The organism is Streptomyces sp. AHU1 (assembly GCF_045343905.1).
Taxonomy (GTDB): Bacteria; Actinomycetota; Actinomycetes; order Streptomycetales; family Streptomycetaceae; genus Streptomyces; species Streptomyces triticiradicis.
In genome coordinates this window covers 1-57,671 of the sequence record NZ_CP174284.1, presented here as the reverse complement: position 1 = coordinate 57,671, position 57,671 = coordinate 1, and the positions used below count along the sequence as shown (strand labels likewise).

48 protein-coding genes and 11 pseudogenes (1 of these 59 running past the window's edge) are annotated in these 57,671 nt (G+C 66.9%); 20 read left to right on the top strand and 39 right to left on the bottom strand.

All coding sequences use genetic code 11. From position 1 onward, the window contains the following. The 3 genes from ACICHK_RS41425 to ACICHK_RS41415 form a co-directional block, all read left to right on the top strand. A protein-coding gene (locus ACICHK_RS41425) for a haloacid dehalogenase type II (RefSeq protein ID WP_406841489.1) crosses the window boundary here: on the top strand, window positions 1–495 show its 3' portion. Its footprint begins 246 nt before the window's first position; 495 of the gene's 741 nt are visible here — the last part of the coding sequence; its start codon lies off the left edge, out of view; the stop codon is at window positions 493–495. A gap of 115 nt (window positions 496–610) precedes the next feature. Next, window positions 611–1,312: an SDR family NAD(P)-dependent oxidoreductase gene (locus tag ACICHK_RS41420; RefSeq protein WP_406841488.1), complete on the top strand. Its 702-nt coding sequence runs from the start codon at window positions 611–613 to the stop codon at window positions 1,310–1,312. Between the two features lie 100 nt (window positions 1,313–1,412). Further along, window positions 1,413–2,126 (top strand): DUF2071 domain-containing protein, encoded by a 714-nt coding sequence (locus ACICHK_RS41415; protein WP_406841487.1) that lies wholly within the window; start codon window positions 1,413–1,415, stop codon window positions 2,124–2,126. A gap of 26 nt (window positions 2,127–2,152) precedes the next feature. Here ACICHK_RS41415 and ACICHK_RS41410 read toward each other — a convergent pair whose 3' ends face one another. Continuing rightward, a complete protein-coding gene (locus ACICHK_RS41410) occupies window positions 2,153–3,457 on the bottom strand; it encodes a glycosyltransferase (RefSeq protein WP_406841486.1) in 1,305 nt (434 codons plus the stop codon). A gap of 211 nt (window positions 3,458–3,668) precedes the next feature. On the opposite strand from ACICHK_RS41410, the gene ACICHK_RS41405 reads away from it, so the two are divergent. Further along, entirely contained in the window at window positions 3,669–5,747 is a 2,079-nt protein-coding gene (locus ACICHK_RS41405; RefSeq protein ID WP_406841485.1) for a glycosyltransferase family 4 protein, read from the top strand. Between the two features lie 54 nt (window positions 5,748–5,801). Here the strand turns inward: ACICHK_RS41405 and ACICHK_RS41400 are convergent, their stop codons facing one another. After that, window positions 5,802–6,602, bottom strand: a complete 801-nt coding sequence (locus ACICHK_RS41400) for a DUF427 domain-containing protein (protein WP_406841484.1) — start codon at window positions 6,600–6,602, stop codon at window positions 5,802–5,804. A 64-nt stretch (window positions 6,603–6,666) separates the two neighbouring features. Here ACICHK_RS41400 and ACICHK_RS41395 point away from each other — a divergent pair, with 64 nt between their 5' ends. Further along, window positions 6,667–6,852: a hypothetical protein gene (locus ACICHK_RS41395; RefSeq protein WP_406841483.1), complete on the top strand. Its 186-nt coding sequence runs from the start codon at window positions 6,667–6,669 to the stop codon at window positions 6,850–6,852. A gap of 61 nt (window positions 6,853–6,913) precedes the next feature. Continuing rightward, window positions 6,914–7,651 carry a YqjF family protein gene (locus ACICHK_RS41390; protein ID WP_406841482.1) on the top strand — a complete coding sequence of 246 codons (738 nt, stop codon included), beginning with the start codon at window positions 6,914–6,916 and terminating at the stop codon, window positions 7,649–7,651. A 2,206-nt stretch (window positions 7,652–9,857) separates the two neighbouring features. Here the strand turns inward: ACICHK_RS41390 and ACICHK_RS41385 are convergent. Then, complete coding sequence (locus ACICHK_RS41385; RefSeq protein WP_406841903.1) at window positions 9,858–10,379, bottom strand: RNaseH domain-containing protein; 522 nt, start codon at window positions 10,377–10,379, stop codon at window positions 9,858–9,860. A 50-nt stretch (window positions 10,380–10,429) separates the two neighbouring features. Here ACICHK_RS41385 and ACICHK_RS41380 point away from each other — a divergent pair. Further along, window positions 10,430–10,941: pseudogene (locus ACICHK_RS41380) on the top strand (transposase); the annotation flags it as partial. A 100-nt stretch (window positions 10,942–11,041) separates the two neighbouring features. Here ACICHK_RS41380 and aceE read toward each other — a convergent pair. The 3 genes from aceE to ACICHK_RS41365 all read right to left on the bottom strand — a co-directional run bounded on the left by aceE (window position 11,042) and on the right by ACICHK_RS41365 (window position 15,363). Beyond that, window positions 11,042–13,717 carry a pyruvate dehydrogenase (acetyl-transferring), homodimeric type gene (gene aceE / locus ACICHK_RS41375; RefSeq protein WP_406841481.1) on the bottom strand — a complete coding sequence of 892 codons (2,676 nt, stop codon included), beginning with the start codon at window positions 13,715–13,717 and terminating at the stop codon, window positions 11,042–11,044. 138 nt (window positions 13,718–13,855) lie between these two features. Then, window positions 13,856–14,587, bottom strand: a complete 732-nt coding sequence (locus ACICHK_RS41370; RefSeq protein WP_406841480.1) for a transposase family protein — start codon at window positions 14,585–14,587, stop codon at window positions 13,856–13,858. 653 nt (window positions 14,588–15,240) lie between these two features. After that, the gene (locus tag ACICHK_RS41365) at window positions 15,241–15,363 is read right to left on the bottom strand and encodes a hypothetical protein (RefSeq protein ID WP_406841479.1); all 123 of its coding nucleotides are present in this window, start codon (window positions 15,361–15,363) and stop codon (window positions 15,241–15,243) included. Window positions 15,364–15,692: 329 nt separating this feature from the next. Between ACICHK_RS41365 and wrbA the strand changes: the two genes are divergently transcribed. The 4 genes from wrbA to ACICHK_RS41345 all read left to right on the top strand — a co-directional run bounded on the left by wrbA (window position 15,693) and on the right by ACICHK_RS41345 (window position 20,425). Further along, window positions 15,693–16,295: an NAD(P)H:quinone oxidoreductase gene (gene wrbA, locus ACICHK_RS41360; RefSeq protein WP_406841478.1), complete on the top strand. Its 603-nt coding sequence runs from the start codon at window positions 15,693–15,695 to the stop codon at window positions 16,293–16,295. An 892-nt stretch (window positions 16,296–17,187) separates the two neighbouring features. Beyond that, window positions 17,188–18,477, top strand: coding sequence for a PP2C family protein-serine/threonine phosphatase (locus tag ACICHK_RS41355; RefSeq protein WP_406841477.1), 1,290 nt, complete (start codon window positions 17,188–17,190; stop codon window positions 18,475–18,477). A gap of 311 nt (window positions 18,478–18,788) precedes the next feature. Next, window positions 18,789–19,265: an NUDIX hydrolase gene (locus ACICHK_RS41350; protein WP_406841476.1), complete on the top strand. Its 477-nt coding sequence runs from the start codon at window positions 18,789–18,791 to the stop codon at window positions 19,263–19,265. 431 nt (window positions 19,266–19,696) lie between these two features. Further along, window positions 19,697–20,425: a hypothetical protein gene (locus tag ACICHK_RS41345; RefSeq protein WP_406841475.1), complete on the top strand. Its 729-nt coding sequence runs from the start codon at window positions 19,697–19,699 to the stop codon at window positions 20,423–20,425. A 19-nt stretch (window positions 20,426–20,444) separates the two neighbouring features. Here ACICHK_RS41345 and ACICHK_RS41340 read toward each other — a convergent pair. Beyond that, window positions 20,445–21,442, bottom strand: a pseudogene (locus tag ACICHK_RS41340) (IS5 family transposase). Between the two features lie 225 nt (window positions 21,443–21,667). Here ACICHK_RS41340 and ACICHK_RS41335 point away from each other — a divergent pair. Then, on the top strand, window positions 21,668–21,850 hold the full coding sequence (locus ACICHK_RS41335; RefSeq protein WP_406835018.1) for a hypothetical protein: 183 nt from the start codon (window positions 21,668–21,670) through the stop codon (window positions 21,848–21,850). Window positions 21,851–22,111: 261 nt separating this feature from the next. Here the strand turns inward: ACICHK_RS41335 and ACICHK_RS41330 are convergent, their stop codons facing one another. The 5 genes and pseudogenes from ACICHK_RS41330 to ACICHK_RS41310 all read right to left on the bottom strand — a co-directional run bounded on the left by ACICHK_RS41330 (window position 22,112) and on the right by ACICHK_RS41310 (window position 24,446). After that, window positions 22,112–22,363, bottom strand: coding sequence for a hypothetical protein (locus ACICHK_RS41330; RefSeq protein WP_406835017.1), 252 nt, complete (start codon window positions 22,361–22,363; stop codon window positions 22,112–22,114). After that, window positions 22,360–22,665: a DUF6247 family protein gene (locus tag ACICHK_RS41325; RefSeq protein ID WP_406835015.1), complete on the bottom strand. Its 306-nt coding sequence runs from the start codon at window positions 22,663–22,665 to the stop codon at window positions 22,360–22,362. Before ACICHK_RS41325 ends, ACICHK_RS41330 begins: the two co-directional genes overlap by 4 nt. 77 nt (window positions 22,666–22,742) lie before the next feature. Next, complete coding sequence (locus ACICHK_RS41320; protein WP_406835014.1) at window positions 22,743–23,111, bottom strand: hypothetical protein; 369 nt, start codon at window positions 23,109–23,111, stop codon at window positions 22,743–22,745. Window positions 23,112–23,125: 14 nt separating this feature from the next. Beyond that, window positions 23,126–23,676, bottom strand: a pseudogene (gene tpg / locus ACICHK_RS41315) (telomere-protecting terminal protein Tpg). Between the two features lie 329 nt (window positions 23,677–24,005). Next, window positions 24,006–24,446 (bottom strand): DUF4145 domain-containing protein, encoded by a 441-nt coding sequence (locus ACICHK_RS41310; protein ID WP_406835012.1) that lies wholly within the window; start codon window positions 24,444–24,446, stop codon window positions 24,006–24,008. 458 nt (window positions 24,447–24,904) lie between these two features. Between ACICHK_RS41310 and ACICHK_RS41305 the strand changes: the two genes are divergently transcribed. Beyond that, complete coding sequence (locus ACICHK_RS41305) at window positions 24,905–25,510, top strand: GNAT family N-acetyltransferase (protein ID WP_406835010.1); 606 nt, start codon at window positions 24,905–24,907, stop codon at window positions 25,508–25,510. A gap of 83 nt (window positions 25,511–25,593) precedes the next feature. On the opposite strand, the gene ACICHK_RS41300 is transcribed toward ACICHK_RS41305, so the two are convergent. Then, window positions 25,594–26,010 (bottom strand): hypothetical protein, encoded by a 417-nt coding sequence (locus tag ACICHK_RS41300; protein WP_406835009.1) that lies wholly within the window; start codon window positions 26,008–26,010, stop codon window positions 25,594–25,596. A 34-nt stretch (window positions 26,011–26,044) separates the two neighbouring features. Further along, the gene (locus ACICHK_RS41295) at window positions 26,045–26,812 is read right to left on the bottom strand and encodes a hypothetical protein (protein ID WP_406841474.1); all 768 of its coding nucleotides are present in this window, start codon (window positions 26,810–26,812) and stop codon (window positions 26,045–26,047) included. Between the two features lie 279 nt (window positions 26,813–27,091). Between ACICHK_RS41295 and ACICHK_RS41290 the strand changes: the two genes are divergently transcribed. Next, window positions 27,092–27,574: a transposase gene (locus tag ACICHK_RS41290; protein WP_406841473.1), complete on the top strand. Its 483-nt coding sequence runs from the start codon at window positions 27,092–27,094 to the stop codon at window positions 27,572–27,574. 226 nt (window positions 27,575–27,800) lie between these two features. Next, a pseudogene (locus ACICHK_RS41285) lies at window positions 27,801–27,944 on the top strand (IS5/IS1182 family transposase); the annotation flags it as partial. 48 nt (window positions 27,945–27,992) lie between these two features. On the opposite strand, the gene ACICHK_RS41280 reads toward ACICHK_RS41285, so the two are convergent. The 3 genes from ACICHK_RS41280 to ACICHK_RS41270 form a co-directional block, all read right to left on the bottom strand. Next, on the bottom strand, window positions 27,993–30,023 hold the full coding sequence (locus ACICHK_RS41280; RefSeq protein ID WP_406835005.1) for a glycosyl hydrolase family 8: 2,031 nt from the start codon (window positions 30,021–30,023) through the stop codon (window positions 27,993–27,995). Window positions 30,024–30,037: 14 nt separating this feature from the next. Further along, window positions 30,038–31,393 (bottom strand): carbohydrate-binding protein, encoded by a 1,356-nt coding sequence (locus tag ACICHK_RS41275; RefSeq protein WP_406835003.1) that lies wholly within the window; start codon window positions 31,391–31,393, stop codon window positions 30,038–30,040. A gap of 177 nt (window positions 31,394–31,570) precedes the next feature. Then, window positions 31,571–32,353, bottom strand: coding sequence for a Tat pathway signal sequence domain protein (locus ACICHK_RS41270; protein ID WP_406835002.1), 783 nt, complete (start codon window positions 32,351–32,353; stop codon window positions 31,571–31,573). A gap of 472 nt (window positions 32,354–32,825) precedes the next feature. On the opposite strand from ACICHK_RS41270, the gene ACICHK_RS41265 reads away from it, so the two are divergent. After that, a protein-coding gene (locus ACICHK_RS41265; RefSeq protein ID WP_406835000.1) for an IS5 family transposase occupies window positions 32,826–33,685 on the top strand; the annotation gives its coding sequence in 2 pieces (ribosomal slippage) (window positions 32,826–33,177 and window positions 33,177–33,685; 861 coding nt in all). Between the two features lie 16 nt (window positions 33,686–33,701). On the opposite strand, the gene ACICHK_RS41260 is transcribed toward ACICHK_RS41265, so the two are convergent. The 14 genes and pseudogenes from ACICHK_RS41260 to ACICHK_RS41195 form a co-directional block, all read right to left on the bottom strand. Next, the gene (locus ACICHK_RS41260; RefSeq protein WP_406841130.1) at window positions 33,702–34,289 is read right to left on the bottom strand and encodes an SMI1/KNR4 family protein; all 588 of its coding nucleotides are present in this window, start codon (window positions 34,287–34,289) and stop codon (window positions 33,702–33,704) included. Window positions 34,290–34,583: 294 nt separating this feature from the next. Further along, window positions 34,584–34,840 (bottom strand): annotated as a pseudogene (locus tag ACICHK_RS41255) (IS21 family transposase); the annotation flags it as partial. Window positions 34,841–35,217: 377 nt separating this feature from the next. Next, a complete protein-coding gene (locus ACICHK_RS41250) occupies window positions 35,218–36,042 on the bottom strand; it encodes an HAD family hydrolase (RefSeq protein WP_406834999.1) in 825 nt (274 codons plus the stop codon). Window positions 36,043–36,616: 574 nt separating this feature from the next. After that, window positions 36,617–36,925, bottom strand: coding sequence for a transposase (locus ACICHK_RS41245; RefSeq protein ID WP_406841129.1), 309 nt, complete (start codon window positions 36,923–36,925; stop codon window positions 36,617–36,619). Between the two features lie 396 nt (window positions 36,926–37,321). Then, window positions 37,322–37,711: a hypothetical protein gene (locus tag ACICHK_RS41240; RefSeq protein WP_406834997.1), complete on the bottom strand. Its 390-nt coding sequence runs from the start codon at window positions 37,709–37,711 to the stop codon at window positions 37,322–37,324. Between the two features lie 44 nt (window positions 37,712–37,755). Continuing rightward, a complete protein-coding gene (locus ACICHK_RS41235) occupies window positions 37,756–38,031 on the bottom strand; it encodes a transposase (RefSeq protein ID WP_406834995.1) in 276 nt (91 codons plus the stop codon). A gap of 376 nt (window positions 38,032–38,407) precedes the next feature. Further along, window positions 38,408–39,844: a cytochrome P450 gene (locus ACICHK_RS41230; RefSeq protein ID WP_406834993.1), complete on the bottom strand. Its 1,437-nt coding sequence runs from the start codon at window positions 39,842–39,844 to the stop codon at window positions 38,408–38,410. 18 nt (window positions 39,845–39,862) lie between these two features. Next, a pseudogene (locus ACICHK_RS41225) lies at window positions 39,863–40,446 on the bottom strand (GTP-binding protein). Beyond that, entirely contained in the window at window positions 40,424–40,738 is a 315-nt protein-coding gene (locus tag ACICHK_RS41220; protein ID WP_406834989.1) for a DUF742 domain-containing protein, read from the bottom strand. Before ACICHK_RS41220 ends, ACICHK_RS41225 begins: the two are co-directional and overlap by 23 nt. Window positions 40,739–40,776: 38 nt before the next feature. After that, window positions 40,777–41,196 carry a roadblock/LC7 domain-containing protein gene (locus ACICHK_RS41215; RefSeq protein ID WP_406841128.1) on the bottom strand — a complete coding sequence of 140 codons (420 nt, stop codon included), beginning with the start codon at window positions 41,194–41,196 and terminating at the stop codon, window positions 40,777–40,779. Further along, window positions 41,196–41,825, bottom strand: coding sequence for a hypothetical protein (locus ACICHK_RS41210; RefSeq protein ID WP_406841472.1), 630 nt, complete (start codon window positions 41,823–41,825; stop codon window positions 41,196–41,198). Before ACICHK_RS41210 ends, ACICHK_RS41215 begins: the two co-directional genes overlap by 1 nt. Next, on the bottom strand, window positions 41,758–42,528 hold the full coding sequence (locus tag ACICHK_RS41205; protein WP_406841471.1) for a hypothetical protein: 771 nt from the start codon (window positions 42,526–42,528) through the stop codon (window positions 41,758–41,760). The genes ACICHK_RS41210 and ACICHK_RS41205 overlap by 68 nt, the downstream gene beginning before the upstream one ends. Before the next feature lie 574 nt (window positions 42,529–43,102). Beyond that, on the bottom strand, window positions 43,103–43,306 hold the full coding sequence (locus ACICHK_RS41200) for a hypothetical protein (RefSeq protein WP_406834986.1): 204 nt from the start codon (window positions 43,304–43,306) through the stop codon (window positions 43,103–43,105). Between the two features lie 832 nt (window positions 43,307–44,138). Continuing rightward, window positions 44,139–45,001 (bottom strand): IS5 family transposase gene (locus tag ACICHK_RS41195; protein WP_406841902.1). Its coding sequence is split into 2 segments (ribosomal slippage): window positions 44,139–44,633 and window positions 44,636–45,001, totalling 861 coding nucleotides; the frame shifts between segments, so codons are not numbered across the junction. 729 nt (window positions 45,002–45,730) lie between these two features. On the opposite strand from ACICHK_RS41195, the gene ACICHK_RS41190 reads away from it, so the two are divergent. Both ACICHK_RS41190 and ACICHK_RS41185 read left to right on the top strand, forming a co-directional pair. Beyond that, window positions 45,731–47,005: a cation:proton antiporter gene (locus ACICHK_RS41190; protein ID WP_406841470.1), complete on the top strand. Its 1,275-nt coding sequence runs from the start codon at window positions 45,731–45,733 to the stop codon at window positions 47,003–47,005. Window positions 47,006–47,195: 190 nt separating this feature from the next. Then, a pseudogene (locus tag ACICHK_RS41185) lies at window positions 47,196–48,174 on the top strand (IS5 family transposase). An 817-nt stretch (window positions 48,175–48,991) separates the two neighbouring features. Here the strand turns inward: ACICHK_RS41185 and ACICHK_RS41180 are convergent. Beyond that, window positions 48,992–49,351, bottom strand: coding sequence for a hypothetical protein (locus tag ACICHK_RS41180; RefSeq protein ID WP_406841931.1), 360 nt, complete (start codon window positions 49,349–49,351; stop codon window positions 48,992–48,994). 21 nt (window positions 49,352–49,372) lie between these two features. Between ACICHK_RS41180 and ACICHK_RS41175 the strand changes: the two are divergent. Both ACICHK_RS41175 and ACICHK_RS41170 read left to right on the top strand, forming a co-directional pair. After that, a pseudogene (locus ACICHK_RS41175) lies at window positions 49,373–49,594 on the top strand (hypothetical protein); the annotation flags it as partial. A gap of 124 nt (window positions 49,595–49,718) precedes the next feature. Further along, window positions 49,719–52,034: a hypothetical protein gene (locus ACICHK_RS41170; RefSeq protein ID WP_406841930.1), complete on the top strand. Its 2,316-nt coding sequence runs from the start codon at window positions 49,719–49,721 to the stop codon at window positions 52,032–52,034. Between the two features lie 367 nt (window positions 52,035–52,401). On the opposite strand, the gene ACICHK_RS41165 is transcribed toward ACICHK_RS41170, so the two are convergent. The 7 genes and pseudogenes from ACICHK_RS41165 to ACICHK_RS41135 all read right to left on the bottom strand — a co-directional run. Continuing rightward, a complete protein-coding gene (locus tag ACICHK_RS41165; protein ID WP_406834978.1) occupies window positions 52,402–52,737 on the bottom strand; it encodes a hypothetical protein in 336 nt (111 codons plus the stop codon). A gap of 477 nt (window positions 52,738–53,214) precedes the next feature. Next, window positions 53,215–54,057, bottom strand: coding sequence for a pentapeptide repeat-containing protein (locus tag ACICHK_RS41160; protein WP_406834976.1), 843 nt, complete (start codon window positions 54,055–54,057; stop codon window positions 53,215–53,217). A gap of 165 nt (window positions 54,058–54,222) precedes the next feature. Then, complete coding sequence (locus tag ACICHK_RS41155; RefSeq protein ID WP_406834974.1) at window positions 54,223–54,717, bottom strand: hypothetical protein; 495 nt, start codon at window positions 54,715–54,717, stop codon at window positions 54,223–54,225. Between the two features lie 291 nt (window positions 54,718–55,008). Continuing rightward, window positions 55,009–55,329: pseudogene (locus ACICHK_RS41150) on the bottom strand (transposase); the annotation flags it as partial. A gap of 276 nt (window positions 55,330–55,605) precedes the next feature. Beyond that, entirely contained in the window at window positions 55,606–56,127 is a 522-nt protein-coding gene (locus tag ACICHK_RS41145; RefSeq protein WP_406841929.1) for a TOBE domain-containing protein, read from the bottom strand. A 45-nt stretch (window positions 56,128–56,172) separates the two neighbouring features. Then, window positions 56,173–56,784 (bottom strand): annotated as a pseudogene (locus ACICHK_RS41140) (ATP-binding cassette domain-containing protein); the annotation flags it as partial. Window positions 56,785–57,277: 493 nt separating this feature from the next. Next, window positions 57,278–57,589: pseudogene (locus ACICHK_RS41135) on the bottom strand (ATP-binding cassette domain-containing protein); the annotation flags it as partial. Window positions 57,590–57,671: the final 82 nt, after the last annotated feature.

Sequence of the window (57,671 nt, the reverse complement as noted above, 5' to 3'; positions counted from 1 at the left end):
GAAGAAGCCGCGGCCAGGCACATTCTGGACGGCTTCTCCCGGCTGGACGCCCATCCCGATGTACCCGACGGCATAAGCAAGGTGAGCGATGCGGGGTATCGGCTGACCGCGATGACCAACGGCAGCGCCGCCCAGACCGAGCAGCTGCTGGACAGGGCCGGAGTGCTGCACTGCTTCGAGACCCTGTCGGACGTCGACGGCCCCCGCTGCTGGAAACCGGCACCGGCCGCCTACCGCAACGCCGCCGAGCGGGCCGGCGTACGGCCCGAACAGGCCATGCTGGTCGCCGTGCATCCGTGGGACATCGACGGTGCACGGCGAGCGGGACTGCACGGAGCGTGGCTGCGGCGCGGAACCCCCGTGTACCCGCGGACTATGACCCCGCCCAGCCCAGCGCGCAGGACCTGCGGGAGCTCGCGGACGCGCTGGCCGCCGCGCGGCACGGTCACGCACCGGCCGACTGACCCGAACCGGGGCCGCCGTCGACCCTGGTGAGCCGCCGGCAGGCCGACGTGCCGTTCCTGGCTGCCCGCGTCTGCATCCGGCCGACGGCCGACCAGCGAACCAGACACGTAGTGCCAGGTCGTCGGCACGGAACGGGAGGCGGGGCATGGACCTACGCGGTGCACGGATTCTGGTGCCGGGTGCCACCGGGGAGATCGGGGCGGCGCTCGCCGTACGGCTGCACGCCCTCGGTGCCCGCACGGCACTGGCCGGACGTGACCGCGAGGCCCTCACCCGTGTCTCGGCGGCGTGCGAGCACGCTCCCGCCCGCACCTTCGACGCCTGGGACGCCGATTCCTGTGCGAAGACCGTCGACTGGGCGGCGGCGGAACTGGGCGGCCTGGACGGCGTCGTCGTATGCGTCGGAGTCGCGGCCTTCGGGCCGGCCGGGGAGGTGGAGGACGCGGTGTCCGAACACCTGATGGCGGTGAACGCGCTGGCCCCCATGGCGTTCCTGCGGGCTGCCGGGGACCTGTTGCCCGAGGGCGGCGTCCTCGCGGCCGTCACCGGGATCGTCGCCGAGGCGGCACCGGCCCGGATGGCGGACTACGCCGCCGCCAAGGCCGCGCTGGCCACCTGGCTGACGGCGGTCCGCCGCGAGCAGCGACGCCAGGGCGTGACCGTGCTGGAGATCAACCTGCCCCACATGGACACGGGCTTTGCCGGGCGTGCCGTCGTAGGCCAAGCGCCGCCGCTGCCGCGGGGATTGCCCGTTCCGGAGGCAGTGGACGTGATCGTGCGGGGGCTCTGCGAGGGGGCGAGACTTGTGCGTCCCGGCAGCGGTGCGGCGCTCGAAGTGGTGCGGTAGGGCAGACATGCCGAGGAGACGTCTCGCGTACGGCCCTTCGTCCCACAGCGCCCGGCCCGCGGAGGCGTTGACCCCGCTGGCTCCGCGTACGGTGCGGCGCGTGCTGTTCCGGCAGCGCTGGCGGGACCTGGTGTTCCTGCACTGGCCCGCCGACCCGTTCGAGGTGGCCCGGCTGCTGCCGGCCGGCACCGTGCCCGACCTCCACCAGGGCCGGACGTACGTCGGCCTGGTCTTCTTCCGCATGGACGACCTCGCCTTCGGCCGGACGCCGGCCCTGCCGTACCTGGGGAGCTTCGGCGAGGTCAACGTCCGCCTGTACAGCCGCGACGCCACGGGACGGCGCGGGGTGGTGTTCCGTTCGCTCGACTGCGACCGACTGCTGCCCGTACTGACGGCCCGCGGCGCGTTCGGCCTGCCCTACCGGTGGTCCCGCATCCACAGCCAGTGGTTCGACAGCCGGCTGCTGTACCGCACGGGTCGGCGCCAGGGTGCGCGAGCCGGGGCACGGGTGTGGCTGGACGTGGCGGACGAGCCGGTGGCGGCCACGCCGCTGGAGGAGTTCCTCACCCAGCGCTGGGGGCTGCACGAGCGGTTCCTCGGGCGCACCTACTACCTGCCCAACGCACACCCCGCCTGGTCCTTCCGCAGGTGCACCCTGCTGGGCTGGGAGGACGACCTGGTCGCGGCGGCCGGGCTGTCGAGGCCGCAGGGCGAGCCCGTGAGCGTTCTGCACGCTCCCGGCCTCCCGGTGGTCTTCGGCCCGCCGGTGCCCCTGCCCGCGCCCGGCACGCGGCCCGGCACGCGGCCCGGCTGACCTGCCCCGGCACGACGGCGCCGGGATCAGCCCGTCGACTTCCGCCGGCCCATGGCGGCCAGCAGCTCTCCGGCCGCCCACCCGGGCCCCCGCCGCCGTACCGCCGCGGCCAGTTCGGGCATACGCGGGCTCACGGTCCGCCACAGCGTCCTGAGCGCCGCAGGGACGTCGGCCGGCGACAGCGTGTTCGGGTCGAGCACCACACCGGCACCGGCGTGCTCCGCGTCCCGGGCCACGGAGAACTGGTCGCTAGAGAACGGCAGCACCACCGCGGGCACGCCCGCCCGCAGGCATTCGGTGAAGGAGTTGCTGCCACCGTGGTGCACCATCGCGTCCACCTGCTCCAGCAGCGCGCGCTGGGGCACCGACGGCACCACCACGGCCTGCTCGCCCGCGAGATCGGCCAGCGCGGTGGCCCGTTCTCCGACCGCGACGACGACCGACACGTCCGGCATGCCGTCGAGCAGCCCCGTGACGACGGTGCGCAGGACGTCGTCGCGCGCGGACAAGAACGTACCGAGCGCGACGAGGACGACCTTCTCGCCGCTCGAACGCAGCATTTTCAGGCGCGCCTCCCACTCCGCGTCGAAGGGGTCCGGGACTGCGGTCATGTGCCCGGCGAACAGGCGCACCGGGCCCGGCGGAGGCGTCGGCAGCCAGCGAAACGCCGGGTAGGCGTAGACGACGGCGTGCGGCGAGCTGAGAGCGAAGGCCCGGCCCGGAGCCGGCCGGGAGGGCGCGTGCCGCCGGGCGAAGGCCGCGAACAGGGCGGTGAAGGCCTCGTCGTTCTGCCGCGCCGCGGCCCTCAGTTCCCGCAGCCGCTCCGGATCGGGCCGCAGCGCGTCGGGCCAGGCGTAGGGGACGCCGAAGTAGGCGTCGGGGCCGGAGAGCACATAGCTGGGATGTCCGGGGCAGAAGGTCGCGTAGGGCACGCCCAGGCAGTGCAGGGCCAGGGTGACCGGGTAACTGAGCTGGTCCACGACGTACCAGTCGGGGCGCAGCCGCCGGTCGGCCGAGCGCAGCGCGTCGAGCACCCTGTCCGGGTCGGCCAGCATGTCAGCCCGCCGATGGCGTGCCTGGGCCAGCAGCGCCGACACGGCACCCTCCCTGGTGGCGTCCAGGAACTCCGCCAGCCGGGCCGCCTCCCCGGCATCCTGCTCGGTCGCCTCGGCCACCCCGGTGTTGGCATTCCGCGTCACGGACAGCGGCTCGAAGCCCACCCCGGCCTCCCGCGCCAGGTGCTCGAACACCGGAGCGCAGGCGAAGTACACGTCCGCACCGCGCCGGCGCAGAGCCCCGGCCAGGACCGACAGCGGCCGTGCGTGGGACATGAACGGGGGACTTACGACAACGACACGCGGCATGCGAACCCCTCGGCCAAGGCATCTTTCGCCCACTGTCCAGCAGACCCGGGCCAGCGCATCGTAGCCACGTTCGAGCAGGTCGGACGGTGTGGCAATCCGCACCGGAGGCAGGTGCATCCAGGAGGCCGACACCCCGCGAACCACAGAGGTCAGCGCCGTCCCTGAGACAGGAGGACCCGTGGCCGGCACCGCTTTCGCACCCCCCTCGGCGGCTCACGACCCCGCACGGCCGGGAGAAACGGGCCACGAAACCCGCGACCCCTTGGTGGCCGCCCGCACCGCGTTCTTCAACGGCTCCGGCTGGACCGCACACCTCCCCGAGCCGAGACACAACAGACGTCTTCCGGACGTGCAGGGTGAACTGGCGAAACTGCTGGAAGCCGAGTACGGGCTGCGGCCGCGGGCCGTCCCGCCCGGCGAGGGACCCGGGGTGGATCGCCGGGACAAGGCCGTGGCGGGACTACGCCGCGCCGCCCGGCTGGGCGTACCGCTGACGCCAGAAGCCCTGCTCGCCCACCGGGAGGGCGACCCCCGCCTCATGGCCGTGCTGACGGAGCTGTGGCCGGAGACCGTTCGCTGGCACGGCCCCCGGCACGCCGAGGAGGTACTGCGCGCCATGCTCGGCGAGTCCCGCGACGGACCGGTCGCCGGCCACCTGCTGGACCTCGCGGTGGCCGCCGGCCTGCATCCCCTCACCCCGGTCGAGAGCGCATCGCTCGCGCGCACCACCACGCACCGGGCCGTACGCCACTCCGCCTGGCGCTACCTGCGTCAACTTCCCGGCGGCCTCACCCATTTGCCCCAACCTTCCCAGGCCGGGGACGCCTACGAACGGCTCCTGCTGGCGCCCCCGGCACCCGCGTTCGGCCCGGAGAGGCAGGAGCCCGCGGGCCGGCTGGTCGCCCAGAGCATGCTGCTGGGCGGCCTGGACACCCCGGGGCAGGGGATGAGCGGTGGACTGGCGGTGCTGCTGGGCGGGCTCGGCGACCGGCTGGCCGCGACCGACGGGATATCCGGCGTCATCACCGTCGTGACCGCCGGGCACGAGGACCTCGCTGCCGACGATCGGCTTGCCCACGAACGCGCCCCCGGGCACTGGGTCCTGCGGCTCCCCGTGGACACCCCCTCGGCCCCGGCTCAGGTCGAGATGCACCGCCACCGCCCCGCACTCACCTGGTGGGCGGTCCGCCTGCTCGGCGCCATGCCACGGCCCCTGGACGTCCTGCACGTCAGATACGCCGACGACGGCAGCCTGGCCCTCGCCGACGCCGCCGAGCGCCTGGGCGCCGCGCTGGTCTTCACGGTCACACCCGACCCGCACCGCGGACTCGCCGAACGCCATGCCGCGAGCGATCCCGCCGACCCCACGGCAGCGGACGCCCTCCGGCACGATCTGCACCGGGTCTTCCTGGCCGACCGGCTCGTCGAGCGCGCGGACACGGTCGTCGGTATCCCCGGACGCGGCGGCACCCGCGAACTCGTCCGCCACTTCCCCGGCCTCGCCCGGCTCAACGAAGGACGCGGACCCAGCGCCCCGCCCGAAGGCATCGCTCCCTACCGGCCCGCACCCGACGAGGAGGACCGGCGGCGCGAGGCGCTGAAGCGGCTTTACCGGGACGGGACACGCCCCGACGCCCTCGACCCCCGGGACCGCGAACTTCCCGTGCTGCTGTGCGTGGGCCGGCTGCACCCGGTCAAGCAGCAGGACCTCCTGGTCCGGTCCTGGCTGGCGACGGGCGCCCACCACACCACGACCCTCGTCCTCATCGGCGGCAGCCCCGGCACCGGTACCGCCGTGGAGGACGACATCCGCCGCCGCATCGACACCCTCCTCGCCCCGTACCCGCAGGCCGCGCGCCGCCTGGCGCTGCTGCCGGCCCTGCCGAACACCGAGGTACGCCGACTGCAGCGTGCCCTGGCACAGCGCACGGCCGACGCCTGCTGCTGGTACGTCTGCCCGAGCGCGAAGGAGGAGTTCGGGATAGCGGTCCTGGAGGCGATGGACGCCGGCCTTCCCGTCGCCGGTCCGCGCCGCGGGGGAGTCGCGCACTACCTCCGCGACCAGGTCAATGGCCTTCTGATGGACACATCCGGCCAGGCGGGCCTGATGCGGGGCCTACGGCGGGTCGCCGCCACCTCCGTCGACGACCGGCGCCGTTACGCGGCTGCGGGCAGGAAGCTGGTCGCCGAGCGGTTCTCCGTGACACGCATGGCGGACGAACTGGCCGCCGAGTACACCGCCCTGCACACCGGCTGACCAGTGTGCGCAGGGCCCGCGACGAGAGGGGTGAGGCCGAGTGGCGGCTCGGCCTCACCACAGCAAGGTGCCCGGCCCGCCCTTGAACGGCCCGCGCACCTCCGAGGTGATCCAGCCGCCGTAGAAGTCGCCCTCCTGCGCCGTGACGTCCTCTCCGTCGACCGTGCAGCGGTCCATGCGACTTGGGTAGAAGGCGAAGTAGTCCTTGAGGGGCGTGAAGCCGGGTTCGGGACGGGGATAGCTCCAGGCGGCGTCGGCGCGTACGTCGTCTCCCACGACGACGTCCCAGTACCGGGCCGAGCCCTTCCACTCGCACCAGGTCCGGCCCGAGAGCGCCGGGATCAGCAGCTCCGTACGGACGTCCGCCGGAGGGATGTAGAACACCGGCGGATGACTGGTCTCCAGCACCCGGACGGACTTCCGGGTCTCCGCCACCACCTGGCCCGCGCACTCGACCCGCACGACGCGGTCGTCCTCCTGTACAGCGGGCGGGCGCGGATAGTCCCAGACGGACTCGGGCGGCCGTGGGGCGGAATGCGGCACGGGTTGTTCCGATAGCGGATCCAGGTACACCTCGTCCTCGTAGCACCAGGCCCACTCCTGGCCGCGGGCCAGGGCGCGGGCCACCGGGTGGCCGCTGGAGTCGAAGTGCGTCGTCGCGTGAGCGCCGGGAGAGCTGTCGCTACAGCCCACATGGCCGCAGGTCAGGCAGAGCAGCAGGTCGGCCGACGCACGTTCGCGTGCCGCGCACGTCGTGCATGTCTCACTCAGCGGCGCCGGTTCGGCCGTCCAGGTGTGGGAACAGGGCCTCTCCGAGGGCCGTCCGCCGTCGTGCCGGGGCGCCCACTTCGTCATCGGTGATCACCGGCCTGTGCAGAGCTGTCCACGATCTCTCCTCCGCCGTCCCTCGTCTCGCCCCTTGCTTCACCCCCACCCCGCGCAGGGGATGCAGGCGGCGGGCAAGTGCGCCACCGTTCAAACGCCTCCCGTGCTGCCGACAGGGCTGCCCGTCGCCGAGGCGGTGGACGCGATCGTCGCCGCACTCTCGGCCGAGGCCCGTCTGGTGAAGCCGGGCCGTGACGCCCCGCTCGACATCGAGCGATAGGGCGGGTGGCCGAGGAGCAACCGTGTCCGACAACGGATCGCCGCGCCGGTACCACCGGAGCATGCACCCCGTAGAACCTGTAACTCCTCGTGCTCCGCGGGAATTGCGACGGGTACTGTTCCGGCAGAACTGGCGCGACCTGGTGTTCCTGCACTGGCCCGCGGACCCGTTCCAGGTCGCCGGGCTTCTTCCGCCCGGCACCGTCCCCGACCTCCACAACGGCCGCGCCTACGTCGGTCTGGTCTTCTTCCGTATGCGCGGTCTCGCCTTCGGCGGCACTCCGGCGCTCCCGTACTTCGGGTCCTTCGACGAGGTGAACGTCCGCCTCTACAGCCGGGACGCGCTCGGGCGTCGCGGAGTGGTGTTCCGCTCGCTGGAATGCGACCGCCTGGTACCCGTCCTGGCCGCGGACGCGTCCTTCCGGCTCCCCTACCGCTGGTCCCGCATCCATAGCCAGTGGTTCGAGAACCGTCTGCTGTACCGGACCAACCGCCGCGGAACATCGAACGCCGGGGCTCGCGTGTGGATCGAGATGGACGGCAACCCCATGGCTCCGGACCCCGTCGAGGAATTCCTCACGAACCGCTGGGGACTCCACGGACACGCCTTCGGACGCTCCTACTACCTCCCCAACACCCACCCCGAATGGTCCTTCCACCGCTGCTCCTTGCTCGACTGGGACGACTCGCTCATCGCGGCCGCGGGCCTGTCCCGGCCGAGGGCGGCGCCGGTCAGCGTGTTGTACGCGCCTGGCGTGCCGGTGCGGTTCGGAGTACCGGTATCGCTGCCCGGCACCTGATGCTTCCGTGGCCGAGACCATTACGCGTGCCATACCGGTGCCCGCTCCCGCATGACCGTGAGCAGACACGCGGCTCTCGTTCACGGATCCGGTCAGCCGGCTCGGCGATCCGTGGGCCGGCCGTGACCGGCAACGCCTCGAGAACGTCACCGATCTCGGCAGGCCCCGCGGCGTTCAGATCGGCGACAGCACCCGCGCCCGAGTGCTCCGCGTCGCGCGCGAAGGAGAGCTGATCGTTGGAAAGGGGCAGGACCGGGGCGAGGGAGCCCGCCCCGATGCACTTCGTGAACGAGTTGTTGCCGCCGTAGTGGGCCATCAGGTCGACGTGTTCACGCAATACCTGCGCGGCCAGGTGACGTCACTGCGGCCCGCTCTCCGGCCAGTTCTGTGAGTCGGTGGCTTCGCCCGCCGCATCAAGGATGAGCCCCCATCGGCCTTCCTTTCTGACCCTCATCCCACTGTAAAGCCGGTCAGTCGGTTACCGGGAGGGGCAGCGTTCTGCCCTTGCTGAAGATCAGCCGTCGAAGTCGACGTACCACATGGTGGCGCACTGAAGGATGCCGGAGACCCGAAGGCACGGCCGTACTGCGTGATAGCGCCCTTGGACATTTGGCGTATAGGTCCACCCGGTTGAGCCAGAGTGGTACACCTCGCAGTAGTCGTAACCTCCGTTGGCTGCGACCTGCGCATCGGTGCGCCAGCCGAACCCGTTCGCATTCTCCGTGGCGGTTGCGGTGAACGAGTTGATGGAACGGTCGATGGAGACGTACGACCCGTTTGGAACTGTCGCAGCGGCACGGGCTGATGCCGACTGATATCCGGTGTAGAGATGGGTCGTGATCCCGCGTAGCGTGACTGGGTAGTACGGAGCTCCAACCTGGCCCCATCCCACATACTCAGTCGGTGGGGTTGCACATCTGGCAGCTGCATGTGCTGGTGCGGCTGTGGTGAGCACGGCAAGTGGCAGCGTCACCAGTATCGCTAGTGTCGCCGACAGAACGCGTCTTCGAATCGGTCGCAATGTTCCTCCCAGATGTCGTGTGTTACGGACCATGCTGGACGACAGGCGACGGCGCACGGCCCGTCACTTGGCAGTATTCGGTCCGTAGGCATTGATCGGCTGAGTTCACGGGAGCGTAGCGCTGCAGCTGCCAATTGTCTGCCCTCTGATACTCATTCGTCGATACGGCTGTCCTGTCTCAACGAATCCAGTCGGTGTCCAGCGTCTGACCTGGATCGACTGACTTCGTTGAGACGGCCGCAGATGGTCGGGCCCCGCTGCTCCTCGGAGCCAGCCTGCGGCGACTGGATTCGTTGAGACGAATCAGCGCCGACTCGGTTCATTGAGACAGGACAACGGCGTGATGATTGCCATGATCTGCCAGCGATGCAGGGCACTCAGTGATTACGTCGTAATCACTGACAGGGAGCCACGCCCACCACCCCGGACTCGTGCTGTTCACCACCTGGACGGCGTTGTGCGACTACGCCGAGCACGACCCCACCGACAGCGACCTGCAGTCCTTGGCTAATCTCGTCGACGAGCACGGCCCCGGGGCTGTTCTGCAGGCCGTCGATCGACTCGTTCCCGAAGATGCGGCCGAGGTCACCGTCTCCACTGTCCACAATGCCAAGGGCGGCAATGGGCCCGGGTATGCGTTGCACCCGACTTCACGCTGCCGGCCGACACCGATGAGGTCAACGCCCAGGGCCGCGCCGTTCTCCAGCCCGTCGATGAGGCAGAAGCCCGCCTGGCATACGTCGCTGTTACCCGGGCCCGCCACCACCTGGATCCCATCGGCCTGGCTTGGATCACCGGGCACCCGGGCAACTCCGCATAGTCGGACCCTCGCCGCGAGTACGTCAGAGCCCAAGACACCCGTCCCCGGCGGTCTGTCCGGTGCTTTTGCCGACGGACTGCGGCCCGGTAAACACGTCACCGACAGGACACGGCTGAGGAGGCCAACGTGGCGCGTCGGCCAGCGTCCGCGCGATCAACCAGCGCGTCACGCGGGTACCGCTGGAGAGCCCGCGCACGGCGCCCCGGCGACGTACGAGGCGAGGCTCGTCGGCGGCTGGCAGCGGGCGCCGGTGCAGCCTTCCCGGGCCGCCTCACCTCATGGATGACTGGGGAACCGCAGAGGGCATTCCGGGTTGTTGCTCACCCGGCAGTGATACGGCGCGCACGAGTCGGCCTTGTGCCCCGCTACTCGCCCTCTTGTGTCTCGTTGGCTTCGGGTGTCTGGGCAGGTTCGATGCTGGGGCCCCGGTACTCGGGATGAGCGCGGTCCATGGCGCCGGCGACGTGAAGGGGAACGGGGTGGCGGGTGCGCGCATCCCAGGCCAGGGATTGATGGCACAACTGTGCTGCGAGCGCCGCGATTTTTTGTGGATCGTGCTCTGCGGCGTGTGGAACGGTGATTTGGGTGGCGGTGAAGCTGTGCCAGTCCTTGCGCTGCAGAGCCCAGTCGTCCTTGGGGAGGGTGAAGCGGGTGTGGACGCCGCCGATGCTGCCGGCGCTGCCGAAGCCGTCGTAGGTGCGGGAGGCCTGTGCGATGCACCAACTGGTTTGGCCGGTAGTGGTGGTACGCCGGCAGAGACGCTCCTGGGGCTTCGGTCGGCGCTTGGGGTTCTTGCGCGGGCTGGCGGTGTTCTCCACCGGGGTGGGCACTTCGCCGTAGGAGGTATTGATGGCGACCACGGCGACGGACCGTGCCGGAGTGCGCAGGTCATCGCCCGGCAGGGGCCCCTTTCCGAAACGGACGTTCTGCAGGCCCGGCCAGTGAGCGTGGTGGCCTGCACGGCTACGGTGGCGGCAAGAAGGTCAGCGGCATCAAGCACCACCTGCTCGTCGACACCCGCGGCACCGTCCTGGTCCCCTGCGTGAGGCCGGCGAGCGTCGGCGATCGTGATGGCGCTGTTGTGCTGTTCTCCCGGGCTGGCGATGTCTTTCCGCGTCTGCGGCCCGTGGGGGCAGACCAGGGTTACCGCGGCACCGACTTCCAGGCCTGGGCCCGGGAAGCCACCGGCATCTTCGTGGAGGGTGTGCAACGCCGCGACGGAGGTTCCCGCGCGACCTGGGCGAGGGTGGGGACACCGCCTCCGGCAGCGCCCCTCTTCGCGGTCGTCCCGCGCCGTTGGGTGATGGAGTGGACCTTTCCTTTGCCTGGCTGGGACGGTGCCGTCGGCTGTCGAACGACTACGAGTACCTACGCGTCTGCTCGGAGAATGCCATCTATCTCTCCATGGCCATGCTCCTTGTGCGCCGCCTCGCAGTACCAGCCCGCTGACAGGCTTTTCAGACGCCCTCTAGGTGTTCCTGCGGTGCTGTGGTGCCTGAGCGCGTTGAGATGGCGCGCTCAGGCTTTTTGTATCTCGTGGTGGCGGAGCTCAGATTTCGTACCGAGCGCGGGCTTCCTGAAGCGTTTGCGGGTTGACTTCGCCGCGTTCGGCCAGTGCGGCGAGAGCGGCTACGACTATTGACTGCGGGTCAACCCCGAAGTGCCTGCGGGCTGCCTCACGGGTGTCCGACAGGCCGAAGCCGTCGGTTCCGATGGAGTGCCAGTCCTGTGGTACCCAGTGGCTGATTTGGTCCGGGACGGCACGCATCCAGTCGCTGACTGCGATGACGGGACCGGCTGCATCTTGGAGCATGCTGGTGACGTGTGGCAGCGGGGCGTCCTCACCGCGCAAGCGGGCGGCGTCGTAGGCGAGACCGTCACGGCGCAACTCGCTCCAGGAGGTTGCAGACCATACGTCAGCGGCTACGCCCCAGTCTGCTGCCAGCAGTTCTTGTGCTTCCAGAGCCCAGTGGATCGCCGTTCCGGATGCGAGGAGTTGGAGTTGTGGTGCGTCTGTGGTGAGTGCAGTGGTGTCGGCTGTACGGAACCGGTAGAGGCCCTTGACGATGCCGTCCTCGATGCCCGTGGTTGTAGGCATTGCGGGCTGGACCTTCGGTTCGTTGTAGACCGTGAGGTAATAGAAGATGTTCTCTGAGTCGGGTCCGAACATGCGGCGCAGGCCCTCGCGGACGATGACGCCGATCTCGTAGGCGAAGGCCGGATCGTACGAGATCGCCGCCGGGTTGGTGGACGCGATCAGTTGGGAGTGGCCGTCAGCGTGTTGCAGGCCTTCTCCCGTCATCGTCGTGCGGCCTGCGGTCGCCCCGACGAGGAAGCCGCGGCCGAGCTGATCGGCCAGGGCCCACATCTGATCGGCGGTCCGCTGCCAGCCGAACATCGAGTAGAAGATGTAGAGCGGGATCATCGGCTCGCCATGCGTGGCGTACGAGGTGGCTGCAGCGGTGAAGGAGGCCATGGAGCCTGCCTCCGTGATGCCCTCGTTGAGGATCTGACCGTTTGTGGCCTCGCGGTAGTACAGGAGCATGTCGCGGTCGACGGGGTCGTAGTTCTGGCCGAGCGGCGAGTAGATTCCGGCGTTGGGGAAGAGCGACTCCATGCCGAAGGTCCGGGCTTCGTCGGGGACAATGGGAACCCAACGTCGTCCGCTCTCCTTCTCCCGCATCAGGTCCTTCAGCAGGCGTACCAGGGCCATTGTGGTGGCGATCTCTTGGCTGCCGGAGCCTTTCGCCAGGGCTTCGAAGGGCTTGCTGGACGGTGTGGGGAGAGTCACCGGGTGGACACGACGTGTTGGGACAAGGCCGCCCAGTTGGGCGCGTCGCTCCATCAAGTACCGTACCTCTGGGGAGTCGGGGCCTGGGTGGGCGTACGGCACTACGTCGCCGGAGAGCGCGCTGTCAGGGATGGGCAGTTCCAGCAGGTCGCGCATCTCGCGGAACTCGGGGAGGGTCAGTTTCTTCATCTGGTGGTTGGCGTTGCGTGACTCGAAGGCTGAGCCCAGCGTCCAGCCCTTGATGGTCTGCACGAGGATGACGGTGGGTGCGCCCTTGTGTGCGGTTGCCGCGCGGTAGGCGGCGTAGACCTTGTTTGGTTCGTGTCCCGCACGGGACGTGTGGAAGCACTCGATGATCTTCGCATCGGTGAGTAGTTGGGCCATGGCGGCCAGGGCGGGGGTGGCGCCGAAGAAGTGCTCGCGGATGTATGCGGCGTCGCGGGTTGCGTAGGTCTGGAACTGCCCGTCGGGTACTTCGCGCAGTCGCCGGACGAGTGCGCCTGTGGTGTCCAGGGCGAACAACTCGTCCCAAGCCTTGCCCCACAGCGCCTTTATGACGTTCCAGCCGGCAGCACGGAACTTTGCTTCCAGTTCTTGCACTACCTTGTAATTTGCGCGGACCGGTCCGTCGAGTCGCTGCAAGTTGCAGTTGATGACGAAGGTGAGGTTGTCCAGTCCTTCACGGGCGGCGAGGTTCAGTGCTGTGGTCGATTCCGGTTCGTCCATCTCGCCGTCACCCAGGAACGTCCACACGTGAGAGCCGGAGGTGTCCTTGATGCCGCGGTGCGTGAGGTATCGGTTGAACCGCGCCTGCTGGATCGAGTTGAGGGGACCGATGCCCATCGACACGGTAGGGAATTCCCACAGCCAGGGCAGCTGTCGTGGGTGTGGGTAGGAGGGCAGGCCCTCGCCGGTGGCTTCCTGGCGGAAGTTGTCTAGTTGTTGCTCCGTCAGTCTGCCGTCGAGGAAGGCGCGGGCGTATATGCCGGGGGAGGCATGTCCCTGTATATACAGCTGGTCCCCGGAGCCGTCACCGTCCTTGCCGTGGAAGAAGTGGTTGAAGCCCGTTTCGTAGAGCCAAGCCGCGGAGGCGAACGTGGCGATGTGTCCACCGAGTCCCAGGCGGCTGCCGCGTGACACCATGGCTGCGGCGTTCCAGCGGTCCCACGCTGCAATGCGCTGTTCCATGGCTGCGTCACCGGGGACTACGGGTTCCTCGGCCGTGGGAATCGTATTGATGTACTCGGTCTCCAGGACCGTTGGCACCGCTAGCCCAGAGGCGTGCGCGTGTTCGTATGTGCGGCGCATCAGGTATGCCGCGCGGTCAGGGCCGGCGGCTTGAGCAACCGCGTCGAGCGAGGCGGCCCACTCACCGGTTTCCTCGGGGTCGGGGTCCGGCAGGGGACGGAGCGCGTTCAGCGTGGCGTCGGTCATGGTGCACGCCTTCCAGGAGACGGTGAGCGGAAAGTCCGCGTATATAAATAATGCTGATCGATGATCGATCATTTCCGTCCCGCATGTGAAGGGCATCACCCCAAGGAGCGCCATGTAGATCTCCCCACAAGTCCTCGTTCATGCGGGCATGCACGTGCTTGGGGTCACTGAGCCTCTTCGGCGTTGCCGCTCCAGGGGGAGGATGGCTTTGGTGGTTGACGTCATGGGGTTGGGGCTGCAGCGGGACCTGCGGAAAATCCGCCAGGACTTCAGGCAGGCCACGCCGCGCTCGACCGGTGCCCGTGCCGCAGCCAGAGCCCGGTTGACGGTCTTCTCGGCAGGGGTGAGTTCTCGCAGGAGCCTGCGTTTGATGCCCGTGGTCAGCCAGGGGCCACCACTCTGATAGGCGAGATCGGCCAGGACGGGGACGCCCTGGCGCTCGCAGATCCGGATGATCCGGTGGGTGCGGGGGGCTGCCAGATCGTGGCAGTGGCCCGGCGGCGCGGGCGAGAGCCACCGCAGTCGGCCGTCCGGATCGGTGACCACGTGCACGTTCACCCCATGCCGACGGTGCCTGGGGCAGTAGCCGGCCCGTCCATTATTGACCCGGTCGCACTCGGCGAGCGTGCCGTCCAGGAGAACGGGGTCCGGATTCTGCTCGCGTAGGACCTTCAGCAGACCAGGCGTACGTTCGGTGAGGAGGCGGACGGCCGCGCTGGTGCAGGCGTGGGCGGTGGACTGGCTGATCCCGAAGCCGGCTGCGGTCTTCGCCAGGGTGGTGTGTTCGCTCAGGTACACCAGTGCCACCGTCGTGCGCTGGGACGGGCGGAGCTTGCAGCGGCGGTCCCCCTCACGGGTGACGGTGAGCATCGTGACCCGCTCGACGAGCGCATGGGGCAGGTCGAATGCGGCAGGGTAGATGACTAACGAGGCCCCGGCGCAGTGTGGTTGAGACGTCAGACATCTGGGTCAACTACCCGGGGCCTCGATCGTTGCGCTTCATGGACCGTCACCCGATCGGCGGCCCGCTCGAAGAAGCTCAATGAGTCCGTCCGTGTGCTTGGGGTGCTGTTTCAGGCGGCGGTCTGGCCCGCGATACGACTGGCTCTGATGCCTTGCGTTTGATCTGCCGACTGCTGTCTGAGGCGGTGCGTGCTGCCACCGAAACGGTGGGCGTGTCCCGATGGGGGCCTTCGCGACAGGCACCATCACCATCGCTGTTATCAACGAGTGGCTGCGACCTTTGCAGCGTGGGCATCGTCCCACACGAGCCTCATCGCACTGTCTGTTTCCACAGGCGGCCACGGAGCCCAGACAAGAGCTTCACGCCAGCCCGACCGGCCGTGGACCCAGTTCCGAAGCCCTTCGGCAACAGGTTCTACGGCGAACACTTCGTGTGTGCGTGGCACATGAGCGTGGAAGTTCCTGTCTGGGCCACCATCGCGGTATTCAACCTGATAGCTGAGGTCGTCGTTGAGATATACCTGCATGTAGTGTCGGCTGGCAGGTTCGAGGCCGAGTCGCTAGAGCACGGCAAAACGCCAGGTCAAGCTCATGTCGGCCAGCAGATCGTGCAGCTGATTGTCGGACGGGTCGTCCCATGGCGTCTCGTCCCACTCAATCGCCCGCAGTACTGGTGTCGCCATGAGGGCGACTGTACTGGCCGATCATTTTGCAGACACCAGCAGGCTGCCACTTGTAAAACAGGCCCTAGCTCCAGATGAGGTCTACCCTCCAAATGGGGCCTCATGAACCCTCCAGGGATGTGATCTCTTCACAGATATGGAGGCAGCGGCTGGGCTCCTCGTTACCAGTCTCAAGGTTCGGCCATCTCAACGCATCCGATCAGCGGTCCTGTTCCGAATATTCGCAGTAGAAATGATCCGTCGGCACTCTTGACACTCTGTTCGAGTCTGCGGAGTGGAACCCATGCTTCATGCGAGGTGCCTACGGTCCGGCTCACCGGAGGTCATCCATGGCAGTCCGCGTCGCAGTGATCTACTACAGCGCAACCGGGAATGTCCACAGTCTCGCCGAATCACTGGCGGAGGGTGCATCGTCGCAAGGGGCCGAAGTGCGGCTCCGCCGTGCGCCCGAATCGGTGCCCGACACGTCCATAGAGAAGAATCCGGCGTGGCGGGCTCACATCGATGCGACGAAGGACACCGTTCAGGAAGCGATTCACGAGGACTTGGAGTGGGCGTCTGCGTATGCGTTCGGCACCCCGACTCGCTACGGAAACGTCTCAGCGCAGCTGAAGAACTTCATTGACTCCACTGGCCAGTTGTGGCAGGCGGGCGTCTTCCACAACAAGCCCGTCACCAGCTTTACCTCGGCTATGAACAGGCACGGCGGCCAGGAGTCGACCCTCCTGTCGCTGAACAATGTCTTCTACCACTGGGGCTGCATCATCGTTCCCCCCGGTTATACCGATCCACTGCTGTTCGAAGCCGGTGGCAACCCTTACGGCACAAGCTGGCCTAGTGGCGGCGGGGAGGGGCCGGACAGGGCAACATTGGCTGCAGCGAACTATCAAGGCCGCCACCTCGTCGAGATAGCGGACCGCTTGCAAGGCTGAGGGCGCACTCCGAACCGTAGGCGCTTGGGTGCAGTGACCGTTGATGGCACTTTGGGTAGCGCTTTGTGGTTGCGTTCGCCTCACCGGTGAAGCTGGCAGACGGCACCGCACCCTCACCCTTACCGTGAAGGGCCCGCCCCGGAGCTCCAGCGACAGACCGCAGCAACTCGTGAGCGCTGCGTCGAATCGTAGGTCAGCCGGGGAGGCGAGTGTCATGTTGCGTGCCACAGCTGCTGCGGCAGCGTGAGTGCTGCGCTCAACTGGCTTCGCGGCTTCACCGCACTTGGCCGGCTCGTCCTCGGCGAGCCACTGCCCCACACGGCCCAGGCACCATCCTCAAGCGGGTGCCGCACGGTGTCGGCCTCGACCGGCCGGCTCTTCCTCGCACAAGTCGGCAGCCAGCGAGCAGCAGAAAGACCGGCCGGACCTCTTGGGCGGCGGCCAGGACGTTTTTTGCCCGCTCCGGTAGGCGGACCCGACGGGTCTACCGCCTCGCTTCGAGCGCAAGAGGAACGCCACTGCTGGCATCGAAGGCGTGCACGATAACGGCCATGGCACCCGAGCCCTGCTCTCCCAGCGCTGCGCGGCCAGTTCCCTGCCGGTTACACCGGCCGGCGGGGGCGGCCCCCGGACGTCTCACCGACACGCCCAGGGGGCCCTCGGGACCGAGTTGGTCGCCACCACCTTGAGAACGATCTCGGACTTTCAAGATTCCTGACAGCGTCAGCTACTCGGACTTCCTCCGTCGTCGGTGTTACGAGGTTGTCCACCTGACCTGGGCTCCCGCCGCCTGTTGCGCGCGCGGTCGCCCCAAACACGCACCGATGGGCCAGACGATGGCATCCGTGGCACGGCGGCGGTCGGCGCGTTCATTCGGGGGAAGTCGCTGAGGGTGGATGACTATGACGTGGATGCGATCCTGCAGCAGGCGCTGGACCGGCTGACGGTGCTGGCCGACATCAATGCGGCGCTGGCCGGGACCGTGGAGGTGGCCGAGGGCATGCGGCGGGTCGCCCGGATCGTGGCCCGTCGGCTGGGGGACTGGTGTGCCGTTGACCTCCTGTCCGACCAGGGTCGGATCGAGCGTGTCTGCGTCACCCGCACCCAGGCCGGGCCCCAGCCGCAGGAGGAGCTGGCTTTCCTGTCTCTGCCACCTGAGACGGCCACCGGCCCCCTGGCCCGCGTACTGCGCGGCGCCGGACCTCTGCTGCTGACCGGGGCCGACCTCAGGGCCGGGGGCCGTGATCCCTGGGATGTGGGGCAGGCTCGTCACCTGGAGGGTGCCACCAGCGCGGTCATTGCTCCGCTGCGGGCCCGGCGGGAGGTCCTCGGCGCCCTGACCGTCCGCCGCGCCGGAGATCACCCTCCGCTCACCGAGCAGGATCTACCTCTCTTCGACGATCTGGTCCACCGCCTCGGACTGGCTGTCGAGAACGCACACCTGCTCCACGAGACCCAGCGGATTGCCGAACGTCTCCAGCGTTCCTTGCTGCCCGAGCTGCCCCGCGCCGACGGCCTGAACATGGCGGCCCGCTACGCCCCCTCACAGACCACCGCAGAGGTGGGCGGGGACTGGTACGACAGCTTCCTGCTGCCCACCGGCCACACCACCCTGATCATCGGCGATGTCACCGGCCACGACCTTAAAGCCGCCGTCACCATGAGCCAGCTGCGCAATATGCTCCGCGGTATCGCATGTGATCGCCAAGAGCCACCCGAAAAGATCTTGCACCGGATGGACGTCGCCCAGCACTCCCTCTACCCCGGGACCACCGCCACCTGCATCTACGCCATCATCCACGGACCCGAAGGCGGTCCCTGGAAACTCGACTACGCCGTAGCCGGCCACCTTCCGCCGTTGCTGGTCACCCACGACGGCGACACCCACTACCTTGACGGCGGCCGCAGCCACCTCCTCGGCGTCAGCACCGACCTGCCCCGCACCAGCGCCACTGAGTCACTGCCCGCCCAGTCCACCCTGCTGCTCTACACCGACGGACTCATCGAACGCCGCCACGAATCCCTCGACCACAGCCTCACCCGTCTGCGCCAGCACGCCGCCGCCCTGGCCCGCGAAACCCCCGACACCTTCTGCGACGAACTCGTCACCGGCCTCGCCCCCGACAGCACCGATGACGTCGCCCTCCTCGCCCTACGCCTCCCACCACCCGGCCGCCTTTAGAGCACGGTGGTTACACCGACCAAGACCATCCAGGACCGCCTCCCACCGGTCCAACTTCACTGACAAACAATCCGGCTTCGCTGCCAAAGGACTACCCGGCACCCGTGTCACGCTGACGGAGCGTGAGCGTGACACGGACGTCACGCCACCCTCGAAAACTGTCACGCACCTCGGAATGGCGCCTGTTGTGTCCGTTTCGCAGGGCCCGGTGTCCGATGCCACTGAACCTTGTCCGTGTGCCACTGAAGTCTGACCGCCGGAGCGTGAGGGCGGAGGGCTTCTCGTGGAGTCGCCCGGGGAAGCATCCGACCGTGGCCTACCCAGCAGACGAACCGCTTGCAGCCGATGGCCGTGGCAACTCCTTGGTCTCGTTCGCGCGGAGTGGCGAGGCAGCGCCGCCGCAGGATGCCCCGCTGCCGGCGACCCTGGTTGCCTTATGGCGCGCCGGTCGGGTCCTTATGGTCTTCGATCGGTGCCGCCAGTCCTGGGAGCTTCCAGGAGGGAGCATCGAAGAGGGCGAAACCCCCCGCCAGGCAGCAGTACGGGAGCTGCTGGAGGAGAGCGGGCAGGAGCCTGACGAACAGTTGCGGTTCATCGGCTACGCGCGGTTCGTCCTGGCGCCTGACCAGCGAGCCGAATATCTGGCCCTCTACACAGGATCCTGCGCCGAGACCCGCGCTTTCGAGCCCACCGAGGAGATCTCGGCCATCCGCTGGTGGGACCTTCTCGAACGTCTCCCAGGGTATGTGCAGCCTCTGGACGCCTACCTCGCAGTGCTCACCCGGTAGCCCAGCAGCCGACGCCACCGCCCCATCGAGCAGTGGTCAATGTCCAGTGGCAAACGATCAAGGTTCGCTTTCGCCGGACAACGAGCGGAGCAACCGCAGCCGCGACCAGCACCTGTCCCGTCTCAGGCAATCTGGTCCCGGTTTCAGATGATCTTGTACGGTCAGGTGCCCGGCTCTCTGGTCTCACTCGCAGCCTGACTATGGTGGCGGCCGTGGAGACCTCCGACTCGCCCTTGGCGATAGGTGCATGCTGGCTCTCATAGATCGCGGTCCATGGGGCCAATCGGGTCGATCTTGTCGCCCGACTTGGCCTCGGGAACGTGCGTGAGACAAGCTGGGCAGACGGTGTCGATCTCATCGACGAGGTTGCGCAGAGCGGCGAGGAGTGATTCTCGACAGTCTTGATCATCCCGGCAATCGGGGGATGAACCTTGATCGTCTGGGCGTGGTGCGGACTGCTCTATCTGACGCGCGCCGACCTCGTCACGAACCTGTGGCAACAGCTGAGCTCGGAATTCGGACGATCTCGGGCATACTTCCATAGCGAGCAGAACGACGGCGAGGCGTGGTTGATCGCCGAGCGCGGTGCCGTTATCAGGCGGTGGATCGCCGAATACCCTGAGCTGACGCTGGGCGAGCTTTTTGGCGTCGAGCGCCACCTTCTGGATGCGTTCGGCATCCCAGGCAAGCCCGAAGGCCTCGACTCCAAAGACGACAGCGCCAGCAGTTGGGCGGCTACTTGGGGTCACTGCGACGCACCTACCGTCGCTGCGGAATCGAGCCTCGCTCCCCGGCGGATAGGGCCGGACACCAGTGCGTCCGGAATCGTCCTCGTTGCCTACGCGGTTTTTCACCCTTTCGCGTCATGTCTCCGGCCCTCGGTCATGGTGGCCCGCAGGGTGCTCGACCCTCGCAGTGACGGGGCTCCCGGCAGGGCGGAGGTGTTCGTTGACGGGGCCGCACCAGTGGCCGTTGCCCGGGAGCACGCCTCGGGCGTCGAGGATGGGTTCATCGACGCTGACGGCGTCGGGCGTTCCGGCCCATTGGAGTGCTGGTGGGTGGAGCCCCTCGAACTGGCACTGCCAGCAAGGCCGTTCGCCTCGTTCAAGGGGCAGAAGAACTTCACCGGCGAGTACTGGGTGGCGACCTCGCGGACCTAGGGCGCGTATCGAGTCGTGATCAATTGGTGGTTCGGGTGAGGTCTTTGATCCAGATCATCGAGGCTCGGAGGTGGAGGCCGGCCAGGTAGCTGTCCGGGGTCTTGTCGTATCGGGTGGCGATGCCTCGCCAGGCCTTGAGCTTGTTGATCAGGCGCTCGACGGTGTTCCTCTCCTTGTAGAGGGCGGCGTCGTGGCTGACGGGCCGACCGCCCCTGGACCCCTTCTTCTTCCGGTTGGAGGCCTGGTCCCTCTTCTCCGGGATCACTGCCTTGATGCCGCGCTTGCGCAGGTGGGCCCGGTTGCCGCGGGACGAATAGGCCTTGTCCCCGGCAACCGCGTCCGGCCGGGTGCGGGGGCGGCCGGCGGGGCCGCGGACCCGTAACTTCCTGAGCACCGGGATGAACTGTGGACTGTCCGCAGCCTGGCCCGCGGTCAGCACGAACGCCAGCGGGCGGCACTTGCGGTCGGCGGCCAGATGGACCTTGCTGGTCTGCCCGCCCCTGGAACGTCCCAGGAGAGCGGCCTTCAGGCGGACTCTTCGCCGACGCCGGACGCGTCGCCGCTCCTGCCTTTCGGGATCGGCGTCCTGCCCGCTTTGTTCTTCGAGGCTGCCCCCTTTGACCTGGCCTTCTCCTCCTCGGCAGCCGCCTTCTCCAGGGCGGTGACGACGTCCTCGCCCAGGTGCATCCCGGCGGCATCGTGGTGTCCCCGCACGGTGGTGGAGTCGATACTGACCAGGGACAGGTCCACCTCGCCCCGCTTCGCCGCTTCCGCGATCAGGCCCTCCAGCAGGGCCTCGAAGACGCCGGCGTCACGCCACTGCCGGAAGCGGTTGTGCACGGTCGACCAGGCGCCGAACTCCTGTGGCATCTCCCGCCACTGCCCGCTGGTCCGAAACCGCCAGATCACACCCTCGAACTGCTGCCGCAGCCGCTCGGGGTACGGGCCGTACTCGCCGATCGGCAGGTACGGCCCGATGAACTCCCACTCTGCGTCCGTCAGTTGCCCTCGCGTCACACAAGAAGGTCTACCGGACCAGACCCCGCCGCGAGAGCGAACCCCGCAGATTGATCACAACTCGATACACGCCCTAGGTGGTCTATGAGTGGTGGGCGGAGAGGGACGCGGCGATGGCGTTGGATAAAGACGCAGACGGGCCGGGTCGATCAGCACGACCTGGCGCGGCTGCTGTTGATGTTCCGCTCACTGATGTGCGAGCAGAAGCCGTGCTCGTGGGAACACATGAGGGGCTACGACCTGTCCTGCGAGCGCCTCGCGGACGCGGATGATGCCAGCTCGCAGATCCGGTACGGAAAGCACTGTATGGGGGCTGATCTGCGGATGCGCTGCACCAAGAACGAACCGGTGTACGACGGGGAGGCGACGTTCACCTGGATGGTGCCGGGCCACGGCGCGCACGCCTGAGAGGATGATCAGGTGGATCTCTACTCGAACACGGCGCTGTGCGGGTTCTACTGGGTGAAAGGCGATAAGGCCGCACCGGGTGGAGGGCCTGCCGGAGTGCCGGCGCGGGGCTCAGCTCGGTGCCGAACGGCTCCGCGGCAACTGGTGACTACCGGTTGCTGCCCGAGCCCGGGTGGCAACCGGTGGGTACGGCCATGGTTACGATCGGAAAAGCTGACCCCGGCAGTTGTGATGCCGGAGTCGGGGCGCCTGCACGGGCGGCTATCTGAGCCAGGTGATGGTGAGGACGGACAGGCGCCGGTTCACCCAGTAGGTGAGGGAGAACTGGCCGACGGAGGCGTGTCGGACGTTCTCGCCCTCGGGGTCCTCCGTGTTCCACTGCTCAAAGCCCCACGGATCGGCTGCGGTGGCGTCCAGGACGTCCCACACCATGTCTTCGACCTGCTCGGGCAGGGTGTCGAGGACCTTCGCGGCCGGGGCGGAGAAGTAAACCGCGTACGGCTGCTCGGTCACCGGCGCCGCTCGCGGAACTCCGCCATATCGATGAACTTGCTGTCGTCGTAGCCGGAGGCGACGAACGCGTCGACAGCCGGGGCGGAGGCGAGACGGCCCTGCCAGTCCTGGACGACCTCGTACAGCCCGGCGAGGGAGAACGTGCGCTGCGATTTCTCGAGGGCGGCCGCCCACTCCCGCTCGAAGGCCGGCACCCAGGTGTCGGCGCGCTTGTCGGCACGCAGCTGGGCGAGGAGTTCGGCCGGTGCCCCGGGCGCGGGGGTGTACGGCGTGACGGGGGCGTGGTCGAGCTGCGCGCTCATCTGGTCCTCCCCGCGGTTCCTCCTTTTACGGTACGCGCGCCGGGTGGCCGTGGGTGCAGGCATGGACGGATCCCCTCCTACTGGGTGCGCAGGGTGCGGGCGACGGCCTGGACGCGCTCGCGCAGGGGCAGGTCCTGTTTGTCCCAGGTGGCGGCCACGTAGTTGAGGAGTTCGGCCATGGCGCGCTCTGAGTCGCTTGGGTCGCTGGCGAGCAGCTTGTCGGCGGCGAGGGCTACGTCGACGGCCGGGGTGGACAGGTCTTTCGGGGTGAGGGTGTTGCTGCGGTCGGCGTCCGGGACCAGGTGGTGGTGCACCTGGTTGCGGGACTTGATGGTGTCCTTGCGCGGCGAGTCCGCATCGGCGGTGACGAAGCCGGGGTGGTTGAGGATCTCCGCGGCGATGGCATCGGTGAGCACCGGCTCGGGCAGCGGAAATTCAGCGGTCATGCTTTCGCTCCTAGTCAGTAATCCAGATCGAGGTAGTCGATGTCGTTGTTTTCCACGTCCTGCAGCCCCATAGCGCGCCCGCCGCTGTCCTGGAAATTTACTTCCTTAAATCTTTCAGCGACGATTTGGCGCATCTGCTGGTCGCTGGCCCCCGCGTCGCGGGCGTCGAAGAGGCGCTATGCGTGCTTCGGGGGAAGGTGCACGGGTAGTCGTCGGAACCATCTGTCGTGCCGACCGGCGCGGTGTAGCCGAACTGGGCCCTCGTCTCTACCGTGATCCTGCCCGTGGTGGCCGCCTTCTTCTGCCGGCGCTTGCGCACCAGCGGTTGTCACCGCTGCCGTACCGCGTCGTCAATCTTCGCGGCGACGTCAGCGCGGGCGTGCTTGCGGGCGCCGCGCCAGTACCTGTTCACGGAGTCGGCGGTGATCCCGAGCTGTGCCGCGACCGCCTTCGCGTTGCCGAACTGCTTGAGCTGGAACTCGATCTGGTCCTTCAACGTCTTGGGCGGATCCTTGGTGAACGTCTCGCGGTTGGCCTGCTCGATCGCGTCGTCGATCTCCTCCACCATCTACTCCCCGCCGTTCAGGACGGCGTCGCCGCTCTTGATGTGGCGGGTCGGGTTCAGGCCCTTCTCCATCAGCTCCACCGCCCACAGCATCGACTGGACGCACTCCAGCTTCGCCAGGCCCGGCTTGGGCCCGAGGCGGAACCGCTGGCCGTGAAGCTCGGCGTATGGGTCTCCAACACCAAAACCCGGCGCGACAAGCTCAGCGCGGAGCAGCAGGCCGCCTCGCTGCGCTGGGCGTGGCCTGGGCAAAGGCCGCAGCGGTGCTGTCCCCGTTCGGCGAACCGGATCCGACGGACGATGGACACACTGATTGGCTACCGGGTCGCTTAGGAACTGTCCGCTGTAGTGCCGTTGACGCTTGCTGTGCCGGTGTTCTTTCGGGCCAGCTGGGCGGCGGCCTGGGTTGCTGTCTTCGTTGGAGCGATGAAAACTCCTTCGATCAGCATGTCCATCGGTTCGACAATCGACTCCGCTTCTTCAGCGCTGATCGGATCGTCGACAAGGTCGCCGTGGGCTGCGTCGTTGCCTGCGAACCGAACTTCGTGTGCGGCATCCTGGATGTGCTCGTAAATCAGGTGCTGAGCGTAGAGAGTATCGATCTTCGCGACGAGGTTGCCTGCCGTAATCCCCTTCGCCTTGGCCGTCGCCTCCACGTTCGTCCTGGCCATAAGGACAGCGGCCTGGATGTTGCCCACCCGAAGTGAGCTGTGGGCCTCAGCAGCGGCTGCGACAATAGTCATAGGCACGCTGTCGGGGTACGCCTTCACCGGTGGTTTGTCGGGTGCCCACCGCCGGACTTCTTCCTCTCCGTTCTATCCATTTTCCACCGCCATCAACGCAAGGCTTGCTGATTGGCAGGACGGGCAGGCATACATGCGCCAGCTGAGCGTCCCGATCCGGGGGCGTCGAGCCGGGGGCGCGGTGCTGAGGAAAGTTCTGCTGCCGGTGGCACTCACAGCGAGGTCAACCGCAATCATGGCTACGTACGCGCCACACCATCCGCACGTCGCCGTCGGTATTGAGCTCTTTCCATCTTCACTCAGCGCCGACACCCAGGCTCACAGGTGTCTGCAGGCACGAGCTATATTCGGCCATCGCGCTGTGCTGGAGTAGCAGGTCAGCGGTCTTCTTCCGGGGGTGGGGCATGATGTGGAAACCACTGTTTCGCCGGTCTGCGGAACCGCTTCACCCACCTGTACGCGGGAAGTGCGGTGCGGGCCGGCACGTGTTGCGCAGCGAGCGGTTGCTGCTCTACACGCCGCTCATTGCCCTGGATTTCATGGCTTCTGCCGCAGCGGGATCTGACGCCGAGGCGCAGCGCTGGCTGGGGTCCAGAAGCGACGAGCTCGTGCAGAACGAGGACACGCGAGAGTTGTTCTTGTCCATGCGCGCGGATGACGACCTATCAGGGTTCGAGGCGCGCGACCGCTTGAAGATGATGAGGAAGCTCGAGCTCGGCTCCGATCGCTTCGTTCAGCTGACCGCCGTGCACAGGGCCGACGGCCGGTATGCGGGCGCGACGAGCATCAACCTGGAATCCGGCGAGATCGGCGGCTGGCTGGCCCCGGCCTACCGTCGGCAGGGACTGGGCATCGAACTGTTCCGTGCGGCCGTTCAGCTCGGTCACCGGCATCTGGGCTTGAACGTCGTACGCGCGGGCGCGGAACCTACGAACAAGGCCTCTCGAGAAGCACTCGAGGCAGCCGGCTTTACTCCTGTGTCGGGACCGCCGCGCTTCACGCTGGGCGACGGACGTGAGATCGACGCCTGCTGGTACCAGCATCGACAAGAAGCGACTTCGCGCTGTCGTGGCGGGAGCCGGGACCGATGAACCTCAAGAGCGTTAAGGACCAGATCGAGCGTGAGCCCCCGAACTCGTCGATATGCCGTTATCCAGGAACGGCCGCGGCCGGCCTATTCAGGGAGCCGGTGCTGTGGTGAGGAGTGTGCTGGAGCGCAGGCTGGTGGAGGAGTGCGGGGCGCTGATGGTCCGGCTGGGTCGTGGTGCCGGGTGATCTCCGGGCGGCGGACACCGAGCCAGTGATCCGGATTGGCGGCGTACTCCTCGGTGCAGCCGGTTTCCGATGCGCCGGTCGGCATCTCGCTCAGTTCTTCGGCACCAATCTCTTCAATCCCCCACACGACCCGGCGCAAGTCGACGCTCTTGTAGTCACGCATGAAGTGTCCGTAGTCGCCGTGGTCGTAGAGGAACTGCTCGAAGACATCGTCGGGCCAATGGAGTGATGCGATCACGGGATTCGAGCGGAACTCTTCAAAAGTAATTCCGTTATTGCGGAACTGAGTTGAGACCGCGAGGCCGTCGAGATTCACGCCCCCATCGTAGAAGCCCACTCATCTCCCGGGATCATGCGGTTTCCGGAGAGGGAAGCTGGATCCCCCTTGTCCGTGAGATCCAGTGGATGCGCTGACGCGACGGTAGCAGGCTGTACGTCAAAGTGCGCAGTCCGGAGCCCTCAGTCAGGTGGAAGGGCGCGATCATCCACAGGCCCTCCCGGTCCGGTACCGGTTCGACCGGGCAGCCGGTCAGCACCAAGTCCCAGCGGTCCGTGCAGCCGTTGTCCCGGTCGTCCTCCACAGTCACCGTACCGACCACCCTGTGCGGCAGCTTCTGGCCGACTTGCTTCGCTGTGTAGTTCTCCGAGAGCTCCTTGATGGTGAACTCGCGCTGCAGGTAAACGTCTCGGCTCACCTCGCCGGGCTCCAGGAGGATGACGCCGGCCGCAGCAGGCCGCCGGTCTGCATCGGCCACGACCAGGTCCCCATCGAATCGGGCCTGCACACGCCGGTCGCTGAGGTTCTCCAGGACCAGGATCTGCTGCAGGACGACGCGGTTGGAGCCCTCCTGCTCTGCAGGGAAGTGCCAGGTATGTCCTGTCGGCCAGGGGTTGATCGGCATCCCCATGTTGGTTGCCGCGAGCGGCTCCCATGGAGGGGGACTGAGTTTGAGGGTGACTTTCGGGGCTTGCGAGTCGAGTCGGCTGCGGATGGCGTCGACGGTCATGAGCTGGCTGACCTTAAGTGTTTGACGGGTGAGGTATCCCTGCCATGCGACGACGCCGAACGCCAAGATGGTGCCGATCGAGCCTAGGGCGACCCAGGAGGTTTCTGACATGGCAGTGATTCTGTCCCCCTGCCTGGCTGAACACGACCGGATTCGGACTGAGCTTCCCGAACCACAGGTCAGATACCTCGGGCCGCGAAGACAGCCACTCGGCCGGTGGCACCCGACAAGCAGCCCGTGTACAGCAATTGCCCGGCCGAGCACTGCGCAATGACGGTACAGCCCGAGCCCTTCGTCGAGTCGAGGTTCGCCAACCTGCGCATCACGTTGCAGCGGCCGCCCTACAAACTCATGGGGCTCTGGTGACCGGCGCACGCCCGGCTGCTGCGGGTGCTGCTGTCCACCGTCGACCACCTCACCACACAGATCGGCGAACTCGACCGTCTGATCACTCGGACGCTGGAGGAGATCACCACTCCACCAGGCAGCACAGTCGCCAGGGACGAAGTCGCCGGGGTCAGTGCACGGACTCTGGCCCAGAAGCTGGACGCCGTTCCCGGGATCGGGCCGACCATCGCGCAGAACATCCTCGCCGAGATCGGCGCGGACATGAGCCGCTTCCCCACCCCGGAACACCTCGTCTCGTGGGCCAAGATGTGCCCCCTCACGATCCAGTCCGGAGCGAAGAACACCTCGGGGCCGGCCGGGAAGGGCAACCCTGGCTCAAGGGCGCCCTCGACGAGGCCGCCAACGCCGCCGCCCGCACCGATACCTTCCTCGGCGCCCGCTACCGCCGCATCGTCAAACGCCGCGGCCACGCCAAAGCCCTGGTCGCTGTCGCCCGCTCGATACTCGTCATCGCCTGGCACCTGATCGGCGACCCGGACGCCTCCTACCAGGAGCTCGGTGCCGACTGGCACCGCCGCCATCTCGACCCCGCCCGCAAGACCCGCGATCTCGTCCGCCAGCTCCAAGCCCTCGGCCACCAAGTCGCGCTCAGCCCGGCATCAGCCTGACCGCCCCGACACCGTCATCCAGTCCGCAAGCGGCCCGGATGCTGCCGCTTGCCCTGCCGCACATCGATTTTCCGATCAGCATCCTCATCGTGGACCGTCAGGGCCTGCCCCTGTCCATCGGCATCTCCGCCGCCAACCTCCACGACAGCCAGGCCCTCATCCCGCTGGTCCGCGGCATTCCGCCCACCCGTTCCCGTCGCGGGCCGCGATGCCGACGGCCCGGCAAGCGAGGCGCTGTACCGGGCCTGAGTCCGCTACAGCGCCTCCTAGGTGCGTCAGGGAACCCAGTAGTTCCCGGATGCGACGATCATCGACTGGAGCTGGACGCTGCCGCCGTAGTACAGCGAAGAGTTGATCGCTGTGCCCGCGAGTTTGTTCCACAGGGCGTCGAGCCACGCCTGGGATCCGGGATCGGTGAGCGCGGTCACGACGAACGGCGCGGTGAACGCCATGTCGTGCCCGGTGTCGAATGCCGATCCGTTGAGGTGGTAGCCGGTGAGAATGGTGTCGGGATTGCCACCGGTCTTCGCCTTGATCCAGGAGTTGAGCTTGCGTGCGGAGGCGAGGGAGGAGCTGTCGCCGCTGGTGACGGCGTCGGTGCCGATGCGCCACGGGTCGCGGCAGGCGTTCCAGCCGTAGTCGCCGTCGTTGGGGCTCTCCAGTACCTGGCCGCTCGCGGGTTTCGGTGTGGTGTTGGTGCTGACGACGAAGTCCGCCAACAGACCGGTCGTGGGGGCGTAGTTGGTCTGCTGCGAGGTAATCAGGTTCTGGTGGGCGGTGCGGACGGTGTCCCAGGCGGTGTCGCCGGTGGCCCGCCTGAAGGCTCGGAAGTGGTCGATCATCCAGTCCGAGGAGCGGGTGATGTAGTAGTACTGGTCGCCGGAGGTGGACCAGTCGCCGAGCTTGAGCAGGTGTGTGCTTGTGTTGATCTCGTTCGCCTTGATGGCGTTGATGTGTTTGACGGCGAGAGTCTTGTAGTCGTAAGTGCCCGCGCTGCCCCATTGCTTGTCCGCGAGTAGCAGGCCGTACGCCACGTCGAGATCGCCGTCCGTTGCCGAGTCCGATCCGTCGACGCTCGTGCAGGACGCGTCCTGTTCGGCGGCCAGCAAGTCGGAGTTGTGCACGGAGGGGTGGGCCAGCATGTACTTGACCATGCCGTCGAAGATCTTCTTGGCGTCCGGGTCGGCGCCGGCCATCAGGGCGGTGACGACCATGCCGTAGCCCTGGCCCTCGGCGACGTAGGGGTGGTCGGCGTCGGGGGAGAGGACCTCGTACCAGCCGTTGCCGCAGTTCTGTTTGACGAACGCGGCCTTCCAGGCGTTGTATTTGCTGATCACGGCCTGGTCGAGCGTCGACTGGGTGCCGCTCGGCTTCAAGGTGCCCGAGGCGTAAGGAAATGCGTGACTGCCGAAGGGGACGGCGGGGCTGCCGGTGGCTGGTGCCCCGACCGCGAGCTTGTCGAGGTTGGGGCCGCCCGCCACGGCGGTTGCGGTGGCGCGGACGGTGTTCGTACCGGCGTTGAGCGTGGCGTTGACGGTCTTTGTCGCCCAGGTGTCCCAGTTCGCGGTAGGTGCGAAGGACACGCCCGACGCAACGACGGTGCCGTTGACGGAAATGTTCATCGGTCGATCGGCGGTCGAGCCGTTGGCGTACCGGAACTGCAGACTCGTCTGGCCGGCGGTGGAGGCGTTCACGGTGAACTGCACGTACGAGCCCGCGACATTGGTGTAGTCGACGAACCCGGTGCCGGTGTAGCCGGTGTGGTTCGCGGCGACTGTGCCCTGCGAGAGCGTCGCGTCCTCGGCCTGGTAGTCGGCGGCTGTAACGTCGACGTCGACGTAGTCCAGGTTCGGGGTGCCGTCGGCCTTGGTGGCCGTCAGCCGCAGCGTGTCGGTGCCCGCGGTGACGGGTCCTGTCACCGTTTTCGTCGCCCAGGTGTCCCAGCTCCCGGTCGGCGGGAAGGACACGTTCGAGGCGACGACGGTGCCGTTGATAGAGACATTCATCGGGCGGTCGTTCGTCGAGCCGTTGGCGTAGCGAATCGTGAACGAACCGGTTCCGGACGTGGTCGCGTTCACCGTCAACTCAACTTTGATACCGCTGGCGTTGGTCGTGTCGATGAATCCGGTGCCGGAGTGGTTGAGATGGTTCGTCGCCACCGTCCCGGAGGAGATCGTGCCGTTCTCCGCCTCGTATCGCAGGGTCGTGGCCTGCGCCGTGCCGCCGCCTGCCCAGCCGAGTAACGGCACGACGAGCGCGAGGGCGGTGCACCAGGACAGAGTGGTCCCGTTGAGTGTTCTCTTCATGACAGCGCCCTTTCTCAGCCCGTGTACTGGACGAAGACCTTGAGGTAGTCGTACTGCTGCTGCGACACACCGCTGCAGGAGTCCCCGTCGGACCCGGTGGTGCACGGTCGGTCGCGGTTGACGGACCAGTAGGTGAGGCGGGCGATGTGGTGCTGCTGGGCATAGGCGAGCATCGTCTGGAAGTCGGAGAGGCGGACCAGTTCACCGGCGTCGTCGGTCTTGCCGTTCATGGAAGACAGTCCGAGGTGCCCGTAGGTGGTCGAGTCGCTGTAGCCGTACGCGGACTGGACGCGGGCCTTGAGGCCCTCCATCGCCTGGGTGGTCAGCGTGCCCATGTTGGTGGTGCCGCCGCCGAAGTCGAACGGCATGATGCACCAGATGTCGTTGGCCAGACCGGAGGTGGCCGCCCGGTTGATCATGTCGACGCCGGTGGAGTCCGGGCCGGAGGTGGCGGTGCCGAAGGTGATGATGGTTTTGATGCCGGGGTTGTTGGTCTTGATGATCTTCAGTGCGTCGACGACGCGTTGGCGGGCTGTGGCGCTGGCCCACTCGGTGTTCTCGATGTCGATGTCGATGACCTTCAGGCCGTATGCGTTGACGACCTTCTGGTAGGCGCCCGCGAGTGCCGAGGCGCTGGTGCACTTCTCGCCGAGCTTGTTGCCGCTCCAGCCGCCGATGGACGCGATGACGTCACCGCCGACCGACCGGATCGCGTTGATCTTTGATTGGTCGTCCCCGCCGGTCAGCGGGCGTGAGCCGTCCCAGGCCGGATTGCAGGTGCCGTCGGAGAGGATGAAGGCGAGGGTGAACCATTTGACGCCGGTCGCGGACATCACGCTGGTCGGGCTCTGCGGGTTGCCCCAGCCGAAGTACTCGTAGGGGGCCACCGCCATGCCCGGTGAGAGGGCCGTCGTGCCGGTGCTGAGCCTGTCGAGGTTAGGGCCGCCATTCGCGGTAGTCGCGGTGGCGCGAACCTTGTTGGCGCCCGCGTTCAAGGTGACGGTCGCCGTCCTGGTGGCCCAGGTGTCCCAGTTTGCTGTGGGCGCGAGGGAGAGGTTCGATACCACGACCGTGCCGTTGACGGAGATGTTCACCGGGCGGTCGACGGTGGAGCCGTTGGCGTAGCGGAAGGTCAGGGTCGCGGTGCCGGTGGTGGTGGCGTCGACCGTGAACTCCACATACGAACCGGTGGTGTTGGCGTAGTCGACGAATCCGGATCCGGTGTAGCCGGTGTGGTTCGTCGCCACCGTGCCCTGAGCGATCGTCGCGTCCTCCGCCTGGTAGTCGGTAGAGGTGGTGGCGGCGTGGGACGACGGGGGTGCGGTGAACAGCAGGGACAGCAGCAGACCGCACAAGGCGGTCAGGATCATGCCGGGGTGGGGAAGGCGTCTGTGAGCGGGGTGGTTCACGGGTCAACCTCCGGGAGAGCCGGTTCGAGAGGTGCGAACGGCATGTTAGGAAAGTTTCCTAACATTCAATAGGCATGCGTCGGCTTGATTTTGAAGAATGTGGGTGCTGCGGGGTCTGTGCGTCTTCCGGCTGTGCGCTCAGAGGAGTTGGTAGCCCCGGAAGTTCCTGAGCAGCAGGTGAGTGTCCTGGAGTGAGCCCGAAGTGTCGCCGAGGCTGCGGTAGATGCCCCACTTGGGGCGCACCCGGTCGGCCAGGAAGGTGTCGACGCCCGTGCGTGCCTTGTCGATCAGGGTCGTGCCGCTCTTCTTGAGGATCCAGCGCACCGAGCCGGACGTACCGTCACCGACCTTGATCTGGAAGTCGACGTCGGTCCACGCGTCGTGCAGCGGGTCCAGCGAGGTACGGCCGACCATGATCCCGGAGATCGGCAGCTGGAGTTCGATGGTCTGGGCGCCGTCGACCCGACGCAGAGACTGCACCACGATCGGCGAACTGCCACTGCCGGGCTCCTTCATCTGCATGATGTGCGTGAAAGTCGTCGTGGCCTTCAGCGAGCTCGGGATGTACATCGAATACGTCACCCGCCAGGTCTGCCCCGGCAGCCACTGCAGGTAGCCGGAGGGCGTGCGCAGACCGGTAACCTCCTGACGCTGACGGTCGGTCATGGTGTCCCGATCCACCATGTGCATGTTGAAGCGCCAGTGCTCGCTCTCCGGGTAGATGTGCGGCTGGCCGGCCGGGTGCGAGTCCGCTCGGTCGTCCTCGACCGTCTCGAAGGCGTTCAGTCCGTCGGTGTATGCGGACGGGGACCATTTCAGCACCCAGGATGCGGCGCTCGCGGGAGTTGCGGAAACGCCGACACTGGCGGCGACCGCACCACCCAGGGCCGCACCCAGCACTGACCTGCGGCTGGTGTTCATGGCTGCTCCTCCTGAAGGGATGTTCATGTACTTGGACATGGTTCACCATTGCGCTCAATGGCGCGGTACAGCATCTCGATGCGACAGGGTGCGGTCAATGGTCTGGACCGATTTTCTTGCAACTGCATTTCGGTTAACTAGCGCAGGAGGCAGCTGACTTGCGGAACAGTAACGTCGGCGTCACGGCAGTTTGAGCAAGGCTCTTGACGCGTCCCCACATGCGTAATTCCACTGTCCGCGCACGGTTTAGAGAACGTTCCTGACCAGTGGGTGGCTCTCAGCTGCCCGAGCCCAATCCGGTGACCGTCTCTCCTCACGTCCTGCGAACGGTGCGCATGAACGTTGGGCCTCCGGGACGGGCACTGTTGCACACAGGACACCGCACCATCAGGCTGAGAGCACTCGCTGCAGCACTTACCGCGACCCTCGCCCTAGGCCGTGTCTCTTTGATCGGTTGGTCGGTTGATCGGATGTGTCCGTCCGGTTAGTGATCACTGATGTGATGTGGGACCGGATCGAGCCGCTGATGTCGGCCGATCCGGTCCGTGGACGGCGGTGGGCCGACCATCGTCGAACCCTTGAAGCCATCGCGTGGAAGTACCGCACCGGCTCACCCTGGCGAGACTTGCCGGACGAGCTCGGCTCGTTCCAGACCGCTCACAAACGGCTGCTCAGGTGGGCCGTGGACGGCACCTGGGAACGGATCTTCGTCGCGCTCTTGGCAGCGGCCGATAACGTTGACGACATCGGCTGGACCGTGTCGGTGGACTCCACCGTCTGCCGAGCCCACCAGCACGCTGCCGGTGCCTGGAAAAGGGGGCGCCGGGCCGGGCCGAACCCGAAGACCACGCGTTGGGACGCTCCCCAGGCGGCTTGAGCACGAAGGTCCACTTGGTCAGCGACAGCCAGGCGCGGCCGCTGGCCGTCCGCGTCACCGCGGGTCAGGCAGGTGACGCTCCGGTCTTTGAGGCCGTCATGGCCAGCATCCGCGTTCCACGAAGTGGGCCGGGGAGGCCGAGGACGCGGCCGGATGCCGTCCTGGCGAACCGCGCTTATTCATCCCGCGCTATCAGGAGCCACCTTCGCCGGCGCGGCATACGTGCCGTCATCCCTCAGCCCACCGACCATGTGGGCCACCGTCTCCGCCGCGGCCGGGCCGGCGGCCGCCCGCCCGCTTTCGACGTCGGAGCATACAAGCAGCGCAACACAGTCGAACGATGCATCAACCGCTTCAAGCAGTGGCGCGGCCTGGCCATGCGAACCGACAAGCTCGCGATCGTCTACCAGGCAGCACTCCACCTCGCGAGCATTCTCATCCGGGTGCGAAGGTGATCAATGAGGCAAGGAGTCAGTCCCACCAGTCGATGTCCCCGCTGCTGTCGACCTTGGGGGCGGTCACCGCGCCGAACCAGGATTGGCTGTGATGCTCCATGGATTCCGCCACTTCGTGGAGCCATGACCCCAGGCTGGGCCAGCCCAGAAAGCATGCCTGGTCATCGTGAACAGCATCGCCGAGGTGGTTGCGCCACATCCCTTCCCCGGCATCGATGAAGTGGTCGTCTCCGTCACCTCCGGAGATGGGGACCCACCTCGCTCCCCACCAGGGCGTTTCCGCCTGGTCCGGGTCGTCCGGTTCCCATATCTCCATCCGCATCTCGCGGACCTCGATGATCTCCGACACCGAATACAGCTTTCGGCAGGGAAGCACACCCAGCAGGGATGTATCTCCGTCGTGGCACCGCAGCGACTCGCGGAGATCCACAGGAAGCGGGAACCCCAAGCGTGCCTCGGCTTCCTGAATGGACTGCCACGAAGCCGGGGGCCTGAGGTCTGTCAGAGCCTTCGACGCGTGTCGGGACAACCAGGCGTCGATGCGGCGCCAGGACGTCGCGACCGGCGGCACGACAGGATCTATGCCTCGGCGAGGAGGTCGCATCATCATGCGGAACATCATCCATCGGCGCTCACGCGGTCAGCCACGTCGAGCCACTGACCGACCTCAAACGCATCCGACTCATAGCACGAGCCAAAGAGACAGCACCTAGTCGGCGGATGTGTCGGCCGTACCAGAGCGGAGGCGAACGATGACTCGATCAAGAAGGCCGTGACCACCTTCCGCCGCGGCCGAACTGAGAAGGGCGAACACCGGCCCATCGCCGAAGGCGTCGTGCATTCGGAACGCGAACTCCCCCTGCATGATCTGCTCGTTCAGTGCCGGGAAGGCCATCGCGGCGGCGATCCTCTTGCAGACCACGTCCGCGCGGACCCGGCCGTCCGAGCGGACCAGCAGTTCCTCGATCTTCGGCAGATAGTCGTCGATCGCACGAGATCGGGGACGGCGCTGTTCCAGATTCCGCCCCTGGGCTGCATCTTCACCTGCCGGGCAACCGCATGGTGGTCGCACTCGGCCAGCTCGTCCGCAGCACGGTAACTCGCCGTGAGGTCGTACGCCTCCGGGATCCCCACAATCTCACTGCTGTTCTTCACCCGCTCGACCCTCGCCGAAAGACATCTGGACCAGGACGCACCAGTCGTCGCGGTCGTGCCGCCCGGCCTGGTGGGCGAGGCGTCGGCCCCCGTCCTCGCCCGGTTGCACGGCCGACGCGGACCTCGCCGTGGTACGGGGCGTATGGCAGGTCAAGGCCGCTGGCCGCGAGTTCGCCTTCTCGGTCTGCGCGGCGCCGGACAAGCTGCTGCCGCTGCCGGAGCTCCTGCCGCGTCAGCTCCTGGCGTACGAACTCGCCCTCGCCCGCGGGCTGGGACCGGACATGCCGTGCAAGGGCGAAGGCCGTCCGCATGAGCTGAGCGGGATCGCGCCGGGCGCCGGGGCCGGTCGGTTCCGGCGCCCGGCGCTTCGTCACGTCTCACCGTGGCAGCACGGCCGGGAAGAGATCTTCGAGCGTCTGAGCCACGCCGTCGGCGTGGACCGACGGGATGACGTGGTCGGCGGCTGCCAGCACGGTGGGGTGGGCGTTAGCCACGGCGTAGGAGGTGCCGGCCCAGTCGAGCATGGGCAGATCGTTGGGCATGTCACCGAAGGCGGCGATCTCTTCGGGGAGCACACCGAGGCCGGTGGCGTACTCGGCCAGGGCATGGGCCTTGCTCACCTCGCGAGCGATGGCCTCCACCAGGCGAAGGCCATTGGCGTGGTAGACCGTCACGAGATCCCCGATCGCGGGGCGGGCGAGTGCGACGAGCTCGTCCTCCGTCAGCACCGGATGGCGGCCGACGAGTTTCGGCGCGGGACGGCTCCACAGTGCCGCCTCGTCCAGACGGTGCACGACGGTGTCGGCGTCCCAGTCCCAGGGTTCGTATACCTCGTCGGCAGCCATCTCGTGGGCGTACTCCACGGCGAGGCCGATCCCGGGGACGGCGGCGCGCAGCCGGCGGGCCGCCTCCTCGAGGATGTCGGTGCCGATGGCGCGCTCGCGCGTCACGGTTCGGGCGGCCAGATCGTAGACGAAGGCGCCGTTAGAGCAAATGGCCATTGCCTGCCCGGGGAAGGCCTCGGCGATGGGCTCCATCAGCCGGGGCGGGCGGCCCGTGACGAAGACGAGTTCGGTGCCCGCGTCGGCGAGCCGCGTGAAAGCGGCTGCGGTACGGGGAGAGACAGTGCCGTCGGGACGTACGACGGTGCCGTCGAGATCGGTGGCGACAAGACGGGGAGGGCGGAACGGTACGGGAGTCATTCGCGAAGATCCTCACGTTTGTACGGATGAACGCGCACGCGCCACCCCGGGTGTGCCGGGATGGTGTGACGGTGCCGGGGGCGCCCGGCGGCAGGGCTGGCTACGGGCTGACCGTGATATTGGTCAGTCCCTGCGTGGCGCCTACTCAACCACCACGTCCTGCCCGCTATCACGCTGTAGTACGGTCATCGGCGGCAACAGGATGGACGGTGCTCATTGCGCGACATCGCAGTGGGGTAGTACCTGCCCGGTGAGGTAGCCGACCTGGAGTAGCCACTCGGACACCACTACCTACCCCACCACCCAACGCCAAGCTGCACAGCCTCAAGCGCACACCCATCGACGGCCGGCCACAGCTGGTTGATCTCGGCATGCCCGTCTTCACAGGTTTCCCTGAGGCCGGTAGGTAGGAGATCTCCATATTCTGGGCAGCAGCTCGTGCATGCTGATCGGGGCGAGCCGTTGCCCAGGATTCCCCTCGTAGATGTTCAAACTGGTTCATGCAGGCCTCTTCGAACACCTTTGAGCCGTCAAGGCCGGGCGTTGCCTCTTGCGATCTCTAGTGCTGGATTCCTCAAACTCTGTACATATATCGGCGTCGTAGTTGTCGGGTTGGTGGTGCCGGTCTGCCCCAGATCCATGGCTTCGCGCGGGAGTTGAGTTGGCTGGTCGCGAGGGCGGTGGCGTAGGCGATGTCGTCGGGGTTGGCGAAGGAGCGGCCGGCGAGGGCGGTCTTGCGGAAGATGCGCCACCAGCCTTCCTGGAGGTTGAGCCAGCGGGCGCCAGCGGGGATGAAGGCGTGGTGGATGCGGGGGTGGTCCTCGAGCCAGGTCCGGGTGGACAGGTTGTTGTGGCTGGACAGGTTGTCGGTGACGACCCAGATCTCCCCGTTCGGATTGGCGTCCTCGACCTATTGCAGGAACTGCTGGGTCTTACCGGGGATCTTGGTGAGCTGGGTCTTCGCTGCTCAGGGACGGTGGGCTCGTACGCCTGACCGTCATCGTTGGTCGTCCTTGGCCGCTGTTGAGCAACCTCGGACGGCCCAGAGACGGCCCAGCTTTGGCGCGCTCGACCGACGGTCGGTACCTTCGACATGTCCCGACTGAACCTCAGCCGACGACAATCAGCCACGACGGCGGGTACGCCGACCGACCACGCACGCGTGGCCTCGCTACACCCCCACCAGCCTCAGCCACGCTGCCGGTGCCGTCGACCAGAGCAAGCTGCGACGACAGAGCCCTCGGCGTGTTGCGGCTAAGAGCTCGTAACACGATCTTGGCTATGCGGCCGGGCGTTTCCCGTAGTACGCGCTCACGGTCCTGGCCAGCTTTCGCTGGATCCTTCGGAGGATTGGGAGCGTGGCCTCGTCACTGAGCCCGGTGGTTGTCTGCCACTCGACGCCTGAACCGACGAGGTCGCTGACGAAGACGATCTCCGTAGCCAGAAGAGTCCGCGCCCAATCGATGGGCTTGATCGGATCATCGTCAGCCAGAGCACGGCTCAGGAGGCCGCACTGATCGAGCAGATCGTGAGCGTCCGCGAACCCCATGCCGAAGGCGAGTTGGTTACTGCACCGGGCCGGCCCGCCCCATTCGCCCAGAGCTCGTCGCAGCAGTCGGACCTCGCCCTCGGCCAGGAGCTCACTTGGCCTCACCGCTTGCTCCGACATTCGTCCTGCCTTTCCAACCTCGTCCTTGCCGCAAGACGATCAAGCTACCTCTTCCTCAGCCTCCTCCAGCAGATGAGGGAGCAGGCGAGCGAGGCGAAGGCATCATGAAGATCCGGACGACGTTCCCAGCGGATGGCGAGCCGCTTGAACTGGTGCAATAGGGCGAAGGTCTGCTCCACGACGTATCGCAGCCTGCCCAGACCTTGGATGTCGTGCTGACCCTTGCGGGAGATGACAGGCAAGATCCTGCGCCGTCGCAGTTCTGTGCGACCTCCTCCGTCGACGCCGCAGAGTTGAAGACGCTGTCCACCGCGCGGCACAGCTCGTCGTGCATCTCCTCAGGGACGCCGAACAGGTCGCAAATCACCTTGATCGCTAGTCGCCGGGCGAACGACGCCCGCAGATCCACGGGCTTGCCCACCGGACCGGTGGCCAATGCGTCCAGCAGATCGTGGGTGATTTCTTCGATCCGAGGCCGCATGGCCGCGGTGCGGCGCGGGGTGAAAGCCTTGGCGACCAACTTGCGCAGACGCGTGTGGTCCTCGTCGTAGGCGATGAACATGTTCCGCACCGAGACCCAGAGGAAAAGCGGCCAGTCGCGGGATATCTCACCGTTGATGAAAGCGGGCCAGTGCTGGTAGGAGTCCTTGGAGACCCGCGGGTCGTTGAGCAGTTTCTTCAGCAGACCGAAACTGGTTACCGACCACGCCTCCACGCCGCCCGGAAGCTCGACCCGCGTCGCGGGGCCGAGGTCGCGAAGCCTTGCAGCTTCCCCGTGGAGGTCTCTGCCTGAGGCGTCGAGACGGAAGGGGCAGGTTGGCTGCAGGCCCACGAATGTGCTCCTGAGTTCTCGATGGTTGGGGCGGTTGTCGCGGAAGGGGGAAAGCGGACCGGAAGTGCTGTTAGTGCGCGGTGGAACGGGCCTGGGCGCCAGCGGAGTTCCTTCGCTGGGGCGGCCAGTTCCAGGTCCGGCAGCCGGTCCAGCAGCTTCTCGATGGCCACGGTGGCGATCAGCCGGGCCTGGCCCTTGGCGGGGCAGGTATGCGGCCCGGCGCTCCAGGCGAGGTGCGCGCGGTTGCCGGCACTGTGGCTCGTGGGTCGCGTCGGGTCGGTGTTGGCGGCGGCGAAGGAGATCACAACCGGATCACCCTCGCGCAGCCGCACCCCGTCCAACTCGGTGTCCTTTACGGGGAAGTGAACGGACCAGTTGGCCAGCGGGGTGTAGGTGGTCCACAGCACCTCGTCGAGAGCATCCTCCACAGGGAGGCTGCCGCCGGCCAGGTTGCCCGCGAACCGGTCATCGTCAAGTAGCAGCAGCAGCGCGTTCGCAATGAGGTTTTGCTCCGGCTCGGTGCCAGCTCCCAGGGCGAGTGCCAGTTGGTGAGCGACCTCCTCATCGGAGAGCTCCGCTGGGTGGGACAGCATCCAGGAAGCAACGTCGGAACCGGGACGTTCCCGCTTGAGGGCGATGAGGTCTATCGCGGCCTGACTGAGTATCTTGTTGGCGTTTCCCGCGTCGGCGCCGTCGAAGAGACCGATCATACCGGCGACCATCCTGTCCCCGATCTCGGCGGGACAGCCGAAGAGGTGCCGGAAGGCCAGCAGTGGAAGAAGCTTCGCATAGTCGCCCAGCAGGTCCGCCTCACCGCTCGGGGCGAACCTGTCGATCAATTCGTCTGCGCCTTGCTCGATGTAGTGACGCAGTTCATGAGGGTCCACCCGGTCCATGCTCTCGGTGATGACCGAGCGCAGCCGCTTGTGCTCGTCGCCATCAACGTGCCGGGCGTTGGGCCGATAGCTCATCAGAGGAGCCACCGGGCTGTCGGGGGGTACTTCGCCTTCGGCTTTGGCCCGCCACCGACGGGAGTCCTTGGAGAAGGTCTGCGGGCTCCGCAGCACCTTGAGCGCGGTGTCGTACGAGGTGACCAGCGTGGCGTGGATTCCTGGGGCCATCTCGACCGGCGCGGCCGGGCCGTGCCGGCGCAGCCGGGCGTAGACGGTGTCCGGATCGGCGGCGAACTCCGGCCCGTACAGCGGAATGGCGGTACCGATGCCGTCCGCGTGAGCGGGGCAGTCCGGCAATGGCGTCGAGTCCGGTTCAGCCGACTCGGTGGAGCGGGAGGAGGCGGTCACGGTTTAGGGGGCTCCAGGTCAGCTGAGGGTGAGGAGATGTTCGGCAAGGTTGATCAGCGCGTTGGTGGCCGACATCCGATCGCGCGCGTCGCAGATCACCAGTGGGGTCTCGGGTAGCAGGTCGAGAGCCTTACGCAGCCGCTCCTCGTCGTATGTCGGCGAGTCGGGGAATTCGTTGACGGCGACCGCGTAGGGCAGCCCTGCCTCCTCCAACCGGTCGATGGCGTTGAAGGACTGGTCGAGGCGGCGGGTGTCGGTGAGCACCAGGGCACCGAAGGCGCCGTAGGTGAGGTCTTGCCAAAGACGCTGGAACCGAGACTGCCCCGGGGCTCCGAACAGATAGAGCACCAATTGCTTGTTGAGCGTGACACGACCGAAGTCCATGGCGACCGTTGTGGTCGTCTTGTCCTTGATGCCGGCGAGGTCATCGATGGCCGCGCTGGCCTGCGTCATGGTCTCTTCGGTGGACAGCGGGCTGATTTCGAGAGCGTGCGCACCATCGTCGTCTTGCCGACGCCGAAGGGACCCGCCACCACGATTTTGATTGCCCGTTGCACGGATTCTGACAGATAGCGGATATCACCGGAGGGCGCGGAGACCACGGAGTACCTCCTCTACGAGGTCGCGATCCGGACGCTCGGCCCGGGGAATGGGGGAGCAGGTGGAGAGCAGGCGCTCGTCCACCAGGTCGGCGATCAGTACCTTGCAGATGCTGACCGGCAGTGCCAGGAAGGCGCTGACCTCTGCGACAGTGAGGGCGCCGCTTCTGCACAACGCCAGCAAGGCATGTTTCTCGGGGCTAAGCAGGCCAGAGGGCGAGCCACCGGTAAACCTGACCACGGTGACCAGATCTAAGGTGTTCCGGCTTGGCACGGCCCGGCCGTCGGTGACCACGTATGGTCTGACCAGTGCGTCGTCCCGGCGCCGGGCCATCATGCCGGACTGCCGTCGTCCTGTCGTGTGGGACTGCCCATGGCCTTGCCCAGACGCTCGACGAGCTGATGCATCCGGAAGCTACAGGCTTCCAGGTCCACGCGCTCGGTGGCCGAAACAGCCAGGTAGGAGCCTTCGCCTGCGGCGATCACGAGCACGTAGGCGTCGTCGAACTCGATCAGAGTCTGCCGCCACGGCGGGTTGGGTTCGTCGTCGGCGTAACCGCAAAAGCCCGCAGTGTTGCGGCTGATGGAGACCACTCCACACAGTGCGGCCGCCTGACGTTCTGCCTGGTCTAGGGCGAGACCCTGGGAGCGGGCCCGCAGCAGGCCGTCCCGGCTGAGCAGGATGGCATGCAGTGTCTCCGACATGCCGAGGGCCTCGTCCAGCATCCAGTCGAGAGTGCCGTCGTGGTTCATCACTGCGACTGCCTTTCCGTGTCTCCGGGTCCGCCGTCGGCTGACAGCTCCTCGATCCGAGGGGTGGGGACACCACGTCCAGCCCGGCTGCCGCGCTGCAAGGCGCCGAGTGTCGCAGCGTCGCGCCGGGCGGACCGCACTGCGGGTACCTGCGGGGCTTCCGACGCAATCGCCGCGGAATCCGCAGCGGCAGGCCGGCGGCGTCGGCGCTGCGGCAGACCGTCTTCGGTCAATGGAACAGGGGCAGCCGGCGTCTCCGCAGATGTCCGGTCCGTCGCCCGCGACGCGGTGGCAGCCGGAAGCCGCTCCCGCCGGAAACGAGCGGCCTGCACGGACGCCCGGTCGGTGGACTGGTCGACCGGGATGAGCAGAGCGCTGGGCAGGAAGATCGCCGCACGCAGGCCGCCAAACGGCGACACGGAGTCGGCGTACGCCCTGAAGCCATACCGTGCGGCAAGCCGTCCTATCACCGCGTGGCCGAAGGCAGGCGGGTCGCCGAGCCGGGTGACGTCCACACCGCGCTCTCCGGAGAACAGTTCGGCCGCCTGCCGCATCTCATCCTCAAGCATGCCGACGCCGCAGTCGTCGATCACGATGGTGACACCGTTGTGCGCTGACTGGATGCTCACCTCGACCGGAGTGTCGGGCTGGGAGTGCCGGGCAGCGTTGTCCAGCAGCTTCGGCGACGGCCAGCACGGTGGGCTCGACGGCGCGACTGACCACAGCCAGATCGACCTGGCCGCGAATGTGCACCCGACGGTAGTCGCGTATGCGGGAGGTGGCTCCGCGTACTACCGCCAGCACGGGAGATGCGGCCCGCTGCCGTCCGGGCCACGAGCCCGAGAGCACAGCGATCGCCTGGGCACGGCGGCCGATCTGCGCGTTCATGTGGTCGACCTCCAGCAGGCCCTGGAGCACCTCGGGATCCTCGTGCCGCTCCTGCATGGCAGAGATCGCCCGCTGCTGTTCGTTAGCCAGCCCCTGCACGGCCTTCATCGCGGAAGCCAGTGAGGCATAGGTGGCCCGGTCGGCTCGGGACCGCGCACTCCCCACAAACGCGGCGAACACGTCGGCCGCCGCGTCAAGGTTCCGACCGAACGGCGATTCCAGCAGTCGGGAATTGAGCAGCGGCGGCACCGGAACACCACGGCTGTAAGCGGCCTCAGCCGCCGCCGGCAGCCGTGCATCTATCAGGTGCCTGGCTTCTTCGTCACGGTCGATTAGGCTCCGCTGCAGTGCGGCGGTGAGTCTGCGCTCGGCCGTGGCCGAGCGCCACCAGTGCAGTGCGGCGCCCGTGGCAACAAGCAGACCGACCACCAGGGCCCAGAACACCGCGGCGTGTGTATGCAATGACATCAATTCCTCAGGCGGCGTGACCCAGTTGGACGCAAGCGTGTCATCACAGGGCTTGGGCCACGTCTGTTGATGACGCAGTAGATTCTTTCTTACAGGGGAGACCGACCGTCAACTGGCCAATCGTGCACATAAGTTGCACTGATAGACATGCGGTCATCAGGGCAATTTCAAAGTCCCGGCGGTCAAGGAACTGCGCTGGTCGCAGCAGCGTAACGATGCGCTCGGCGCCCACCACGTATACAGCGAAACTCCGGTTAACGGAGCGTGCTGCTGTTTGCTTGTTCGGCGGTGGTGGCCGGAGTGCGTTCGTTCGCAGCGATCGGTCAGTGGGAGGGATGCTCCAAGGAACACCCTGGCGCGGCTCGGTGCGCGCACCACGAGCGTATTGGGTGTGCGATTGGCGCCGAGCGGGGCGACCGAGCATGCGGGCCGCCGTCGACCGTGAGGTCGCCTAACCATCGCTGGTTACCGCTCTCCGCCGCCGGGCGCCCGAACAGCACTCGGCGACGGCTCCTCTAGCTGTGCGTCCCGCATTCTCGCGAGGCGTTGTTCAGCCGGCCGTCGCAACGTACGAGCCGAAGAAAAAGCGTTCCGCCTCGGTGAGCGGCGGCCCTTCCAGCGGCGGCAGGACCGGCCCGGCCAGCGTGGCGAGCAGGAGCGAGGGGTGCACCAGCCAGAGCGCGTCCTTATGCAGCGTGGTCACGTCGCACTTGGCGGAGGACACCCGGTAGGAGGTGGTGGCCATCTTGGTCATGCGGCGTACGTACCAGCCAAGAGCCGGCTCAACAGAGTTGGGCGGATTTCCTTCCACGTTCGGGAACTGTCGATCTACAGACACACTCAACGCCCAGGCGGCCTCTGCGGGTTTCGCCGCAGCCTGCTGGACACAGCGCACGAGCCCAGGAGCTTCGGCGCCGCCCTTCTGCAATTCCGCTTGAAGCGCCTTCGCTCCCAACGCTGCCACTGACATACCCTGGCCGTACACGGGGTTGTAGGTGGCGACGGCATCACCCAGGACGATGAAGCCCTCCAGCCAGGCGCGAGCCTTCTCGAAGTAGCGGCGCGCTTGCGCGTGCTCCGGCTCAAAACCACGTCAGTGACAGGCTCGGCGCCGACAACGAGCTCGCCCACGATCGGGTGCCGCAGGCCGAGAGCGAACTCGGTAAAATCCTCATTACTGGCAGTGGGTTCGCCGCCGCGCGTGCCGCCCAGGCTGACGAGCCACTCACCGTTCTCGACGGGCACCGTGAGTGGATCGCCGAGTACACGGGGGCGGCCGTTTCGACGGTGGCGCGGTGGTACGCCCAGCGGAGCACACAGCCTGCGCAGTTGCGGCAACCAAAGCGCGCTTGTGTCGTGGATCGTCGGCACTATTTCGATCAGCAGGCCGTGGAGGCTTTCTGGGCGGCCTGGCAGGAGGACGTGGGCAATGCCCCGACTTGGTTCTGGCCGGCGGCCGCGAGACGGGCAAGGAGCCCGTGGAGGGGGCTCTGGGCGCCAGGTCCGGGACCGGGCTGTCGGGGTTGTTCTGGACAAGCTGCGCCTGGTTGGCGGGCCTCGCCGCGGCCTAGGGACTTTCGTTTGGATCACCGGGCGGACCATAGGAAGATGCCTGCGATGTGGAGTCCGGCCAGGTAGATGGTCGCGGTCTTCTCGTAGCGGGTCGCGATGCCTCGCCACTGCTTCAGGCGGTTGATGCACCGTTCGACGGTGTTGCGCTGCTTGTAGATCTCGCGATCGAAGGCCGGCGGCCTGCCGCCCCGACTGCCCCGTCGGAGGCGGTGGCCGCGCTGGTCCGCCGGGACCGGAATCACCGTCCGGATGCCGCGCCTGCGCAGATGGTCGCGGATCGCGCGGGACGAGTAGGCCCTGTCCGCCAGGACCATGTCCGGTCTGGTGCGCGGACGGCCTCGTCGCCGAGGAACGCGCAGGCGGGCCATGACGGCGGTGAAAGCGGGTGCATCACCCGCCTGCCCGGCGGTGAGGACGAACGCCAGGGGCCGGCAGCGGGAATCGGCCGCGAGGTGGATCTTGGTGGTCAGCCCGCCGCGGGACCTGCCGATGGCGTGGTCGGCGGGTTCGCCGGCCGGGGCCCCTTTTTGCGAGCCCCGGCAGCGTGCTGGTGAGCCCGCACGATCGTGGAGTCCACCGACACGGCCCAGGCCAGGTCGTCGTCCGCATCGGCCTGGGCCATCAGCGCGGTGAAGACGCGTTCCCAGGTGCCGTCCACAGCCCACATCCGCAACCGGTTGTAGATACCCCGCCACTTGCCGTACCTGTCCGGCAAGTGGACCCACTGCGTCCCGGTCTGGAACTTGAACGCGATCGCGTCGATCACCTCTCGGTGATCCCGCCAGCGACCACCCCGCTGCGGCGTCCGGTCCGGGAGCAACGGCTCGATCCGCGCCCACTGCGCATCTGTTAACGGCACACCCAGACCAACGACCACCTGATCCAAACGAAACTGCCTAGCGGCGGATCTCGCTCGTGAGCACGGGGGCGGCTACCCCAGTTGGCACCATGCTGTCGTCGAAGCCACCGCAGTCTACAAACGAGAGCAGGGAACGCGCAGCGGCACACGGTCCCTCAATGAGAGGCCAGCTACGGGGCCTGACGTGCCATAGCCCTGGACAGTCAGAGCCGAGACGGTCGCCTGTCGCAGACTGCTGCGCGACGTTTTCTTCGGATCCCTCTCGCCGCCCGCCCGCCACCTTCACTCTCTTTCTCTTCTGTCTTGCCCACCCCGCCCAGAACGCACAAACCACGAACCAGCGGACAACGGTTCACTGTCGCGGCGGCCGCAGGGTACTGCCCATGCGGTACGCATCACACTCTTTAAATATGCATCAGAAATGCAAAATTGCTAGAGTCTGACTACGCCGCCGGATCTTGGGAGCCAGATCCGGGAACCGTGTCACACCAGCCGTACGGTCGGCAGAAGGAGGGGCGTTCGCAGGCGTAACCCAGGACCCGGAACAGCTCCGGTGCGAGCCCGAACGGCCGCAGGCCCGCGCCACCCGGAAGCGGCAACATTCACCCACCCGTTCCACAGCGGAATATCCACCGGACCCCGGCTTCGCCACGGTGCCGCGCAAAACGCACCACGCACGGCACGGTGGGTCCCCGTCCGCGCAACAGCCCCGGCTGTCGTGGGAGCGTCCACGCCACGAACGTCGGCTTGACGGACCACACATCCCTCGCCACTGGAGTCCCCATGGGCTACGACAACCTTCTGATCGTGCTGGCCATAGCGGCCGGTGTGCCGCTTCTGCTCGCCACAGTCCCCCGGCTTCCCCTCCCCGGCGCGGTGCTCGAAATCCTGGCGGGCATCGTCCTCGGCCCGGCCGTGCTGAACGTCGTCAAGGCGGACACCGCCGTCAACATGCTGTCGGTCATCGGCCTGGGCTTCCTGCTGTTCCTCGCCGGCCTGGAGATCGACATCCAGCAGCTCCGCGGGCCCCGCGCGCAGCTGATCGGCACCGGCCTGTTCGCCTCGACTGCCCTTGCGGCTGCGGTCGGCTGGCTCATGCACATCGCCGGACTCGTCGAGAACCCCCTGCTGATCGGCACTGCTCTCATGGCGACGGCGCTCGGTCTGCTGGTCCCGATCCTCAAGGACTCCGGAGCGATCGACCAGCCGGTGGGACAGCTGACGATCGGCGGCGCATCGTCCGGCGAGGTCGGAGCCGTCATCCTTCTGTCGCTGCTCTTCACGGAAAGAAGCTCCGGTGCGGGCTCGAAGATCCTCCTTCTCCTTGCCCTGGCCGGGATTTCGGCGCTCATCGTCGCGGCATCCGTACGCATCGGACAGTGGGCCTGGCTGACCGGCACCCTCGACCGGCTGGCCGACACCAGTGCCCAGATCCGCATCCGGCTGGCGATGCTGCTGGTCGTCGGACTCTCGGCGATGGCGCTCCACCTGGGCTTCGAGGCCATCCTCGGCGCCTTCGTCGCAGGTGCCGTCCTCCGGCTGGTCGACCCCGACGCCGAACGGTCCCACCCCCGGTTCCACATGAAGCTCGCCGGCCTCGGCTACGGATTCCTCGTTCCTGTGTTCTTCGTGACAAGCGGTATCCAGTTCAACCTCGGCGCCCTGTTCGAGAACGCCGGGACCGTCCTCCGGGTGCCGATGTTCCTGGCCGCGTTGCTGCTGGTCCGCGGCCTTCCGGCACTGCTGTACCGCGCAGCCGGACTCTCCTGGCCGGATGTCGCGGCCGGCGCTCTGCTCCAGGCCACATCACTGCCAGTCATAGTGGCCGCGGCGACCATCGGCCTGAAACTGGACGTCATTCGGCCCGAGAACGCGTCCGCGCTGGTCGCCGCCGGGCTGCTCTCCGTGGTCTTCTTCCCCTTGATCGCGCTGCCCCTTCTGCACCGCTCCCGGCAGCACCCGGCAGCGGATGGCCGAACCCAGCGGGGTACCGGACACCCGCGTTCTGCCGCTCACCCATGAAATCGTGTCACTGAGCCACGCCCGTAACCTGGTGCAGTTGCTGTGCTGTTCGGGGAGGCTGGTGACACGACTGGCTGCCGATTCCGGTGTGGGGCCTACTGCCTGGGCGCCCCCTAGGGGCTGTGTGATGTCGTGATCAGTTGGCGGGTTCTTCCCTCTTCGGGCAGTAGAAACCGGTAGGACATCGGTTGTGATTCGTAGGCAACTCACCGACGATCAGTGGAAGTTCATCGAGCCGTACCTGCCGATCGGTGAGTACGGCCCCTATCCCGAGCGGTTGCGAGAGCAGTTCGAGGGAGTGATCTGGCGGTTCCGCTCCAGTGGCCAGTGGCGGGAGATGCCCGCCGAGTTCGGCCCCTGGGCCACCGTCTACGGACGATTTCGGGTCTGGCGCAACGCCGGTGTCTTCTCCGCTCTGCTGGAAGGCATGATCGCCGCAGCAGCCCGCGTGGACCAGACGGATCTGTCGCTGGTCAGTGTGGACTCCACGACGGTCCGTGCCCACCACGACGCCGCGGGGATGCGAGTGAGTGAGGACCTCATGGAAGTCCTCGAGGAGGCCGCGCGGGAGCAGGAGCGGGCCCGGCAAAGGGGGCGGGCCGCAGGAGCAGAACGGACAGGCCGAGCGGCAACGCATCCGACGCCGGCGCAGGATCCGCTTGAAGCAAGCCCTGCTCGGCAGGTCCCGGGGTGGCCTGAGCAGCAAAATCCATCTCGCCTCGGACCGCAGATGCCGCCCGCTCACGCTCGTCCTGACCGCAGGGCATGCAGGTGACAGTCCGCAGTTCATCCCCGTACTGCAAAGAGTGCGCATCCGGCTGCCCGTCGGCCGTCCCCGCACCAGGCCCGGTGCGGTCGCCGCGGACAGGGCCTACTCGTCCCGCGGAAACCGCGCCCACCTGCGCAGACGCAACATCAAAGCGGTCATCCCGGAGAAGAAGGACCAGGCCGCCAACCGGAAGAAGAAGGGCGCCAGGGGCGGCCGGCCCGTCAGCCACGACACCGATCTCTACAAGGAGCGCAACACCGTCGAGCGCCTGATCAACAAACTGAAGGCCTGGCGAGGAATCGCCACCCGATACGACAAGTCACCCGAGAGCTACCTCGCCGGCCTCCACCTCCGCGCCTCGATGATCTGGATCGACGACCTCCTGAAGACTCCAGGCTGATCACGACGTCACACAGGCCCTAGAGTGCCCTCTCCGCGAGCTGCACAAGGAAGCCAGCGTGAGCGCCGAGCACTGGACACCGTTGGGCTCGCACGCCATCACGCTGAAGTCCCCCGCATGCATCCACCTCGTGGACGCTGATCGCGTCCGAACCTTCGCAGGGCGAGGGCCCAGGCGTCCGAATGCGAACCGTCCTTGTCACGCCCCACCTATCGGTTATGACCTCCTATCATGGGACGCTGCTCCACCGGAGGTTCGGAGCAAACAGTGTGCGTGGGTAGATCGGGGTGCGGTCGGGGTGAGCAGGGCGGGACAGGCCGGGGAAGTCGGCAGTGTCTTCCGGTGCGAGCTGGCCGTGCACTTGGCCGTACACGGGCTCCGTGGCCGCCCGGTGTCGGGGCTGGACGTTCACGCAGAGGTGTGCCCCGTCCGGCTGGACTTCGAGACCAGCGACCCGACCGACGACATCCGTGTCACCTTCTCCGACGGGCGCCGCGCCTATGTGTCCGCGAAGCGGAAGATCAACCGAGGGCGTCCGCTGGAAGAGACACTAACGGGGTGGGTGGGACAGGTTTCAACGCTCGGTCCCGACGATCTTCTGGTCATCGCTGGCGAGGAACTCGTCGGTCCGGTAAAGAACCTCAACCGGGCTCTACGACGCCACCGTGCGGGCCTGCGCATGGAGACTGGTGACGAGTCCAGGGCCCTCGCACTCCTCTCCGACCGGCTTCCGTCGCGGGTCCGCGAACTCGTCCTCGACCGGGCGCGTGTTCTCCACCTGCCCGGCTCGACGGGACCGGCGCCGCACCGCGACTTTCTAGCTGCCCTGATGGACCTCGTCGTGGCGGACGCTCAGGGACACCGTGCCGTGAGCGCCCTGGCCGACTTCTTCCATCGGCAGGCGGGCGAGGCGCTCGGGAGTTCCGCCGAGGACTGGGTTGCTGCCCTGACCACCTCGGGCGTGACTGTGCTCCCGGACCACCGGGGTCCACTGGCTATGCGCCTGGCCTCCCGTCGGAACGCCGTCGACTCGTACCGGACCCGACTCACAGCGGAGGCTGGACGGATCGACCTCAGCCTGCTCGCCGACGATCTCCCACCCCTCGTCGTCGACGATCTCGTCGGCGACCTCCGGATCGACGTGGAGGGCGAGCGTACTTCCTCCTTTCTCCTCCAATACCTGAGGCGCTGGCGTCGCATGCTCATCGTGGGGCAACCGGGCTCAGGCAAGTCGGTAGCGGTACGCGAGATCGCGGCCCACTGCGCCAGCCACGCCGACGCCCCGACCCCGATCCCTGTGTCGCTGTCACGTCTGCTGAAGAGACAGCCACAACGCCTGACCCTCGACAGCCTGGTCAATGACGCCATCGCAGACACCGTGGCGGACACGGACCGAGAACCGCTCGCCGCGTACCTGCATGAGGAAATCGATCAAGGGCGCGTCCTCCTCCTCTGCGACGGGCTAGACGAATGGGGGACGCGCGCCATGGGTCGCGCAACAACTCGAAGAGATTCAAGCGTCTCTGCACCCCTCCTGCGGGTTCGTGATCACGACACGAGCGAACACGCAAGGGGCGGCGGCCCGACTCGGCCTGCCCCGGGTCGAGCTCGCGCCTCCACAAAATCTCGACGCAACGGTCGACAGCATCCTCGTCGCCTGTGCCGACGCACGGATTCCAGAGCCAGACCGCGCGGCCTTCCTGGCGATGCGACGCGCCTGGATCAAGGATGCAAAAGAGGAGCACGCGCACCTGCTCGCGGTGCCACTGCTCGCCGCTCTGCTCGCCCTCGTCTGCGCGAACACGCGGGACTCAGACCTTCCCAAAGGGCGTGCGGCGTTGTTGCATCGCGCGGTACAACAGTCCGTGCACCGGTGGGAGCGTCTACGGGGGACACTCGACCCGGCCCGACCCTGGGCACCCGCCCTGACGACAGACATGCTCCTCGACGGATTTGTCACGCTCGGACGGCTCCTCGTCAGCGAGGTGACCCCTCCAGCAGAACGCGCCCTCGAGTCACTGACCGGCATGCTGAGGGACCCGCTGCGATGGGCTATGCCGCCCGCCGCAGCCAGCGAGGTGGCGGAGCATGTCCTCCGGTTCTGGGATGAGCACGTAGCTGTGTTTGTGGTGAACGGTGCGGGCGACCTCACCGCCCGCAGCAAAGTTTTCGCTGAGATCGCAACGGCCATGTGGGCACAGTCGTGCGGGGCCGATGAACTACAAGGTTGGCTGCGCCACGCCCTCGTACACACGGACTCCGACGGGGCTATCGCCCTTGCTGCCGGACTCGATTCCCGCACGGCTGAGGCTCTACTCGACGTCGGCGAGACACAGCGGGAAGCCGCCCTCATGGTGGCCGAGCTCGCGGCGCGCGGTGTCGTGACCCTTTCCCACGGCGAACTGGAACGAGCCCTGGACCAGCTCACGGCCGGTGCTCTCGGCGCGCTCGCGGGCGAGCCAGTACTCCCGCGCGGCCCTGGAAAACCCCCGGAGTTCCTCCCGGCGCTGTGGGACAAGACGCGCCACGCGGGGCCCTGGCCCTTCGTGGAGGCCGCATGCCTGCTGGCGCTGCCCTCGACATCGAGGAATCGGCGAGCGGACCTTGTGGAGCTGTCCGAACTCGATGACATTGCCGAGTCGATCGCAAAGGCCCTGTGCGTGCTGACGGACGCTCGTACGGACGCTGCCCCCTTGAGCGGAGCGGAGATCGACGCGCTCCGCGCGGTGCTGGCGCTTCCCCTGCCGCAGGAATCCGAGATGGTGAAGAAAGGGAGGCGCAGTTGGAAGATGGTCAGTGGCGGCCGCCTTACACCAGGGCTTGAGCAAGTCGCCCTGGGCATGGCCGAACACCTGGCAGTGCTTCCCAATGATGCAGGTGAGTACGTGTTCGCCCTCGCGGGGCGCACGCCTGGGAACGTAGCCGAGAGGATCTACGCCGCACTCACACGCGCGGGATTCGACACGAGTCGGCGTTGGGGGAACATGGCCGCCCAGCTGCGAGACTGGGCATCCGGTGCCCAAGACGACAGGGCGGCCCTCCTCTCCGACCTCGTGTCGCTCCACAACCCGTGCCCGGAGTCCGCGGGCGGGGACTTCTGGTCGCTCACCGCCCTCGGCGACCTTCTCGCGGCGACGGGATACTCCGAGTCCTCGGTGATCGAGATCGACCGCGCCTTCGCCCACGACAGCGCGGCGGAGCGCCGGGCGTGGCTCGACGCGATGGCTGACGCGTACGGCATCGACAAGGCAGCCGTGGCAACCCAGGCTCGTCATTTCCAGAAGATCAGCATGCCCGATGCTCTGCTGGAAGAATGGCTCGTCACGGGCACACCCCCTCTGGTCAAGCCCTCGCCCATCCCAGGCGTCGGGCTAATCCTCACAGACGCCCAACAGACGACGTTGCTGGCGTGCCTAGAAGCGGACTCCTCGTGGATGGCTTGGTCGGCAGCCAACGTACTGATCAACCTGGAGGAGGGGCGCGTTCCGTGGGACGGTCAGAAGCTGTTCGACAGGAACATGACCCATTGGCCTCGCGGCCGAGCGGCCCTATTCCATGCCATCGCCCTCATGACCTCAGGCGATCGGCGCTCTTCGCTCCTGGCACAGGCTGCTTCCTCGGAATCGGCGGACCACCGGGTGGCGGCGAGCATGCTGATCTCTGCCGTACCACATCTCGACCCCAACGGTTCCATCATGGAGGCGCTACGCCGGGACGCCGACCTGTCGGTCCGTCCGAAGGACGCTCATCAAACCACGCCAGCCCCGACGCACTGGAGTTGCAACCACTGCCGGCGGGTCCAAGCCCTCGACACAGAGGACTGTCCGGGGTGCGACGACGGTGTGCGCCCTCGGTCCTGAGTAAGGAGTCAGGAGCGACGGCCGCACGCGGCACGTCGGGTAGAGGTCTCACTGCAGACTGACCGTGGCTGCGAGGCCGTGTGAGCGGATAGCTCGGCCCAGACGTCATGAGCGGGATCGTCCAGGATGTCTGGTGGCGTTGAGCAGGTAGAACAGCAGCACTCGTCATCATCGAGCATCCTCCGGCAAAGATCCGATCCCGCTCCTGACGAGTTGGTGCGTGATAGCGGGTGGGCAGTCTCTGGGCGGCTGCGGACTGGCAAAGGCTTTGGCGTCTCAGTCATTGCGCGGATCATAGGGAGCTGCCGGGCTTGCTTCGCCCGTTCTCCGGGCCCTGCGTGGCGGTCCCGGCCCATGGAAGTGAAGGTCATTCGGAGGCAGCTATCTGCCCGCCGGGACAGAAGACGGCTTCTGCCGCCAGGGCGAACGTGGAACCGTCGGCCAGGCTCAAGCCAATGTCCTCACTGGTGTTGTGCGCGAGGATCGCGGCGTCCGTGACCGGATCGTCCTTGAGCGTCGCACACGCTCCCAGCGCACCAAACAGTGCGTCCTTCTCCGTCACGCCCGGCGGGTACTCCAGGGGCCGTACAGCCTCCAGGAATTTCTCCTGATAGGCGTTGTAGTGGTGGCCCTCCTCAACGGCGATAGAGCCCGGGGCCGGCTCGGAGTCTTCTGCAAAGAAGTCGTGGATCCCGTAGCTCACGCCAACGAGCAAGAGTGCGACGCCTATGCACCCTCCGGCATCACGACTCATTCGTCCCCCGCCCCTGGTGGTGCTGCGAGGAGCAAGCTCTTCGCGACGCTGATTGTGCGAAGCACCATACGCGAACCCGCAGGAGCGGACCGTGGGAACTGGCAGCCCCCTCCACGCTTCAAGCCGCTTATCAAGAAGCGCATCGCGTCAGCACGCTGATGACGTGTGGCAGACGAGCCTTCTGCGGATCCTCGAGCGCCTGCAGGCCGCAGGGTTCACCATGGCTTCTGCCCCTCAGCAGTCGGGATGCCCCCCACTGCTCGGTCTCCGTAGCGCCATCGTCCTCGTCTTCGGCATGCTGACCGGCATCGGTGCTGCCCTGCTGACGTACCGTACGCAGCGCTCCACGCCCGCCGCCCTGCTGGCTGCGGGCGCTGATTCGGGCGGTCTCAGCCGAACCGTCCTCAGACGCATTGCCTCTGAGGTTCAGCGTTTCAACGGTGAGACGGTAAGCCGGTGGACTCTTGTGCGTAGGACGACCCACATCCCGTCACCTACGCACAAAGACCGGGCCATCATGAGGCTCTCCAGGTCTGGTGGCCACTGGGTGGCCGCACTCCAGCGAGCTCCGGAAAGGTAGAGGAGGCCGCGGCCGGTGTGTTGCCAGGGGCCGGTGTCGATGTCGTCGAAAACGGCACCGCTGAGATCGGCTTCCTCAAAGTCAGTCTTCCAGAGCTGGGCACCAGTCAAGTCGGCGTCCCGCAGGTCTGCGCCAGCGAGGATGGCACCGCGCAGATCGGCTCTTCTCAAGTTGCAGCCGTGGAAGTGACCATTCCTGAGTAGTTGGCGCCGTAGGTCTGTGCCGCTGAGGTCGGCTTCCTCCAGGTTGGCTGTGTGAAGCACTGTTCGGAGCCGCGCGCCTCGCAAGTCGGCGCCGTGCAGGTCTGTGTGGTGCAAGTCGGCGTTTCTCAGGTCGGCACCTTGAAGGTCGGCACCGCGCAACATCGCGTCACAGAGCACTGCTTCCCGCAGGTCCGCACCAGAGAGCCGGGCATGTCCAAGGGTTGCTTTCGTAAGGCGCGCATTGCGCAAGTCAGCATCCGATAGATCCGCCTGCCGCAGGTCACAGCTGTTCAGATGGCCGTCCCTGAGATCGGCATTGCGCAGATCAATACCCTCCAGACTCGCAAAGGTGAGGTTGGCTACTTGCAGATTGGCGCCACGGAGGTCAGCATCCCTCAGATCTGCGTCTCGTAAATCAGCCCCACGCAGATTCGCACCGCGAAGTGCCGCACCGCGGAGACTGGCTTTAGGCAGTCCCACGTTCACCAACTGCGCGCTGCTGCCCTCAGCAGCCGCGCTGACTCGGCGTCTGGACGCGGTCCTTCGCTGACGGACGCCCGTCGTGTCTGGGCTGGACGCGGTATAAAAGGCCGCTGCGCGACGAGAGAACCGAGACGACCCGGCCGACAAAACTGTCTGCTCGCACCGCAGTCACTCTCCCTCAGTTGCGCCGGTTGCCTGGCCGACTGCCGGCTCAGAGGAGGACAGCGGTCCTCCTGCTTGCCAGGAACCGTCGACCGCGCTGTCCTCCGCCTGGGACGGGGAAATGCTCTTGTCGCCGTGAACGAGGAGTGGAACCAGGGTCGTCACTTTCTCCAGAAGGAGGGGAGCAGTGGCACCTGTGAGCACAGAAATCCAGGCCGAGGCAGTTTGAGGTGAGGTACTCACCACGGTTGCTGACAGGCCTCCGCCGACCATGACGCGCAGTGTGCCAGCGACGCCATAGGCAAGCAGGCCCGGCGCGGCCAACTCCTGTGGGGGCTGGTGCCCCAGCCGGGTGGGAACAGCGGCCCGGTTCGGAGTCAGCGTGCTCGCCCCTACGCACCACGGCAGCCTGTGCCACCGGCGAACCGCGATGATGAAGTCGAGTGCCTCCATGGCGAACCCGCCGAAAGCACCCCACACCACACCTTCCCAGAGTTGCATGGCGACGACGATAGGCAGGCACGCAGAGAGCGGTGAGACATGACGCAAAGCGAGTGCCATGTGAGCTGATTCGTCGCATCCCGGCTTCTCTAAGACCAAACCTGACGGTCTGGGAGACGAAGGCGCAGGCCCGGCAGGACATTTTTTGGGTGGATCGCGGAACATTACAACCGGAAGCGGATTCACTCCACCATCGGCTACGTCACGCCATACCAGGCGAGGGTCCGCTGCCACCAGCGGCTGGACCTCGCGGCATAAAACGGAAGTGTCGGACCCGAGGAGTCACTTCCCATGCCCGACGTCCCCGGGGACGCCACAGGATGCGCTGCGGGCGACCGTGCCCGCCTCGGCCTTCGGCGAGGCGGGATCCCAGGTCTCGGGCAGGAACAGCCGCCAGTTGATCGCTGCCGAGGCGTGGTCGGACGCAAGGTGGAGCGAGACGCCGAGCTGGCAGTAGGTGACCTTGCCCGCGGTGCCGCTGTACTGCCGCGACACGCATGCCGAGGCCGTCCCGTCCTTGAGGAACCCGGTGTCGTCGAAGAAGAAGGCATCAGGCCCCATCACTTCCTCGATCCGCCAGGCGAGCTGGGCCCGGATACCTGCCGGGTCCCAGACTTACGGCCGCCTGGAGTGTGGCGGATTGTGTGACGGTGAGACCAGCACCTATGTGCGGTCGGTGATGCCGAGGAGTCTCGCGAAAACCTTGGTCATCGCCTGCCCGAGCACGCTCGTCGCCAGCCCCGAAGCCTTTCTGGAGCAGCGCGTCGACCACGGGCTCGCAGAGTCGTCCTGCGGCCGGCCGCCCGAAGCGATCGTTAAGATCGCAGTACCAGCTGACCGTCCGCGTACGGAAGAACCTTGGCGCGCGGCAGGTGCACGAGGACCTCCTCACCGGAAGGGACCCTCCTCCCGCGGCGTCTTGACTGTGACGAGTTGCCCAGCGACCTCGACCTCGAGCACACGCTGTGCGCCGTGGTCGCTGACGCCCCGCAGCCGGCCGGGGAAGGTATTGGGGCCGGGGCCCTTGACGACTTTGACGTATTCGGGGCGAACACCGATCTGCACCTCGGTCGTGCTCTGGGGAATGATGTCCCAGGCAGCGGATAGCGTTCGGCCGCACAGCGTGAAGCGCCCGCCGCTTTGGTCTACGGTCAGGAAGTTCATCGCCGGTGAGCCGATGAAGTAGCCGACGTATGTAGAGGAGGGCGCCTCGAAAAGCTGCTCGGGGGTGCCCTGCTGCACAGCGCGGCCATCCTTCATGACCAGCAATTCCTGCGCGAAGCTCATCGCCTCGTACTGGTCGTGGGTCACATAGATCACCGTAGGCTGGAACTGTTCGGTGATCTCACGGATCTTGCGCCGTAGCGAGTGCTTCAGCTGCGGGTCGATGACGGTGAGTGGTTCGTCCATCAGTACTGCGGCTACGTCGTCACGGACCAGGCCGCGGCCTAGTGAGATCAGCTGTTTGTCGTCGGCGGTGAGTCCGCGAGCGGGTTGCCGCAGCCGGTCGTGCAGGTCCAGGGCCTCGGCGACCTGATGCACCTTGGCGTCGATCCTTGTCTTGTCCCAGCGTCGGCACTGCAGCGGGAATGCGAGGTTCTCGTAGACCGTCATTGACTTGTAGATGACGGGGAACTGGAAGACCTGGGCGATATTGCGTGCCTTCGTGGGCAGGGCGGTGACGTCGATGCCGTCGAACAGCACCTGCCCTTGGGAGGGTCTGACCAGGCCGGAAAGGATGTTCAGCAGCGTCGTCTTGCCGCAGCCCGAGGGTCCGACCAGCGCATAGGTCTTGCCGGATTCGAAGGTCAGCTTCAGCGGCTTGAGCCCACCGTTCCTGTTCGGCTCCCGGCGCGTACGCGTGCCCGACGTCGACGATGTCCAACTGCGCCATGTCAACGCCCTTCCGCTGAAGCGAGATCGTATGAAGGTGTCCGCACGAGCATCCCCTGCTCGTCGAAGGCGAACAGCCGGTCGGGACGGAGCCGGAGTCTGACCAGGTCGCCGAAGGCGACATCGTGGATGCCTTCGATCTGTACGACGAAGGGGTCTCGCCGACGGCCACATGGACGAAGGTCTCGGAGCCGGAGATCTCCACAAAGGTGACCTGGCCCTCGACCCCGCTGGACGCCAGGCTGACGTCGGTGGCGCGTAGCCCGAACTGGTAGGCACCGTCGTCCAGGTCGGCCAGGTGTGCGGAGGCGTGCGTGGCCTGGAAGCCGGCCACCGTGACCTGGCCGCCGTCGAGCCGGCCCTGGAAGATGTTCATGGGTGGGTCGTTGATGATGGACGCCACTGTGGTGGTCGCCGGGTGTTCGTAGACCTCTTGCGGGGTGCCGGTCTGGAGGATGCGTCCCTCGTGCATGACCATGACCACGTCGCCGAGCATCATCGCCTCGGCGGGTTCGGTGGTCGTGTAGATGACGATCGTGTCGCCTTGGTCCGAGAAGAGGGCTTTCAACTCGTCGCGTAGTTGCTCGCGCAGCTTGTAGTCCAGGTTGGCGAGTGGCTCGTCGAGCAGGAGGATGCCGGTGTCCCGGGCCAGGGCGCGGGCCATCGCGATGCGCTGCTGCTGGCCGCCGGAGAGCTGGGAGGGCTTGCGCTTCTCGAAGTCTGCAAGGCCCACGCTCGCCAGGCTCTGGCGGACGCGTTGCTGGATCGCGTCCCGTGACAGCCCGGCCCGCTTGAGCGGGAAGGCCACGTTGCCGAACACGTTGAGATGCGGGTAGTTGATGAACTGCTGGTAGACCATGGCAGTGTCGCGCCGCCACACGGGAGTCTTAAGGAAGTCTGCTCCTGCACGGGTCAGAGATCCGGAGTCCACTTTCTGCAGGCCGGCCAAGGCCCGCAGCAGCGTCGTCTTCCCGGCCATTGTGCGGCCGATGACGGTGTGGAGGCGTCCCGGCTGGAAGGTGGCGGTCACGTTTTTGAGGTGGTCGACGCCGTCGACGGTC

Excerpts from the sequence above, each read along its gene's own strand:
- ACICHK_RS41275 (WP_406835003.1), bottom strand. The coding sequence starts at position 31,393 with ATGATCCTGACCGCCTTGTGCGGTCTGCTGCTGTCCCTGCTGTTCACC.
- ACICHK_RS41320 (WP_406835014.1), bottom strand. The coding sequence starts at position 23,111 with ATGACCGCTGAATTTCCGCTGCCCGAGCCGGTGCTCACCGATGCCATC.
- ACICHK_RS41420 (WP_406841488.1), top strand. The coding sequence starts at position 611 with ATGGACCTACGCGGTGCACGGATTCTGGTGCCGGGTGCCACCGGGGAG.
- ACICHK_RS41400 (WP_406841484.1), bottom strand. The coding sequence starts at position 6,602 with ATGACGAAGTGGGCGCCCCGGCACGACGGCGGACGGCCCTCGGAGAGG.
- ACICHK_RS41295 (WP_406841474.1), bottom strand. The coding sequence starts at position 26,812 with ATGTCAGAAACCTCCTGGGTCGCCCTAGGCTCGATCGGCACCATCTTG.
- ACICHK_RS41200 (WP_406834986.1), bottom strand. The coding sequence starts at position 43,306 with ATGACCAAGATGGCCACCACCTCCTACCGGGTGTCCTCCGCCAAGTGC.
- aceE (WP_406841481.1), bottom strand. The coding sequence starts at position 13,717 with ATGACCGACGCCACGCTGAACGCGCTCCGTCCCCTGCCGGACCCCGAC.
- ACICHK_RS41390 (WP_406841482.1), top strand. The coding sequence starts at position 6,914 with ATGCACCCCGTAGAACCTGTAACTCCTCGTGCTCCGCGGGAATTGCGA.
- ACICHK_RS41365 (WP_406841479.1), bottom strand. The coding sequence starts at position 15,363 with ATGGCGACACCAGTACTGCGGGCGATTGAGTGGGACGAGACGCCATGG.
- ACICHK_RS41280 (WP_406835005.1), bottom strand. The coding sequence starts at position 30,023 with ATGAAGAGAACACTCAACGGGACCACTCTGTCCTGGTGCACCGCCCTC.
- ACICHK_RS41410 (WP_406841486.1), bottom strand. The coding sequence starts at position 3,457 with ATGTCCCACGCACGGCCGCTGTCGGTCCTGGCCGGGGCTCTGCGCCGG.
- ACICHK_RS41335 (WP_406835018.1), top strand. The coding sequence starts at position 21,668 with ATGAGGGGCTACGACCTGTCCTGCGAGCGCCTCGCGGACGCGGATGAT.
- ACICHK_RS41155 (WP_406834974.1), bottom strand. The coding sequence starts at position 54,717 with ATGCAACTCTGGGAAGGTGTGGTGTGGGGTGCTTTCGGCGGGTTCGCC.
- ACICHK_RS41325 (WP_406835015.1), bottom strand. The coding sequence starts at position 22,665 with ATGAGCGCGCAGCTCGACCACGCCCCCGTCACGCCGTACACCCCCGCG.
- ACICHK_RS41240 (WP_406834997.1), bottom strand. The coding sequence starts at position 37,711 with ATGTCGGAGCAAGCGGTGAGGCCAAGTGAGCTCCTGGCCGAGGGCGAG.
- wrbA (WP_406841478.1), top strand. The coding sequence starts at position 15,693 with ATGGCAGTCCGCGTCGCAGTGATCTACTACAGCGCAACCGGGAATGTC.
- ACICHK_RS41145 (WP_406841929.1), bottom strand. The coding sequence starts at position 56,127 with ATGGACGAACCACTCACCGTCATCGACCCGCAGCTGAAGCACTCGCTA.
- ACICHK_RS41370 (WP_406841480.1), bottom strand. The coding sequence starts at position 14,587 with ATGCTCACCGTCACCCGTGAGGGGGACCGCCGCTGCAAGCTCCGCCCG.
- ACICHK_RS41270 (WP_406835002.1), bottom strand. The coding sequence starts at position 32,353 with ATGAACACCAGCCGCAGGTCAGTGCTGGGTGCGGCCCTGGGTGGTGCG.
- ACICHK_RS41250 (WP_406834999.1), bottom strand. The coding sequence starts at position 36,042 with ATGACTCCCGTACCGTTCCGCCCTCCCCGTCTTGTCGCCACCGATCTC.
- ACICHK_RS41215 (WP_406841128.1), bottom strand. The coding sequence starts at position 41,196 with ATGAACCACGACGGCACTCTCGACTGGATGCTGGACGAGGCCCTCGGC.
- ACICHK_RS41260 (WP_406841130.1), bottom strand. The coding sequence starts at position 34,289 with ATGCGACCTCCTCGCCGAGGCATAGATCCTGTCGTGCCGCCGGTCGCG.